This window comes from Nocardia sp. NPDC088792, from assembly GCF_044750615.1.
Classification (GTDB): Bacteria; Actinomycetota; Actinomycetes; order Mycobacteriales; family Mycobacteriaceae; genus Nocardia.
The window spans coordinates 281009-337494 of sequence record NZ_JBIVKC010000001.1 but is presented as its reverse complement, the minus strand read 5'-3'; the positions used below and the strand labels follow the sequence as shown (position 1 = coordinate 337494).

56 protein-coding genes (2 of these 56 running past the window's edge) are annotated in these 56486 nt (G+C 67.4%); 34 read left to right on the top strand and 22 right to left on the bottom strand.

The genetic code is table 11. The features are described 5' to 3' along the window. Positions 1-915, top strand: the 3' portion of a protein-coding gene (locus ACIP5Y_RS01640; RefSeq protein WP_400346608.1) for a lipopolysaccharide biosynthesis protein. It extends 342 nt beyond the left edge of the window; the window shows 915 of its 1257 coding nt (coding positions 343-1257); its start codon lies off the left edge, out of view; the stop codon is at positions 913-915. On the opposite strand, the gene ACIP5Y_RS01635 is transcribed toward ACIP5Y_RS01640, so the two are convergent. The 7 genes from ACIP5Y_RS01635 to ACIP5Y_RS01605 all read right to left on the bottom strand — a co-directional run bounded on the left by ACIP5Y_RS01635 (position 891) and on the right by ACIP5Y_RS01605 (position 7938). Next, positions 891-2108: an Ig-like domain-containing protein gene (locus ACIP5Y_RS01635; protein WP_400346606.1), complete on the bottom strand. Its 1218-nt coding sequence runs from the start codon at positions 2106-2108 to the stop codon at positions 891-893. The genes ACIP5Y_RS01640 and ACIP5Y_RS01635 overlap by 25 nt on opposite strands. Positions 2109-2272: 164 nt before the next feature. Then, positions 2273-3184 (bottom strand): metallophosphoesterase family protein, encoded by a 912-nt coding sequence (locus tag ACIP5Y_RS01630; protein ID WP_400349059.1) that lies wholly within the window; start codon positions 3182-3184, stop codon positions 2273-2275. A gap of 62 nt (positions 3185-3246) precedes the next feature. Next, positions 3247-3759, bottom strand: a complete 513-nt coding sequence (locus tag ACIP5Y_RS01625; RefSeq protein WP_400346604.1) for a cupredoxin family copper-binding protein — start codon at positions 3757-3759, stop codon at positions 3247-3249. A 131-nt stretch (positions 3760-3890) separates the two neighbouring features. After that, the gene (locus ACIP5Y_RS01620) at positions 3891-4580 is read right to left on the bottom strand and encodes a ubiquinol-cytochrome c reductase iron-sulfur subunit (RefSeq protein ID WP_400346602.1); all 690 of its coding nucleotides are present in this window, start codon (positions 4578-4580) and stop codon (positions 3891-3893) included. After that, positions 4577-5152, bottom strand: a complete 576-nt coding sequence (locus ACIP5Y_RS01615; protein WP_400346600.1) for an RNA polymerase sigma factor — start codon at positions 5150-5152, stop codon at positions 4577-4579. The genes ACIP5Y_RS01620 and ACIP5Y_RS01615 overlap by 4 nt, the downstream gene beginning before the upstream one ends. 142 nt (positions 5153-5294) lie before the next feature. Beyond that, positions 5295-6419 carry a TDT family transporter gene (locus ACIP5Y_RS01610; protein WP_400346598.1) on the bottom strand — a complete coding sequence of 375 codons (1125 nt, stop codon included), beginning with the start codon at positions 6417-6419 and terminating at the stop codon, positions 5295-5297. 124 nt (positions 6420-6543) lie between these two features. Next, on the bottom strand, positions 6544-7938 hold the full coding sequence (locus ACIP5Y_RS01605; RefSeq protein WP_400346597.1) for an ABC1 kinase family protein: 1395 nt from the start codon (positions 7936-7938) through the stop codon (positions 6544-6546). Positions 7939-8098: 160 nt separating this feature from the next. On the opposite strand from ACIP5Y_RS01605, the gene ACIP5Y_RS01600 reads away from it, so the two are divergent. Next, positions 8099-8896 (top strand): GntR family transcriptional regulator, encoded by a 798-nt coding sequence (locus ACIP5Y_RS01600; protein ID WP_400346595.1) that lies wholly within the window; start codon positions 8099-8101, stop codon positions 8894-8896. Positions 8897-8994: 98 nt separating this feature from the next. Next, positions 8995-10332: an ABC1 kinase family protein gene (locus ACIP5Y_RS01595; RefSeq protein ID WP_400346593.1), complete on the top strand. Its 1338-nt coding sequence runs from the start codon at positions 8995-8997 to the stop codon at positions 10330-10332. Positions 10333-10424: 92 nt separating this feature from the next. Here ACIP5Y_RS01595 and ACIP5Y_RS01590 read toward each other — a convergent pair whose 3' ends face one another. Both ACIP5Y_RS01590 and ACIP5Y_RS01585 read right to left on the bottom strand, forming a co-directional pair. Continuing rightward, positions 10425-10553: a hypothetical protein gene (locus ACIP5Y_RS01590; RefSeq protein WP_400346591.1), complete on the bottom strand. Its 129-nt coding sequence runs from the start codon at positions 10551-10553 to the stop codon at positions 10425-10427. Positions 10554-10558: 5 nt separating this feature from the next. After that, positions 10559-11539 carry an SDR family NAD(P)-dependent oxidoreductase gene (locus ACIP5Y_RS01585; RefSeq protein WP_400346589.1) on the bottom strand — a complete coding sequence of 327 codons (981 nt, stop codon included), beginning with the start codon at positions 11537-11539 and terminating at the stop codon, positions 10559-10561. Between the two features lie 100 nt (positions 11540-11639). Here ACIP5Y_RS01585 and ACIP5Y_RS01580 point away from each other — a divergent pair, with 100 nt between their 5' ends. Continuing rightward, positions 11640-12557, top strand: a complete 918-nt coding sequence (locus tag ACIP5Y_RS01580; protein WP_400346587.1) for an SDR family NAD(P)-dependent oxidoreductase — start codon at positions 11640-11642, stop codon at positions 12555-12557. Between the two features lie 73 nt (positions 12558-12630). On the opposite strand, the gene ACIP5Y_RS01575 is transcribed toward ACIP5Y_RS01580, so the two are convergent. The 3 genes from ACIP5Y_RS01575 to ACIP5Y_RS01565 form a co-directional block, all read right to left on the bottom strand. Further along, positions 12631-13893, bottom strand: a complete 1263-nt coding sequence (locus tag ACIP5Y_RS01575; protein WP_400349057.1) for a KasA/KasB family beta-ketoacyl-ACP synthase — start codon at positions 13891-13893, stop codon at positions 12631-12633. Positions 13894-13986: 93 nt separating this feature from the next. Continuing rightward, positions 13987-14583, bottom strand: coding sequence for an SRPBCC family protein (locus tag ACIP5Y_RS01570; protein WP_400346586.1), 597 nt, complete (start codon positions 14581-14583; stop codon positions 13987-13989). A 19-nt stretch (positions 14584-14602) separates the two neighbouring features. Beyond that, positions 14603-15049: a phage holin family protein gene (locus tag ACIP5Y_RS01565; RefSeq protein ID WP_400346584.1), complete on the bottom strand. Its 447-nt coding sequence runs from the start codon at positions 15047-15049 to the stop codon at positions 14603-14605. A 116-nt stretch (positions 15050-15165) separates the two neighbouring features. Here ACIP5Y_RS01565 and ACIP5Y_RS01560 point away from each other — a divergent pair, with 116 nt between their 5' ends. Further along, positions 15166-16143, top strand: coding sequence for an oxidoreductase (locus tag ACIP5Y_RS01560; protein WP_400346583.1), 978 nt, complete (start codon positions 15166-15168; stop codon positions 16141-16143). Positions 16144-16149: 6 nt separating this feature from the next. Here ACIP5Y_RS01560 and ACIP5Y_RS01555 read toward each other — a convergent pair whose 3' ends face one another. The 6 genes from ACIP5Y_RS01555 to ACIP5Y_RS01530 all read right to left on the bottom strand — a co-directional run bounded on the left by ACIP5Y_RS01555 (position 16150) and on the right by ACIP5Y_RS01530 (position 21393). After that, the gene (locus ACIP5Y_RS01555) at positions 16150-17181 is read right to left on the bottom strand and encodes a YbhN family protein (protein WP_400346582.1); all 1032 of its coding nucleotides are present in this window, start codon (positions 17179-17181) and stop codon (positions 16150-16152) included. A 312-nt stretch (positions 17182-17493) separates the two neighbouring features. Next, entirely contained in the window at positions 17494-17793 is a 300-nt protein-coding gene (locus ACIP5Y_RS01550) for a hypothetical protein (RefSeq protein ID WP_400346581.1), read from the bottom strand. Between the two features lie 166 nt (positions 17794-17959). Then, the gene (locus ACIP5Y_RS01545; protein WP_400346580.1) at positions 17960-18142 is read right to left on the bottom strand and encodes a hypothetical protein; all 183 of its coding nucleotides are present in this window, start codon (positions 18140-18142) and stop codon (positions 17960-17962) included. A gap of 90 nt (positions 18143-18232) precedes the next feature. Further along, positions 18233-18667 carry a hypothetical protein gene (locus ACIP5Y_RS01540; RefSeq protein WP_400346578.1) on the bottom strand — a complete coding sequence of 145 codons (435 nt, stop codon included), beginning with the start codon at positions 18665-18667 and terminating at the stop codon, positions 18233-18235. After that, positions 18664-20853, bottom strand: a complete 2190-nt coding sequence (locus ACIP5Y_RS01535) for an MMPL family transporter (protein WP_400346576.1) — start codon at positions 20851-20853, stop codon at positions 18664-18666. The genes ACIP5Y_RS01540 and ACIP5Y_RS01535 overlap by 4 nt, the downstream gene beginning before the upstream one ends. Before the next feature lie 9 nt (positions 20854-20862). Continuing rightward, positions 20863-21393: a hypothetical protein gene (locus ACIP5Y_RS01530; protein WP_400346574.1), complete on the bottom strand. Its 531-nt coding sequence runs from the start codon at positions 21391-21393 to the stop codon at positions 20863-20865. 110 nt (positions 21394-21503) lie between these two features. Here ACIP5Y_RS01530 and ACIP5Y_RS01525 point away from each other — a divergent pair, with 110 nt between their 5' ends. From ACIP5Y_RS01525 to ACIP5Y_RS01445, 17 genes are all read left to right on the top strand, one after another. After that, complete coding sequence (locus ACIP5Y_RS01525; RefSeq protein WP_400346572.1) at positions 21504-22112, top strand: hypothetical protein; 609 nt, start codon at positions 21504-21506, stop codon at positions 22110-22112. A gap of 83 nt (positions 22113-22195) precedes the next feature. After that, positions 22196-23092: an MlaE family ABC transporter permease gene (locus ACIP5Y_RS01520; RefSeq protein WP_400346570.1), complete on the top strand. Its 897-nt coding sequence runs from the start codon at positions 22196-22198 to the stop codon at positions 23090-23092. A gap of 27 nt (positions 23093-23119) precedes the next feature. Beyond that, on the top strand, positions 23120-23953 hold the full coding sequence (locus tag ACIP5Y_RS01515; RefSeq protein ID WP_400349055.1) for an ABC transporter permease: 834 nt from the start codon (positions 23120-23122) through the stop codon (positions 23951-23953). 3 nt (positions 23954-23956) lie between these two features. Beyond that, positions 23957-25111 carry an MlaD family protein gene (locus ACIP5Y_RS01510; RefSeq protein WP_400346568.1) on the top strand — a complete coding sequence of 385 codons (1155 nt, stop codon included), beginning with the start codon at positions 23957-23959 and terminating at the stop codon, positions 25109-25111. Beyond that, positions 25108-26112, top strand: a complete 1005-nt coding sequence (locus tag ACIP5Y_RS01505; RefSeq protein ID WP_400346567.1) for an MlaD family protein — start codon at positions 25108-25110, stop codon at positions 26110-26112. The genes ACIP5Y_RS01510 and ACIP5Y_RS01505 overlap by 4 nt, the downstream gene beginning before the upstream one ends. Then, on the top strand, positions 26109-27158 hold the full coding sequence (locus ACIP5Y_RS01500; protein WP_400346565.1) for an MCE family protein: 1050 nt from the start codon (positions 26109-26111) through the stop codon (positions 27156-27158). The genes ACIP5Y_RS01505 and ACIP5Y_RS01500 overlap by 4 nt, the downstream gene beginning before the upstream one ends. Positions 27159-27161: 3 nt before the next feature. Then, on the top strand, positions 27162-28337 hold the full coding sequence (locus ACIP5Y_RS01495) for an MlaD family protein (RefSeq protein WP_400346564.1): 1176 nt from the start codon (positions 27162-27164) through the stop codon (positions 28335-28337). Continuing rightward, the gene (locus ACIP5Y_RS01490; protein ID WP_400346562.1) at positions 28337-29497 is read left to right on the top strand and encodes an MlaD family protein; all 1161 of its coding nucleotides are present in this window, start codon (positions 28337-28339) and stop codon (positions 29495-29497) included. The genes ACIP5Y_RS01495 and ACIP5Y_RS01490 overlap by 1 nt, the downstream gene beginning before the upstream one ends. Then, positions 29494-30447, top strand: a complete 954-nt coding sequence (locus ACIP5Y_RS01485) for an MlaD family protein (protein ID WP_400346561.1) — start codon at positions 29494-29496, stop codon at positions 30445-30447. Before ACIP5Y_RS01490 ends, ACIP5Y_RS01485 begins: the two co-directional genes overlap by 4 nt. 17 nt (positions 30448-30464) lie before the next feature. Continuing rightward, positions 30465-31097 carry a hypothetical protein gene (locus ACIP5Y_RS01480; RefSeq protein WP_400346560.1) on the top strand — a complete coding sequence of 211 codons (633 nt, stop codon included), beginning with the start codon at positions 30465-30467 and terminating at the stop codon, positions 31095-31097. A 10-nt stretch (positions 31098-31107) separates the two neighbouring features. Next, entirely contained in the window at positions 31108-31920 is an 813-nt protein-coding gene (locus ACIP5Y_RS01475; RefSeq protein WP_400346559.1) for a hypothetical protein, read from the top strand. 17 nt (positions 31921-31937) lie between these two features. Next, complete coding sequence (locus ACIP5Y_RS01470) at positions 31938-32561, top strand: hypothetical protein (protein WP_400346557.1); 624 nt, start codon at positions 31938-31940, stop codon at positions 32559-32561. Between the two features lie 129 nt (positions 32562-32690). Continuing rightward, positions 32691-33629: an acyl-ACP desaturase gene (locus ACIP5Y_RS01465; protein ID WP_400346556.1), complete on the top strand. Its 939-nt coding sequence runs from the start codon at positions 32691-32693 to the stop codon at positions 33627-33629. A gap of 112 nt (positions 33630-33741) precedes the next feature. Beyond that, positions 33742-34050, top strand: a complete 309-nt coding sequence (locus ACIP5Y_RS01460) for a hypothetical protein (RefSeq protein ID WP_400346555.1) — start codon at positions 33742-33744, stop codon at positions 34048-34050. A 143-nt stretch (positions 34051-34193) separates the two neighbouring features. Continuing rightward, the gene (locus ACIP5Y_RS01455; protein WP_400346554.1) at positions 34194-35846 is read left to right on the top strand and encodes an alpha/beta hydrolase; all 1653 of its coding nucleotides are present in this window, start codon (positions 34194-34196) and stop codon (positions 35844-35846) included. A 157-nt stretch (positions 35847-36003) separates the two neighbouring features. Continuing rightward, positions 36004-36588 carry a hypothetical protein gene (locus ACIP5Y_RS01450; protein ID WP_400346552.1) on the top strand — a complete coding sequence of 195 codons (585 nt, stop codon included), beginning with the start codon at positions 36004-36006 and terminating at the stop codon, positions 36586-36588. A gap of 267 nt (positions 36589-36855) precedes the next feature. Then, positions 36856-37317 carry a DUF2231 domain-containing protein gene (locus tag ACIP5Y_RS01445; protein WP_400346550.1) on the top strand — a complete coding sequence of 154 codons (462 nt, stop codon included), beginning with the start codon at positions 36856-36858 and terminating at the stop codon, positions 37315-37317. Between the two features lie 82 nt (positions 37318-37399). On the opposite strand, the gene lexA is transcribed toward ACIP5Y_RS01445, so the two are convergent. Then, complete coding sequence (gene lexA, locus ACIP5Y_RS01440; protein WP_400349053.1) at positions 37400-38062, bottom strand: transcriptional repressor LexA; 663 nt, start codon at positions 38060-38062, stop codon at positions 37400-37402. Between the two features lie 344 nt (positions 38063-38406). Here lexA and ACIP5Y_RS01435 point away from each other — a divergent pair, with 344 nt between their 5' ends. The 3 genes from ACIP5Y_RS01435 (at position 38407) to nrdR (ending at position 40806) form a co-directional block, all read left to right on the top strand. Continuing rightward, positions 38407-38811 carry a hypothetical protein gene (locus ACIP5Y_RS01435; RefSeq protein ID WP_400346549.1) on the top strand — a complete coding sequence of 135 codons (405 nt, stop codon included), beginning with the start codon at positions 38407-38409 and terminating at the stop codon, positions 38809-38811. A gap of 149 nt (positions 38812-38960) precedes the next feature. Then, positions 38961-40223, top strand: coding sequence for a hypothetical protein (locus ACIP5Y_RS01430; protein WP_400346547.1), 1263 nt, complete (start codon positions 38961-38963; stop codon positions 40221-40223). Between the two features lie 106 nt (positions 40224-40329). Continuing rightward, positions 40330-40806, top strand: a complete 477-nt coding sequence (gene nrdR / locus ACIP5Y_RS01425) for a transcriptional regulator NrdR (RefSeq protein ID WP_397010253.1) — start codon at positions 40330-40332, stop codon at positions 40804-40806. Between the two features lie 72 nt (positions 40807-40878). Here the strand turns inward: nrdR and hrpA are convergent, their stop codons facing one another. Continuing rightward, on the bottom strand, positions 40879-45315 hold the full coding sequence (gene hrpA / locus ACIP5Y_RS01420) for an ATP-dependent RNA helicase HrpA (protein ID WP_400346545.1): 4437 nt from the start codon (positions 45313-45315) through the stop codon (positions 40879-40881). A 160-nt stretch (positions 45316-45475) separates the two neighbouring features. Between hrpA and ACIP5Y_RS01415 the strand changes: the two genes are divergently transcribed. Further along, positions 45476-46105, top strand: a complete 630-nt coding sequence (locus ACIP5Y_RS01415; RefSeq protein ID WP_400346543.1) for a Pr6Pr family membrane protein — start codon at positions 45476-45478, stop codon at positions 46103-46105. Between the two features lie 3 nt (positions 46106-46108). On the opposite strand, the gene ACIP5Y_RS01410 is transcribed toward ACIP5Y_RS01415, so the two are convergent. After that, entirely contained in the window at positions 46109-46564 is a 456-nt protein-coding gene (locus ACIP5Y_RS01410) for a GNAT family N-acetyltransferase (RefSeq protein ID WP_400346541.1), read from the bottom strand. A 118-nt stretch (positions 46565-46682) separates the two neighbouring features. Between ACIP5Y_RS01410 and ACIP5Y_RS01405 the strand changes: the two genes are divergently transcribed. From ACIP5Y_RS01405 to ACIP5Y_RS01395, 3 genes are all read left to right on the top strand, one after another. Next, positions 46683-47087 carry a DUF3759 domain-containing protein gene (locus tag ACIP5Y_RS01405; protein WP_400346539.1) on the top strand — a complete coding sequence of 135 codons (405 nt, stop codon included), beginning with the start codon at positions 46683-46685 and terminating at the stop codon, positions 47085-47087. A gap of 80 nt (positions 47088-47167) precedes the next feature. Next, positions 47168-48226, top strand: a complete 1059-nt coding sequence (locus ACIP5Y_RS01400; RefSeq protein WP_400346538.1) for an AAA family ATPase — start codon at positions 47168-47170, stop codon at positions 48224-48226. Between the two features lie 3 nt (positions 48227-48229). Then, a complete protein-coding gene (locus tag ACIP5Y_RS01395; RefSeq protein WP_400346537.1) occupies positions 48230-50059 on the top strand; it encodes a hypothetical protein in 1830 nt (609 codons plus the stop codon). Between the two features lie 68 nt (positions 50060-50127). Here ACIP5Y_RS01395 and ACIP5Y_RS01390 read toward each other — a convergent pair whose 3' ends face one another. Further along, on the bottom strand, positions 50128-51648 hold the full coding sequence (locus ACIP5Y_RS01390; protein WP_400346536.1) for an APC family permease: 1521 nt from the start codon (positions 51646-51648) through the stop codon (positions 50128-50130). 239 nt (positions 51649-51887) lie between these two features. Between ACIP5Y_RS01390 and ACIP5Y_RS01385 the strand changes: the two genes are divergently transcribed. The 5 genes from ACIP5Y_RS01385 to ACIP5Y_RS01365 form a co-directional block, all read left to right on the top strand. Then, the gene (locus tag ACIP5Y_RS01385; RefSeq protein ID WP_400346534.1) at positions 51888-53354 is read left to right on the top strand and encodes an APC family permease; all 1467 of its coding nucleotides are present in this window, start codon (positions 51888-51890) and stop codon (positions 53352-53354) included. Positions 53355-53360: 6 nt separating this feature from the next. Further along, on the top strand, positions 53361-54089 hold the full coding sequence (locus ACIP5Y_RS01380; RefSeq protein WP_400346533.1) for an IclR family transcriptional regulator: 729 nt from the start codon (positions 53361-53363) through the stop codon (positions 54087-54089). A 218-nt stretch (positions 54090-54307) separates the two neighbouring features. Next, positions 54308-55030 carry a DUF5134 domain-containing protein gene (locus tag ACIP5Y_RS01375; protein WP_400346531.1) on the top strand — a complete coding sequence of 241 codons (723 nt, stop codon included), beginning with the start codon at positions 54308-54310 and terminating at the stop codon, positions 55028-55030. Positions 55031-55136: 106 nt separating this feature from the next. Further along, a complete protein-coding gene (locus tag ACIP5Y_RS01370) occupies positions 55137-56363 on the top strand; it encodes an aspartate aminotransferase family protein (RefSeq protein WP_400346530.1) in 1227 nt (408 codons plus the stop codon). Positions 56364-56413: 50 nt separating this feature from the next. Beyond that, positions 56414-56486 carry the start of an amidase gene (locus tag ACIP5Y_RS01365; protein ID WP_400346529.1) on the top strand. Its footprint extends 1376 nt past the window's final position, so only the first 73 of its 1449 coding nucleotides appear in the window; its start codon is at positions 56414-56416; its stop codon lies off the right edge, out of view.

The following is a 56486-nucleotide window of genomic DNA, read 5'->3' as shown; positions in this document are numbered from 1 at the left end:
CTGCGGATGATGCTGCTCGGCGCGTTCGTGGGTGGATTCCTGTCCATGTCGGAGGACTGGCTGCTGGTGGGACAGGCCAGATTCGGCGCATCCACGTCGTATCAGATTGCCGGGCGGGTCGCCTATCTCGGACTACTGGTCGGTCTGCTGCCGCGACTGCCGCATCCGGAGACCGTACTGGTGTGCCTGCTCGTCTCGTCGGTGGTGACCGTCGCGCTGACCTGGCGGGATTCCTGGACCAGGTACGGGCGCCCGGCGCGGCCGCGCAAGATCCGGTTGATCCTGCGCCGGGGGATTCCGGTGCTGGCCTCGCGGCTGCTGGTGACCAGTTACGGCCAGGGCACCGCCACCGTGTACTCGTCGGTGCTGGACGCGGCGTCGCTCGGACTGTATTCGTCCTCGGACAAACTGGTCCGTGCCGTGCAGTCCCTGCTCGACCCGATCGGCCTGGCCCTGCTCCCGCGCATGGCCCGCGAGCGCACCGACCCCCGCTTCCGCAGGCACGAAATGCGTGCGCTGGCAGCCTGTATCGGGGTGGCGGCCATCGCCGTGCTCGGGATCTGGGTGACCGCGCCACTGGCCGTGCACCTGATCTACGACGATGACTTCCGCGGCGTGGTCCCGCTGCTGCGACTCGAGGTTTTCATTCTGTTCGCCACGGCCACCAGCTCTTTCATCACCACCGCCATCCTGCCGGTGCGGCAGGACACCACCGGCATCATGATCGGCGCGGTGATCGGGACAGCGGTGGCGGCCACCGCATTGCTCCTCACCCTGCGCACCCACTCGGTGTGGACGCTGGCGTGGGGCACGGTGGCCGCCGAATTCTGTGTGGCCGCTTGGTATCTCGCGCGCACCGCCCAGCTGGCCGCGCGTGAGCGGACCCGGCGCTACGAGTTACCCGCCACCCACTGATCCCACGGCAGGGTCCAGTCGCCGTTCTGCCAGACCGCCAGCGCGGGTCCGCCGGTATTGCGGACCTCCACCACATCGCCGGGCAGTGACCAGTTGTAGAACCACGACGCATTGTCCTGATTGAGGTTCAGGCAGCCGTGCGAGGTGTCGGTATTGCCCTGCGCCCACACGGTGGTGTCGAGCTCGTGCAGGTAGATGCCGTCGGTACTGATCCGGGTGGCGTACGGGATGGCCTCCTTGTAGCCCAGCCGCGAATTGATCGGCAGGCCATAGCTGGAGGAGTCCATGATCACCGGATTGCCCTTGTCCATCACGGTGTAGACGCCGGGCATGGTGTAGAAGGAGAAGGTCTTGCCCGCGATGACCTCGGTGCCGCCCCGGCCCATGGAGGTGGGCATGGTGCGGACCAGGTTGCCGTTCTCGAAGACCTGCACCACATGGGTGTTGTCATCGGCGATCGACACGTGCGACGGGCCGATCACGAAATTGGTCTTGCTGTCCTCCTGGCCGAAGAGGCCGTTGCTGACCTCGGCGCCGTAGAGGTTGGCCGCCACGCTCACCTTGGTGCCGGGCTTCCAATACTCCTTGGGCCGCCAGTGCGCATTGCGATTGTCCAGCCAGTACCAGGCGCCCTCCACCGGCGGATCGGCGGTGACGACCAGTCGCTTCTCGGCGGCGGCGTGGTCGGTGATGTCCTCGTCGAAGTGCGCGACCACGACCATGCCGACGCCGTAGGTGCCGCCGTCGGCGATCGACTCGCCACCCGTGGTGTTCAGATACACCTTGGTCTGGTTGCCGGGCTTGATGGTGGTGAAGCTGGAGGTGACCGGCCCGATCGGGCCGGTCACGGCCATACCTTCGGCCTTGATGGTGTAGGTGCGCCCGTAGCCGAGCTGCTCGTTGGGCTTCCACGCCGTCTTGTCCGGCGTGAAGATGCCGTCGATGGCCTTGCCGTCCTCATTGGTCAGCGTGACCGAGGTCAGCACGCCACTCGAGGTCGTCACATTGACGGCCGCGGCCGGATCCACCTTGTCGGTGCCCTGCGCCGGGCTCACCGAAATGACCTGAGGCGCGGCCGCGGTGGTATCGATCGGTCCGGTCGGTATGGAGGATGACGAGCACGCAGCCAGCACCACCACCATCGCCACTAACCAACTCGCGGCGACGGAAGACCGAAAACGGCGGGGTGGCATTGGCTCTCCCTCCTGTAATCGCCGTGCGCCGCACTGCAGCACAGCATCTTGTTACTGCCCAGCCTAGTAGGTTACCTGGTCACCGCGGGTGTGCTCGCACACCCTGGTGGCGTACACACCCGCGACACGCCGATGCGCCGCGACGGATTCACAGTTTCCTGCGGTTATGCGAGGGCCTGTTCCTTGATTGCAAGCATCTGTTGACCTTTTTGATACGTAACCTCACGGATTCCGAGGGCCGAATGCAGCTTGCCGGCGGGCAGCGTCACCGGTGCCGGCGCCGGACCGTCGCCCGGCTTCGGCAGCGGATACGCGGTGGTGGTGCCGCTGTAGAAGGTGATGTTGCCCTCGGTCTTCGTGAACAGTTGGTGTACATGGCCATTCAGGCAGGTGACCGATGAGAATCGTTTGAAGTTGCTGAGAGCCTCGGTGGCATCGTCTGTGCCCCAGCCCCATTGGGGGTACATGGCGAACAGCGGGATATGGCTGAACACGATTATCGGTGTGTCGCTGGACAATCCGGCCACATCGTTCTTGACGAATTCCAGCTGGTCTGTTCCCAGATGGCCGAGACTCTTCAGATTCAAGGTATTGACCAGACCGATCACGTGGACGCCGGCTATATCGAAGCTGTACCAGCCGTCGCCGCGGGTGCCCTTTCCGAATACCGACCGGTACCGCTGGCCGGCGTCGTCGGTCGAATCATGTTCTCCCGGAACGGTGAACACGTGCCCCGTCTTGAACTCGTTCATCATCTGTTTCACCTGATCGAACTGAGCCGGCGTGGACAGATGGGTCAGATCACCGGTGTGGATCACGAAGTCCGGGGTGTAACCCAGCGAGTTCACCTGACCGATCGCCTCCCGGAAAGTGCCGGTGACATCACCGTTCGCACTCCCGGTGAAGCCGATATGACTGTCGCTGACCTGCGCGAAGCGCAGTGTGGGCCGCGTGGTGTCGGCATGCGCGAGCGGTGCGGTGCCCGCGATCTGCGACACCACCTCGCCGCCCACCACCGCCAGACCGACCGCCGCGCCGAACCAGGCGCTGTGCCGCATGAGCTGCCGGCGGGTCATGGTGTGCGGATCGCGCGGATCCCCGTCGTCGCCGGGGAATCGATTGCCGGGCTGCTGGGTGTTCACGGCGTCACCACCACCGTTCCGTGCATGAAGGGATGAATCGTGCAGATATAGGCGAACGTGCCTGCCTTCGTGAAGGTGAAGGTGTAGGTCGAGTTCGTGCCCAGTCCTTGCGAGCGGAAGCTGCCGTCGTCGGCGGCGACGGTGTGCGGTTCCTCGTCCTTGTTGGTCCACGTCACCGTGGTGCCCACATGGACGGTCAGGCTCGCGGGCGCGAAGGCGAAGTTCGTGATCGAGACGGCATTGGGGCCGGCCGGTACATTCCCCGGCGACGTTGCCGAGGCCGGCGTCGTTGCCGGGGCCGACATGCTGGGCATGCCGGGCATGGCCGGCCCGCCGCCATCCGGCACCACGCCGGGTGTATCGGTGCCGGAAGCGAAGACGAAGGTCGGTGATGCGGGGTTGGTGGCGCTACCGCCGCCCCCGCTGCTGCATGCGCTCACCGTCAGCAATGCCGCCGCTGCGGCGGTCAGGGCGACGACTGCGCGTCGTCGGCTTCGGGTAGATGTCATGGATCCGGGGCCTCCGTCCGGGATGGGTCCGCCCGCTGCTGCGGGTTCGGTCATCCATAGATAGGGGGAGGGGTTACACCGGACCGATGGCCGCCGATTCCGGAACCTGTTGTGCCGGAAATCGTTTCGGCTCAGGCGGGCTCGGTGGGCGCGAAAACCTCGATGGTGCCGTTGTTCTCGCGCACCTCCAGGTGCGGCAGCGGCGCCGGAGATATCGGCAGCTGATGGGTCGCCACTATGCCGTCCACCGTGAAGGAGGTGCTGTGGCAGGGGCAGCGCAACAGTTCGGCGGGCGCGTCCAGCCACAGCTTGCAGCCCTGATGGGTGCAGATGCCCGAGACGGCCACGGGCACACCGCGTTCGCGGCGCACGAAGCCGTTGAGCGTCCCGACGTCGAAGGCGACCGTGGCGCCCTCGGGCAGATCCCGCGCCGCCGCGACCGGATGCCACGCGCCATTGTTGGGCACGAGGGTGGTCTGCGCGGCGGGCGGGGTGCTACCCGGGCGCGCGACCAGCGTGTGATCCACCACCGCGCCCACCGTGGCGGCGGCCGCCGCGGCCGAAGTGCCGATGAGCAGGTTCCGCCGGCGCGTGAGGAGGCCCGGGCGGGCCTCCGGTTCGTCGCCCTCCTGCTCCGCGGCCAGGCGTCGCTGCAGGGTGGTCAGGAATTCTTCGCTCGGCGTATCGCCGCCCATGCGCGCCGCGCGCAGCTCGATGGCCGCGCGCAGCTCGGCGGCCTCGGCGTCGTCCGGGCGGAACGCGGTGGGCCGTCGCCCGGCCAGTAACTCTTCGACATATCGCCGCACTTCGCGCCCGCTCACCGCACACCTCGCTCGCTCAGCTGGGCGGCCATCTGGATCGCCCTGTGCTGCAACACCTTCGCATTCGCCACGCTGACACCCAGATCGGCCGCCGCCTCCCGCACCGACAAGCTCTGCAGGAAGCGCAGTTCCAGGATCCGCCGATAGCGGTCGGGGAGCTGGTCCAGCACCTGCTGCACCTGTTTCTCCGCCCGCGCGCCGTCGGTGATCTCCGGGAGGTCCTCGGGTAGGTCGTTGTCGTCGATGGTAGTGATCTCGCGACCCATGCGGGTCCGCCAGTAGGACGCCAGTACGGTGCGGGCGGTGGCCTTCAGATAGGCGCGGACCTCCGGCACGGTGGCCGAGATGCGCAGCGGTTTGAGGGCCGCCGTGAAGACCTCGGCCGTGAGGTCCTCGGCATCGGGCCGGTTGCCGACCTTGCCTGCCATCAACGCGTACACCCAGGTGACATTGTCGCGGTAGACCGCTTCCCAACTGGAGTACCTGTCACCGGACACCAGCCACAGCTCCCGACCCTGGCCGGGCTCCTCGACCGTTCTCGCCCGGCGACCCGATTCCGCCCGCCCAACCATGAACCGCTGCTTTCCGACGCTGCCGACGACGCGTGTTCACGTCTTTCAGTAGATAGGGCGCGGGGTTACACCGCAGGAGATCGCGTCGAAAATGGCCCGGAATGTCCGGGCCATTCGGTTCGGTAAGACTGTTCGGTCGGGCTCAGTGTGCGGGGCGCAGCAGGTTGCCGTGCAGCACACCGTGGACGGTCCGGACCGCGACCACGGCCCAGGCGGCGACCAGCAGGCCGTACAGGGCGACGGCGGCGATGGCGAACATGTCCGCACCGGTGTGCACGAACAGCGCGGTGCTGCCGGTGACGCAGCAGCCGACGGGGAAGGTGAAGCCCCACCAGGTCATATTGAAGGGCATCGACTTCCGGCAGTGCCAGGTGACCGCGATGGCCAGGGCCAGCCACAGCATGGCGAATCCCCAAGTGGGAACACCGAACAGCATGGCGAAGACGTCCAGTCCGGCGGCCTCGCGCTCGTTCAGCGCGGTGGGTGCGACATTGGCCAGCAGCCCGGCGGCGGTGACCGACTGACCCAGGGGACCCAGCACCAGCCACACGGTGGCGACCATGCCGGCCGGGGGCAGGCCGTGGTGCAGCAGCCGCGACCACAGGATGGTGGTGGTCACGAAGGCGGCGATCAGGCTGATACCGAACATGGCCAGGCAGGCCACCAGCATGGTCAGCCGCAGCTGTCCGGCGGGAGCGTAGGGAACCAGCAGCGCGCCGAGAGCGGCCGAAACCATAGGAGGCACCACGGGCATCAGCCAGCCGCCGAAGGCCGCATCGCCCTCGAAGGTATGCCGGGTGATCATCCGGAAAGGAATGGCGGCGGCCGAAACCAGACCCAGCACGGTGCCCGCCGACCACAACACCCAGTCGATGGTCAGTGCCGCATTCAGCCCGATCACGTCCTTGCCGAGCAGGAGAGTGCCCGCACCGACGGTCAGCAGCGCCATGGGAGGTGCGCCATAGAACTGCATCATGACGGGATTCGCACCATGAGCCCGTGCGGCCTCGGGGTGCCGCCGCCAATGCAGCACCCAGGCCACCGCCATCACGACCAGCAGCGCAGCCGCCAGCGCCCACACGAGAGTGGCCGCCCCCCGCAATCCGGCAAACTGCAAAGGCAGGGTGGCAGCGGCATTCGCGACGATCCCGGTACCCATGACCACCGCGAACCAGTTCGGCGCGAACTGCCGCAGACTGTTCGCCGGTGCGGCCTCGGGCACGACAACCGAGGTCTCTTCGCTGGGGCGCAAGGTCAATGTGGTCATGCATCAAGCATGGTTTCGCACCGAACCCCCCGGTACCGCCCACAAACCGATGGATACATAGACCCGTTCTATGACCCGGTGGGTGCGACCTTCCGCAGCAGATACTCCGGGGCCCGCCCGCCGCTCAGCCGACTATGGAGAAGCGGTGGGGGGTGGGGGTAGTGCGGCGGTGGCGGGCTATGTCCAGGTCGGTGGGGTGGGAGCGGCGGGTGTCGTATTTTTCGAAGACGGCGGCGAGTTCGGGGGACCAGCGGGCGAATTCGGCGCGGAGGGGGCCCTCGGTCTCGAGTTGGCAGAGGACGCCGAGGCCGGTGAGGAAGGAGCGGGCGAAGGGGGTGACGTAGGCGGGCATATCCATTTGGCGGTGGACATTGGTGAGGCGGGGTGCGAGGACGAAGCGGACGCGTTGGCGGAGCCAGTCGGTGGTGAGGCGGAAGGTCGGCCGGCAGAGGGGGTCGCTGACCAGGTCGAGGGCGGCGGCGAGGGCCTGGACGTCGTAGTTGCGGCCGGGGCGGACGAAGCCGTGGCGGCGGATGGCGGCGTCGATCTCGTCGGTGCCGCCGTTGAGTGCGGCGTCCATGACCTCGCCGACCAGTTCCTCGAAGCCGGTGGGCGGCCAAGGCGCGCAGGCGCCGAAGTCGACGACGCCGAGGCGGCCGTCGGGCAGGATGCGGAAGTTGCCCGGATGCGGATCGCAGTAGAGCAGCCCGGTGCGGGACCAGGACGAGAGCAGGAATCGCATGATGAGCATGCCGACGCGGCTGCGCTCTTCCGGCGCCCCCGCTTCGATGATCCTGGAAACCGGTGTGCCGGTGAGCCATTCGGTGACGATCACATCACCGCGCTGGCTGATCACGGCGGGCACCACGAAGTCCGGATCGTCGGCGTAGGCCTCGGCGAAGCGGCGCTGGTACTCCGCCTCGGCGGCATAGTCGAGTTCCTCCGCGACGCCGGTGCAGATGGCCTCGGTGACCGCGGGCACGTCCGCGCCGGGCGCGAATACCGTGGCCAGGACCGAAAGTCGCCGCAATTGCTGGAGATCGCCGAGTACCGCGGCGCGGGCTCCGGGATACATGACCTTCACCGCGACCTGCCGTCCGTCGCGCCAGATCGCCCGGTGCACTTGCCCGATGGAGGCGGCCGCCGCACGGCGTTCGTCGAATTCGGTGAAATGCCACCGCCAGTTCTCGCCCAGGTTCGCGCTCATGGCCTCGCACACGGTGGCGGGCAGCATGGTGGGCACCGAATCCTGTAACTGGGTCAGTGCGGTGCGGTAGGGCTGGGCGATCTCCTGCGGCAGGGCGAGTTCGTAGAGCGCGAGCAGTTGCCCGAGTTTGGTGGCGCAGCCCTTCAGTTCGCCGAGTACCTCGAATATGTGCTGGGCCGTGCGCATCTGGATCTCGAGGTCGACCTCGGCGGCGGATTTGCCCAGCGCGCGTTTGCCGACCCCGGCGGCCTGCCGCCCGGCGAACGCGACCGGAATCCCGGCGAGCCGGGCATTGCGGACGGCTGAACGCACCGGCGGTAGACCCCCGGAATCCCCCGAACGACTTCCGATCCGCCGCATGGCCATAGGTCACCTCATCGGCTCACTTCGCTGTGTGCGCCGCACGTGCAGTTTGGCACACAAAAGCTTAAACTGTCTGGGACGTATTCGAAAGTTGTCGAAAGGTGACAGGATGGGTGCCCAGACGGTCGTCGCCGATGTCGCCGACGAAATCGCTCGACGCGTTGCGACCGGGGAGTACGCACCGGGTGACCTGATTCCGTCGGTGCGTCAGGTGGCCGAGGAATTCGGGATGAACCGGGCTACTGCGCAATTGGTGCTGGGTCGCCTGGAATCCTACGGTTTCGTCGACGCGCATCGCGGTCGTGGTTTCACCGTGCGTGATGTGCGCCTGGCCGGCGGGGTGGATGTGTACCGGCGGCTGTTCCGATTGTCCATGCCTGCGCCCGAGCTGGCGGCGGAGATGTTCCGCAATATCCTCATCGTGGAACGCGCCATCGTGCTCGAGGCATTGCTCGACTACACCGAGTCCGAGCGCGCGATCCCGTCGCAGGAGTTGCACGCGACCGTGGACGAACTCGAAACCCTGGCGCGGGCAACGGAACCCGATCATGTGCGCCTGCTGGAGCTGGAGATCGGCTTGGTGCGCACGCTGCTCTCGGAGCTCGGTCACTCCATGCAGCGCGCGGTGCTGAATTCGGTGGGGGAGACGCTGTTCGAGGTGCCGGAGGCGGTGGACGCGTTCTTCGCGGCGTCCGCGGATCTGCATGTGCTGGTCTGGCGTGCGCTGCTGGCGGTGTGGGAGTCCGAGACCGGTCCGAGCGAGGCGCAGTTGTCCTTGTTCGAGGATCTGTTCGGCATGTATCACGACAAGGTGGAGGCGCGCTTCGCCGAACTGACCGGTCTGGCGGTCGAATCCGGCGCCCTGGCAAGTGATTCCGGGACGCAATCGCACGCCGCCACCGCTTGAGGATTGCGGATCGCTGATTGACCTAGTGTCTCAGACACTCTAGTTTCGAGATGTGCCCCTCGGGCACGGCAACGGCGAGACGGAATCGAGGCACACCCATGGCAGGCAAGCGACGAACGGGTCTGGCACGGTCGGCGAAACTCGCCGCCTTGCCCATGGGCATCATGGCCCGGCGCATGACGGCCACCGGTAAGGCCATCATGACGGGCGCCGAACGTGGGACCGTCGACGAGGCGCTCATCGACAAGGCCGCCGACGAGGTCTTCCGGGTGCTCGGCGAACTCAAGGGCGGGGCAATGAAACTCGGCCAGGCGCTCAGCGTCGCCGAGGCCGCGGTGCCGGCCAAATTCGCGGACCGCTACCGGGATGCCCTGACCCGCCTGCAGAATCAGGCCCCGCCCATGCCGGTGCAGCAGGCGCATCGCGTGCTCGACGAGCAACTGGGTACCCGCTGGCGGGAACGCTTCGCCGAATTCGAGGACAAACCGGTGGCGGCCGCCAGTATCGGCCAGGTGCACCGGGCGCGGTGGCGGGACGGCCGCACGGTCGCGGTGAAGATCCAGTACCCGGGCGCGGATGTGGCGCTCATGTCGGATCTCAAACTGCTGCAAATGCTTTCCGGCACCTTCGGCGCATTCATGCCCGGCGTGGACGTGCGCGCGCTCATCGACGAATTCGTGGCCCGCACCGCCGACGAACTGGACTACCGCATCGAGGCCGACCATCAGCGCACCTTCGCCCGCGCGCTCGCCGACGACCCGGATTTCTTCGTGCCGCGGGTGATCGCCAGCGCACCCAAGGTCATGGTCACCGAGTGGATGGACGCCACCCCGCTGAACCGGATCATCGCCGAAGGCACGGTGGCGCAACGCAATCGGGCGGGCATCCTGCTGGCCGAGTTCGGACTGTCCAGTCCCAAACGCGTCGGCCACCTGCACTGCGATCCGCACCCCGGCAACTTCCAGCTCCTGGAAGACGGCCGGCTCGGCATCATCGACTTCGGCGCGACCATCGCCCTCCCCGACGGCCTGCCGCCGGTGGTGGGCGAACTGGCCCGCTACGCCGTCGCCGAGGACTACGACCGCCTCTTCGACACCCTGCGCGACAACGGTTTCGTCCGCCCGGGCCGGCACCTGGACACCGAGCCCATCATCAACCTGGTCGCCCCGATCATCGCCGAACTGGACGGCGAGAACCTGCGCATCGACCGAAGGCTGTTGCAGGAGCACATGACTCGCGCGGTGGACGTGAAGAACATGTCCGTGCACAACACCATGGCCGTCCGCACCCCGCCGGAACTGCCCGACCTGGTGATGCTCGGCCGTGTCCTGGGCGGAATCATCGGCGTCTGTGCCCAATTGGACACCGAGGGCCCGTTCCTGCGGCTCGTCGAAGAATGGCTCCCGGGCTACGCGGTGGAGGGCGAAGCAGCCTGAGCCGGCGCCGATTCAGCCCAGGCCGGGAGCGAAACGGCCTGGGCCGGCGCCGGAGTGGCCCGGGGCGGAATTCGACAGCCCGGGCGCGCCGCTCAGCCGCCCGCCAGCATAGCGGCGGCGAGGAGTGCGCCGATGATGGCCAGCGCCAGCATGACCAGGATCATCCGGTTGCGCGGGGTGGGGGGTTCGGCGGGCGGTTGCTGGTCCACGGGCTGGGCCATCGGGTTCATCTCCTGATCGGTATGGGGGGTGGCGGCGGGTCGTCGTACTCCGGTGGTTCCCAATAGGTTTGCAGACCGGGCCGCTGCGGCATGAGTTCGGCCGCCTCACGCGCGACGCCGATGACGGTGGGATGGTCGATGACATAGCGCACGACCCGTTCGACCTCCGGCCCGGTGGCCACGCGCGCGAGGGCGCGGGCGGTGCGGGGGAAGGCGCGCGTGAGGACATAGGTCAGCCAGGATTCCAGGCGCAGCGGCACCATGGCGCGGTTTCGCGCAATGGCTTCGACAATGCGCCGACCGGCCTTGTCCGGGTGCATGCCGAGCAGGGTCATGCCCTTGACCACGATCTGCCGGGTGATGGCGACCTGTTCGGCGCTGAGCGTGGCGAGGGTGGCGGTGGCGGCCAGGTTGGTGGCGATCAGTCCGGGGCAGATGGCGGTCACCCGAATTCCCTGTCCGGCCAGTTCGACTCGTAGCGCGTCGCTGAAATGCTTCACGGCCGCCGAGGTGAACGCGTACGGTGTCCCGAGCCGCACCGGCGTGAACGCGGCGATGGACGACACATTGACCAGGTGCCCGCCCCGCCCGCGCTCGGCCATCTGCGCGCCGAACAGTTTGCACCCGTGCACGACTGCCAGCAGGTTCACATCGACGATGCGCTGCAGGTCGGCCCGCCGGATATCGAAAAACGGCCCGCCGACCACGATTCCGGCATTGTTGACGACCACATCGGGTACCCCGTGCACGGTCCGCACATAGTCGGCGAAGGCTTCCATGGACGCGATATCGCCGACATCCAGTGCGTACGAATAGGCTCTGCCGCCCTGTGAACGGATAAGCGTCACAGTGTCTTCGGCGGTGGCGAAGTTGATATCGGCGACGATGACGGTGGCGCCGCGCGCGGCGAGCGCCTTGGCGGTGCCGCGTCCGATGCCGCTGCCCGCGCCGGTTACCACGGCGATTCGCGGGTGGAAGGGTTTCATCGCTGGTCTGCTCCTAGCTGGAGAACAGAGTGTACACTGTCTGGGACAGCAATCGAAAGAATTGTCCGGCAGCGCCGCAGCCGCGGAATCAGGGGACTTCATGTCAGGCTTCGACAACGAGGTTGTCGTCATCACCGGCGCGGGCGGCGGCATCGGCCGCGCGGTGGCCCAGCGCTTCGCACGCAGGCATGCGATCGTCATCGCCGCCGACCTGGACAAGCAACGCGCGGTCGAAACCGCCGAGACCATCACCGCTTTCGGCGGCGACGCCACCCCCTACGCCGTCGACGTCGCCGACGCCGCCGCCATGGAGAACTTCGCCGAGGACGTGCACGCCGAATTCGGCACGCCCCGGGTGCTGGTCAACAATGCGTGCTACACCACCGCCGGCCCCTTCCTCGAGCACACCATGGCGGACTGGGAGCGGCTCATGGGCGTGAACGTCTGGGGCCTGGTGCACGGTTCCACCTACTTCGGCAGGCAGATGGCCGATTCCGGCCGCGGCGGCCGCATCATCAATGTCACCTCGGTCGCCGCCTTCGCCCCTATCCCGCTGAGTACCCCGTACTGCACCACCAAGGCGGCCGCCCAAATGCTCACGGAGGGCCTGCGATTGGAATTCGCGGGCACCGGCGTCGGCGTCACGGCGGTCTGTCCCGCATTGGTGCACACCGGCATCTACGACAACGACGACGCCGACGGCGAGCAGACCGCCGCCGCGGCCCGCACCCTGAGCGTCTCGGCCCTGGCCCAGCGCTACGTCGCGCACAGCCCGGACAATATCGCCCGCACCATAGTTCGCGTCGCATCCCGCAACCCGGCGGTGGTACCCACCCCGATCGAGGCCCGCGCCCTGTACCTCGCCACCCGGGTCTCGCCTAGCGGCGCCCGCCTCGCCGCCCGCGTCCTCCACCCCGACCGCCTGACCGCTCTCCGAGCCCGCCTCACCCGCCCCGGCGCCCTCTCCCGAATAGACGACTACCTGGCCAGAAAACTGGACCACCTCCACCGCCCGTAGCGCCGAGTGGCACATGGGGGTCGGCGCTACTCGGCGTTTGCGACCTCCATGTGCCACTCGGCGCTTTGCGAAACTAGTAGCGGCCGAACAGGACGGCGGCGTTGTGGCCGCCGAAGCCGAACGAGTTGTTGAGGGCGTACGAGATTTCGGTGTGGCGTGGTTTGGTGTGGACCACGTCGAGGTCGATTTCCGGGTCCTGGTTCTCCAGGTTCAGGGTGGGTGGGATTACCTGGTCGCGCAGGGTGAGTACGGAGATGATCGCCTCTAGGGCGCCGACCGCGCCGACCGAATGGCCCAGGGCCGATTTGGGTGCGTAGACCGCCGGGTGGGTGCCGATGGCGGCGGCGATGCCCTTGGCCTCGGACAGGTCGCCGATGCTGGTGCCGGTGGCGTGCGCGTTCACATGGTCGATTTCCGAGCGGCTCACGCCGGCGGTCTCGATGGCGCGGCGCATGGCTCGCGCGCAGCCCAGTCCCTCGGGATCGGGTGCGACCATGTGATATCCGTCGGCGGTGAGTCCGGCGCCGAGCAGCCGGGCGAGGGGTTTGGCGCCGCGGGCCAGGGCGTGCTCCTCGGATTCGAGCAAGAGCAGTGCGGCCGCTTCGCCGAAGACGAAGCCGTCGCGATCGCGGTCGAAGGGCCGGGAGGCGCGTTCGGGTTCGTCGAGCCGGGTGCTGAGGGCGCGGGCCATCGAGAATCCGGCGATGGCAACGGGATTGATGTACCCCTCGACGCCGCCGGCCACGATCATGTCGGCCTCGCCGAGAATGATGGAGCGCCAGGCGTGTACGAGCGCCTCGCAGCCGGAGGCGCAGGCGGACACCGGTGTGACGATGCCGGCGCGGGCGCCGATCTCCAGCCCGACCACGCCGGAGACGCCGTTCGGCATGCTCATGGGCACCGCGAAGGGGGAGACCTTGCGGTAACCGTGATCGCGCATGGCGTCATTGGCGTCCACGATGGCGTCGGCGCCGCCGAGCCCGGTGCCGATGCAGACACCGAGGCGGTCCTTGTCGACCTCGGGGGTGCCGGCGGTCGCCCACAGTCGCTTGCCCATGGCGTAGGCCATCTGCTGCACATAGGACATGCGCCGCTTCTTGATGCGGTCCAGGTCGCTGGTGGGGTCGTGGACGAGTTGTCCGCCGATATCGACCGGCAGTTGCAGTCGCGCGACTTCCGGGTCGGTGAGGGTCTTGATGCCGCTTGTCCCGGAGAGCAATCCCGCCCAGGTGCCCTCGGTATCGGGGGCAATCGATGTGGTCATCTCCACGGCGGTGATCACGACACTGCGGAACCCGCCGCTGCGAGTGGAGAATTTGTCCAGCGTATTCACTATCTTTTAATCCTTAACGACCAATTGGCTGGGAGTGCAGTGAAATTGCGGTCGTTCCGAGACTAGCGGGGTTGGTCGCGCGCGGCAGCGCCGAGATCAAATACGGGTGGTCAGGCCGCGAATTCCGAAGCGTGCGAAGGGGCGGACGAACGGTGCGCCCCAGCGTAGCGGCAGGAAGGTGAAATACCGTGGTCGGAAGGCTATGGTCCAGGTCAGCAGGGTGCCGTCCGCGGTCTCGGTCAGCTGGTAGTCCTCGGCGAAGGAACGGATGAGCACCGGCAGTGAAATTCTGGTTCCGCTCACGGCGAGTCGCCGGTCGGGGGCCTGCACGATGACCTTCTCCTCCGCGCCGAACAGGAGTCCGTCGAAGGTGCGCAGCGCGCCCTCGCGGCGGTAGTCGTCGCGATAGCGAATGCCGTTGACGAACGGAATCCAGGAGAAGGTTCCGTCGAGTTGCAGCGCATCCCATACCTTGTGCGGCGGGTAAGGGAATTCGCGTTGTGCGGTGACCGCGAAAGTGGCTTGGGTCCGCAGGAATTCGTCGAGGTCCGCGGCGGGAACCTGCTGCACCTTGAATCCGCCGCCGCGCAGCACGGCCTCGGTCCAATTCCGCAGTAGCAGGGCGCCGATGCCCGCGCCGATCGCACCCACGACGAGCAGTGCGGCCACGACAATGATGATGGTGGTGAGCATGACTCGATGTCCTTCGCGATCAGAGGCTGTCGTCGGCGGCGGTGCGGGTGCGGCGCAGCCAGGTTTGCGTGGCGGCGCTCAGGTAGGCGGCGCCCGCCACGGCGGTGCGGACGGTGCGCAGCTTGGCCAGCTGCCACAGTCCGAGCAGGGCGGCGCAGCCGGCGGGCACCAGCATGGTCGCCGAGGTGGTGAGCAGCGCGGCCCAGTGCGGCATCCACTGGCTGAGCAGTTCGACCAGGAAGGCGAAGAAGTAGATCGTCCCGTAGGCCGCCGCGGCGAGCGCGAATCCCAGTGCGGCGAGCACGATCACGCCGCGCAGGACTTCGGCGAACAGGAAGCGCGCCGCCCGTTCGAGCCGCGGCCGCAGCCATTCGAGCGCGGTCTCCAGGAGCAGCCGCAGCAGTTGTTCGAACTGGCCGGGACGGACTTCGACGGCCGTGCGGTAGCCGGATTCGTAGCTCGCCATGAGCGATCCCCTCTGTCGATCGTCCCCGGTGGCTTCGGCCACGCAGCGGGACCTGTCGGATCCTCATAGGATCAACTAGATTGTCTCAGACGGCAACCGAACAGGAGTGTGACCGGATGACCGAGGTGCAGTCGGCCCCGACCGATACCGCAACGCCCCCCTTCCTCCCGCGGCGCTGGACCGCGGCCGACATCCCCGACCAGAAGGGCCGGACCGCCGTGGTCACCGGCGCCAACAGCGGCCTGGGTCTGCGCACCGCCGAAGCCCTGGCCGCCAAGGGCGCGCACGTGATCATGGCCTGCCGCAACGAACTCAAGGCCGCCGCCGCGCTGGAATCGGTCTCCGCAGCCGCCACCGGCCCGAAACCCGAAGTGCTGCCGCTGGATCTGGCCGACCTGTCCTCGGTCCGCCGCGCCGCCGACCACCTCGAAGTGCGTGGCGCCGCCATCGACATCCTGATCAACAATGCCGGAGTGATGGCCCTCCCCAGGAACATTCGCACCGCGGACGGCTTCGACGCCCAATTCGGCACCAATCATCTGGGCCACTTCGCGCTGACGGGTCTGCTGCTCCCCACCCTGCTCCGGTCCGAAGATCCCCGCGTGGTGACGGTCTCCTCGGTGGCGGCCTGGGGCGGCTTCATCAACTGGTCCGATCCGAACTGGCGCGTGCTCTATGTCCGCTGGCTCGCCTACAGCCAATCCAAACTCGCGAACTTGCTCTTCACTTCGGAACTGCATCGCCGCGCCCGCGCGGCGGGCTCCGGCCTGACCGCCGTCGCGGCCCACCCCGGCCTCTCCTCGACCCACCTCTACGACTCCGATGGGGAAAAGGGCGTGGGCGGCAGGCTGGCCGCGGCCCAGCAGCGCCTGCTCGTGTCCCTGGCCCAATCCGACCGGATGGGCGCGCTGCCCCAGCTGTATGCCGCGACCACGCCCGGTCTACGCGGAAACGCCTATGTGGGACCGGCTTTCGAGGCCTTCGGCTATCCTCGCCGGGCGCTGCGAAACCCCTTGGGCTACAGCCGTCTCCAGGCGGGTGCGCTCTGGCGCTTGAGTGAGCGCCTCACCGATGTGCACTACGAATGGCCATAGACCCGGTCAGATATCGCGGCGGTGGCTCAGGTAGGCGAAAGAGGCCAGGCCCAACGGGATCTGGCACCAGAAGGTCAATAGGCGGAAGCCCAGGGCCGCCGCCACCGCGATGCCGCCGGTGAGACCGGCCACGGCGGTCAGGCCGGCGGCGATGGTGAGTTCCCGGGCGCCGGCGCCGCTGGGCGTCGGGAGCAGGGGTGCGAGGGCGACCGTCACCAGCTGGACCACGAAAGTGTCTGCCAGGCTGAGGTTCGCGCCCACGGCATGCAGCATGGCCCACAGGGCCACCACCATGAGCAGGGGTTCGGCAACGGCGCAGAGCCAGAGCAGGGCGGCGCGCTGCGGGCGGATTGCGGTGGTGGCCAGGGATTTCCAGGCGAATCGGGCCTCGGCGCGGCCGTGGTGGAAGATCATTTCGCGCCAGCCGCCGCGTTCGGCGGCCTTGTGGCGCAGGGTGATCACGCCGACGGTGGCGACGGCGCAGAGGATGGCGAAGGCCGCGAGGACGACGCCGGCGGTGCGCCAGGGGTGGTCGGCGGCCGCGTGCCACCAGCCCGCCGTGCGGGCGCCCAGATCGTGCCAGGGCGGGCTGGCGCCGCTGCGGCTCATGAGGGCGGGCGCGGCGATGGCCGCCACGATCACCATCGGGACCCGGACCATGAGGGCGGCGAATCCGAAGAGGGTCATGGACGCGAGGGCCGCGGTGTGGGTGAGACCGGTGCGGCGGAGAAAGCGCAATCGCACGAGCAGCGAAGCGGCGGGCACCAGTCCGATGGCGGGCACCGCCAATTGCAGGGCGAACAGTTTGTGTGCGGGGGTGTGCGCCGGGATCGAGCCGCGCATCATCCAGACCTGAGCGGGCCACAGGGCGATGGTGGCCACCGCGGCGACCGCGAGCCAGCGCGGGTCGGCGGCCAGCAGGGCGCGGGTGCCGGTGGCGACGGCATGGTGCTGCCACAGCGCGGCGGCCAGCACCACGGCGGCGACGAGGACGGTGGGTAGCAGCTTGCGTAGTGCGGCGGGAACCCCCGGAGCCATCGGCTCTCCTTGCATCGCGGACGATATCGCGGTCGGTGATCGAACTGCGCGTCTCTGATCGACTGAGCGTCTTCGGTCAACCCATGCATCGTGGACGCGACCCTCGACATTAACCCGTCCGGGTGAAGGGCGACCCGCGTTCCGGCACAACAGTGGGCACGTGCCGGACAACAGGAGGTGCGCGCGGGCCGCCCCCGGGACCCGCGGCGGTTCGGTGGGGTACACATCGGAGCACCGCGGGCCGTGTTCAGACTAGCTTTGTCTCAGACAGATTGCAATCGAAACGCTCGAATTGCAAAGACGCCGAGCGGATTACGCTCGGGCCCCCGTCAGAATCCCTTGGACCACATCGGAACGAAAGAACGGTTCGACGCGCTGCCGCACCATACCCGCCAGTACGCCGTCACGTTTCGCTATCTCGATGACGGGCGGCGCATACCGCACGAATTCGTCGCGCAGCAGCTCCGGAGTTATCCCGACTTCCTTCCACAATCCGGCCACCGTGTAATCGCCGTAATAGCCGAGCAGGATTTCCGCGGCATCGCCCACGAGTTCCGCCAGATAATCATGATTCTTGACCGTGGTGACCAGATCCAAGATTGCGGTGACCACTGCGCGCAGCTCATCGAGTTCGATGAATTCGCGCAGATCGCGACGCCGTCGTGGTCGATCACATCGCCCAGCCGGAACTCGTCATTGGCCGCGAGATCGTAGATGGCATCGGCCAAGGCCTCGAACAACTGCCGATTCGCGGCGCTGCTGTCGGCCAATTCGATGATTACAGGGCGGTCTGTTGTACCGAATCCCGGTCCAGTGCATCGGAGACCTTCATGGTTTCGGCAACCGCGAAGGTATCGCGCAGAATCGAATCCGTATGTGCGACCAGCAGATCGCCGGTGACCTGGTCGACGATATAGTCCACGGCGGCGTCGATGAGCTTGTCCGCCATTTGTGCTGCCATCGCAACTCCCCACATTCCTGTCCGTATCGCACAGCGCGGACGCTTGTGATCGAAAGTGTCTCAGACGCAAGGAATTCCCGCACAGCGAACCTACCGGCCTTCCTCCTGATCGCGTTGCCGCCGGATTCTTTCCTGTCGAGCCGCCTGATCGCCGAGCTGACTCGCGGTCAGTGGCCAGACCTGATAGGTCAGCACCACCTGCCCGGGCCCGCAGTCCCGGGACAGCCGCAGTGCGGCGCCCGCGCCGATCGGATTGCCGGGCTCGGTGAAGACGACCTGCCGCCCGTCCAGCGGAGTGCTGCAGACATAGGTGACATCCACCGATCCCGGCTCCGAATCCGGGTTGTAGCAGCTGATTTCCAGTCGCGAACCGGCGGTGTGCGTGGCCCCGCAGTCGATCTCGGCGAGGGTGCCGGCATCGGTCCGGGCAAGGCCCCCCGACGCGGCCGAGGCGGGGCCGGTGAGCAGTGCGCCGAGGGCGAGGCCGCTCACCGCGAGCACTGCGAACCGACCGCCCCATTTCATACCGCGACCTCTTCCGGCTCATCCGCCGGCGCGGACCGGGCCCCGCCCTCCGACAGCCCGATCCGCCGGTGCAGCCGCTGCGCCCAGCGCGGCGCCCACCAGCACCGATCGCCCAGCATGCGCATGACCGCCGGCACCAGCAGCAGGCGGATCACCGTGGCGTCCAGAATCAGCGCCATGATCATTCCGTAGGCGATGTACTTCATGAGCACCAGATCCGACAGCCCGAACGCCCCCGTCACCACGATCAGCACCAGCGCCGCAGCGGTGATGATCCCGCCGGTATGGGCGGTCCCGTATCGGATGGCCTCCGGGGTGTCCGCTCCGCGCTCCCGCGCCTCCGCCATCCGCGACATGAGGAAGATCTCGTAATCGGTCGACAGTCCGAACACGATGGCCACGATGATCACCAGCACCGGGAAGCTCAGCGGTTGCGGCGTGAAGTCGAGCAGCCCCGCCCCGTGCCCGTCGTAGAAGACGAACGACAGGAAACCCAGTGTGGCGGTGAGGCTCAGCCCGCTCACCACCACCGCCTTGAGCGGCAGCACGAACGAGCCGAAGGCCAGGAACATCATGACGAACGAGGCGATCACCAGGATGGCCAGCAATATCGGCAAGCGATGGATCACCCCGTGGATCGAATCCCGTTCCAGCACGGGCAGACCCGTCACATACATGGTCACCCCGGGTGGCGGCGAGATGGCGCGCAGCCGGGCGATGACGGTGTCGGCGTCGTTCGGATCGACCAGACCGGCCTGATACACCTTCACGTTCACGCCCGCCGCGGCCACGCCATTGGAGAAGGGCTGTTCGAACCCGCTCGTCAACCCCGGTGTCTTGTTCGCGGCCGCGACGATCGCATCGAGCGTCGCCCGATCCGCGCCCGCGATCACCAGTTTGACGGGCTCCACCCGCTCCTTCGGGAAGACCGCGTCGAAAGTCTGCTGCGCCGTGCGGGTTTCACTGCCTGGCGGCAGGTACTTCTCGGTGAGTCCCGCGTACTGCACGTGCAGGAACGGCAGGATCAGCCCCAGCAGCACCAGCATGATCGGATAGGCCAGCAGCGCCGGACGTTTCATCGCCCAGGTGGCCAGCCGCGACCAGAACGAGGCATCGATCTGCGCCTCGGTGCGGGTACGGGAGAACCGCCGCAGCCCGAAGGCGTCCACCCGCTTGCCGAGCACGGCGAGCATGGCGGGCAGCACGGTGAGGGACAGCAGCGCCGCCAGCGCCACCGCCGTGAGCGCGCCCAGCGCCACCGATCGCAGGAAGGTCATGGGGAAGATGAGCACCCCGGCCACGCACACCACGATGATCGTCGCCGAGAACACGATGGTGCGCCCCGCCGTCGAAACAGTAATGCGCACAGCGTCTTCGGTGGATCGTCCGGCGGCGATCTCTTCGCGGAACCGGCTGACCATGAACAGCCCGTAGTCGATGGCCAGCCCGAGCCCGATGAGCGAGATGACCGCGTCGGCGAACTGGTGCACGTGCATGACATCGGTCAGCAGTTTCATCACGCCCCATGCGCCGGCGATGGTGAGCCCGCCGACGATCAGCGGGAGCGAGGCCGCGATCACGCCCCCGAAGACGAAGAACAGCACGATGGCCACCACCGGCAGCGCGATCACGTGCATACGCTGGATATCGGCCTGCATGGTGAGCCCGACGGCGTCGGCCACCGGGACCCGCCCGGCAATACGCAGATCCAGTCCGGGAATGGCGAGTTGACTCTCGATCCGGTGGTAGTGGTCGACGCTGTCCTGATCTCCGGTGCCCTGCAACCCGATGCTGATGAAGGCCTGCGTCTTGGTGGCGTCGATGAACCTCGTCTTGCCGAGGCTGCCGTTCCAGTAGCCGCTGACATCCTTGATCTCGGTCTTGAAGTCGGTCAGCAGTTTCTGTGTCAGCGCCCGTCCGGCGGCCTCGATATCGGGATCGGTGATGTGCCGCCCGGCGGGTGCGGTGTAGAGCGCGATCACATCGCCGTCGAAGTCACGCCCGAAGGTGTTGTCGGAGAGTTTCGCACCCGCGACCGATTCGCTGGTGTCGTCGAAGAAGCCCTGTGCGGTGAGCCGGTCCTGATATCCGTGCCCGAAGAGGCCCGAAATCGCCATCAGCGCAATGAATCCGGCGATGACGGCGTAGCGCGCGCGGTAGGTCCACCGCCCCAGCCAGTGGAACACGATGCACCCCTAGGACTGGCAGGCCGGTGATTTGTAATCGGTCTGGGCGAGGATGCCGCAGATCTCGTTGACCGGGATCTTCCACTCGCCGTTCACCGGAACCAGATCGAGGGGCGCGGAACGGCGATTGCCATTGCCGTCCTTGTCGAGCCAGAAGTCGGCTTCGAGGGTGTCGCCGTTGAGCGATACCGAGTCCGGCACCACGCCGAAGGTGGCATTCGGGTTCTCGGACATGGCCTTCTGTAGTTGCGGCAGATCGGAGCGGAACACCTCACCGCCCTGCACGATGGACAGCCGTTGGTCGTCGCTGACCTGATGGCCCTTGCCGAACAGGTCCTGCAGCTTGGTGTTCAGCTGGTCGGCGGTGAGCGGATCCGGGGTCTTGCCGCCGGCCGCGGTGCTCGCGGCGGTGGTGGTGGGGGCGACGGTAATCGTGATGTCGCTGCTCCGGACATTGCCGGAGCTACATGCGCTGATTGTCGGAGACAGCACCATTCCGAGTGCTGCCAGCGAAAACGCCATTCGCAGGCGGTAATTCATGTCCCCTCCATGTGATCGCGATCTCAGTTTGCCTATCCGTGGGTCGTGGGTCACAGTATGCTAACCACTGTCTGAGTCGGTAGGGCGAGATTTCTTTCAAGGAGGCGCTCGTGGGGGCAGCGCGCAAGCCGAGGGGATCGGCGTTCGCTTACATTGCGGGACTGCTGGTTTCGGCGGCGCTCATCGGGGGCGGCGGGGGAGCGGCGCTGTGGTTCCGGGCGCATCTGGGTGCGCCGCCGCCCATTGTCGTGGTGGCCCAGCAGCCGGCCGCGCCGGGCACGAGCGCCGTCCCGACCACCCGGGTCGGCACTACGACGCCCGCACCCGTTGTGCCGCAAGAGGCCATTCCGCCGCAGCTCCCGGACTCGGCGGCCTATACCGCGGCGCCGGCGAGCGCCCTGCCGGGCTTCGCGAACAGGACCGCGAACCAATACGGCTGGTTCGGTGGCGACGGGGTGTCCGCGCGCTGCGACGAATGGAATCGCGCGACGGTGGTGGGGTCCACGGCGCAGACGCTGTTCGTGGTGTGCGGGTCGTATTTCAAGGCTTATGAACTCGCGACGGGTACGCCGCTCCGGCTCGTGGTGGATGCCGGTGGGGGCGCCTGGTCGGGTTCGGGTTCGGGCGTCTCCATGCAACTGACTCAGAGTGTTTTGACTTTGATGCACCAGGGTGCGAATCCCGCTGTGCAGGAAGTAGTTCAATGGTGGACGCCGTAACCGTCCGCCAATTCATTGATATTCACGGCCGGTGTGGTCCGGTGCGCGTACATTGTCTCAGACGGTGTGCAGGGGAGGTTTGAATGAGTACGTTGGCAGTCCCCGAGGAGGCCGTCCCGGCCGCTCCGGAACCGGCGCCCGGCTGGACAGCCCTGCCGCCGGTGATCCGCCCGTTCGCCCGGTTGGCGCTGTGGGCGTGGCACACGCTGCTCGGCTCCATCGGCACCTTCGGCCGGCTGGTACTGCTCGCCGTCGATTCCGTCTACGGCCTCGTCCGCGACATCATCAAGCTGAATCACCCGTGGCGCGAGACCATTACGCAGGCCTGGTTCATGATGAGCGTCTCCGGCTGGCCGGCCATTCTCATCTCCGTCCCATTGGGTGCGATCATCCAGATTCAGGTCGGCTCGCTGGCCGCGCAGGTCGGGGCCACCTCGCAGGCCGGCGCGGCGGGCGGGCTCGGCGTGATCCGCCAAGCGGCGCCGATGGTTTCGGGCATTCTCATGGGTGGTGCGGTGGGCGCGGCGGTCGCGGCCGATCTGGGTGCGCGCAAGATCCGCGAGGAGATCGACGCCATCCGCACGCTGGGTATCAATCCGAATCATCGCCTGGTCGCGCCGCGGCTGGCCGCCATGTTCATCGTGGGCCCACTCATGTGCATCCTGGTGGTGTTCGTCGGCATGTCGACCATCTACGCGATGACTCTCATCCAGGGTGGTGTACCGGGTGCGTTCTTCAATTCCTTTGCGGCCTTCGCCAGTACGACAGATCTGATCATCGCGATCGCCAAGACCGTCATCTTCGGAATCCTGGTCGTGCTGGTGGCCAGTCAGCGCGGGTTCGAGGCGTCCGGCGGCCCCAAGGGCGTGGCCGATTGCGTGAACGCCACCGTCGTGCTCGGCGTGATGACCACCTTCGCCGCGAATGTGCTCATCACCCAGCTGCTGACCATCTGGTTTCCCGACAGTATGGGGTTATAAGTGGTTGTTCCATCGAAGTACCGGGCGCTGGGCGGACGCACGATCCAGCGGGCGGGCAATTCCCTCGTACCCGTGGTCGCGCTCGGTCACCAGTTCGCCTTCGCGTATCACGTGCTGCGGGCCGTCCCGCGCACCCTGCACCGCTACCGCCGCCAGATCGGCGTGGTGTTCATGGATATCGGCTGGGGCAACGGCCGGGTCATCGTGGGCGGCGGCACCGTCGGGGTGGTGGTGTTCATGGGCCTGATGACCGGCGCGGTCATCGGCATCGAGGCCTTCCGGCTGCTGGACATGCTGGCCATGGGCCCGCTCACCGGATTCATCTCTTCCTTCGCCAATACCCGCGAGCTCGCGCCGCTGGTGGCGGCCATCGCCTTCGCGGCGCAGGCCGGCTGCCGGATCACCGCGGAGATCGGGTCCATGCGCATCTCCGAGGAGATCGACGCGCTGGAAGCCACTGCGGTGGAACCGATTCCGTTCGTGGTGACCACCCGGGTGATCGCGGGGGTGCTCATCGTGGTGCCGGTGTATCTGGCGTCCCTGTCCTGCAGCTACTTCGCGACGGCGTTCTTCATCAAGGTCGTGCACGGGCAGGCGGGCGGCACCTATGACCATTACTTCCAGGCCTTCCTGGCGCCCAAGGACATCTTCCTGTCGCTGTTCAAGGCCGTGGTGTTCGTCATCGTGGTGATCCTGGTGCACTCCTACTACGGCTTCTACGCCTCGGGCGGGCCGGAGGGCGTGGGCGTGGCCTCGGGGCGCGCCATCCGCGCCAGCCTGGTGCTCGTGGTCATTCTCGATCTCATGCTGACCACCGCGCTGTGGGGCATGTTCGTCAGCGATATCCGAATCACGGGATAGCCCATGGGAATCGCGAAATATCAGGCCATCAACGGACGCGGGCCCAACTCGTGGCAACTGCTGCTCACCGGAATCGTGGGCGGCGCGGTGCTGGTAGTGGTGTCGCTGCTGTTCACCGTCTACATCAAGGGCGGCTTCACGCCGAAGTTCATCGTCAATATCCAGGCCGAACAGGTCGGTGAGGGCATCGTCTCCGGCGCGGACGTCAAGATGGACGGACTGCGCATCGGGCAGGTGAGCAAGGTCGAAAGCCGCGGGGCGCAGCAACAATTCCTGCAGATCTCGGTCGAGCCGGACAGTGCGAAGTTCCTGGCCGCCAATGTGCACGCCCGGTTCGTCTCCTCGAACACACTCGGCATGACGGCCCTGGAACTGTTCTATCTCGGCCCGCGCGGCACCGAATTGCACAATGGGGCCACCATCACCCTGCCCGCCGACTCTCAGACCGTGACGGTCACATCCATCGTCCGGATGGTCGGCGACCAGCTCGGCAAGATCGACACCGGTCCCATCGACCGCATCGGCAAGGTGCTGAACTTCGAGGGCAGCGCCGACGGGATCGGCCGGATGATCTCCACCGCAATCGATCTCGGCCGCATGAAAGTGGGTGACCAGATCCTGGTCGGCGTGGATCCGCGGCCGGCCTTGCAGGCGGCCGCCGACAATAGCGGAGACCTGGTGAACGTCGCGCACGGCGCACTCGACATCTTCCGTGCGCAGGCGGCGCGCATCGCCTTCCTGACCGGGCGCAGCGACGATTTCGAGGCCATCGTCTCGGTCATCGGGCAGGTCATCGGCGATGCCATCAATATCGTGCCGCAACCGGGTTTCACCCAGGTGGTCGACGCCCTGCTCAGTATCGCGAAGCCGATCTCGGGCGCGGCGGGCGGACTCACCAGCTTCTACAACCGGATCCCGCAACTGCTCGACGCGGTGGACCAGGCCTTCGTCGCGAATCCCGATGGGACGGTGTCGCTCCGGCTGCAGGTGCTGCTGGCCGGGCTGCCGTATCTGGCGGGGGACCCGAAGGTGGTCGCCGCCGGGCCGCAGACGGTACCCGGCGGCCCGTCGCTGATCCCCGGGCTACTGCGGATACCGGGCCTGCCCATTCCACCCGGGCTGTTCAGCGCGCCCGCACCGCAGGGAGGAGACCGGTGAAATCCGTTCGCTCCGCGGCCATCCGGCTGGGCATCGTCGGCGTGGTCATCATGCTCATGGGCGCCATGATCTGGACGGCGCTGCAGACGCCGGTCAAGGACAAGGTGCGCGGCTACAACGCGCACATCACCGACGTCTCCGGTCTGAAGCAGGGTTCGGATGTGCGCATGGCCGGCGTACAGGTCGGCAAGGTCACCGATATCGCCCTCGACGGCAATGTTGCCTTCGTGCAGTTCACCGTCGCCGAAGGCCAGGAGGTGTACGACAACACCGAAGTATCGGTGCTGTTCACCTCGCTGGTCGGCGACCGCTACCTGGCCCTGCAACAGAAAGCGGCGCCGGGCAACAAGATTCCGCCCGGCGCCACCATCCCCATCGAACGCACCCACGGCTCCTTCGACATCTCCGAACTCTTCGACGCCGTCCGGCCCATCTTCGACACCCTGTCCTCCGGTTCCGTGGACAAGTTCCTGGAGAACCTGCTGCTGGTGGTGTCCGGCGACGGGCGCGGCCTGGGACCGGTCATGGACGACCTGAACCAGATCCTGAAGGTGGCCTCCGACCAGGAACCGACGGTCACCCTGCTGGCCGACAATCTCTCCGGACTGGTCAATCGATTCCAGGGCCAATCATCCAAGATCGACCACATGATCGACCAGCTGCTGGATCTGGTGGATCAGCTCTACGGCAAGATGGATTCACTGAAAGGCCTGATAGACAAGGCGATTCCGGGCATGAACGCCTTCATGCCGCTGTTCGATCGGCTCGTCGGCATCTACTACGACAACTTCCCGGGCATGGACCGCCTCTACAACGATCTGCTCGGACCGGAGCTGGCCGGCTTCATCCGCCAGACGCTGGCCGCCGCCCCGCTGGCCGCGCACACCCTCGACAGTCTCGTGGACGAACCCAAGTCGGGGGAGACCTGGAGCTGCCTGAGTGGACTGCCCATCCCGGCCACGATTCTCATGGGCATCGAGCGAATGGGGGAATGCCGATGAACCGCGCCTGGAAGATCCCGCCGAGACCGCGAATCGGCCTGCCGCGCTTGACCATCCGCAGCGCGGAAGGACAGCTCCGCTTCGAATTCCGGGTCGGCGTCGCGGCCATCATCCTGACGGTGGCGGCACTGGTGGCCGCCGTGGGGGCCTTCGTGATTCCCTTCGGGCAGACCGTGTATCGCGCCGACTTCCTCAACTCCGGTGATGTGCGCACCGGCGACGATGTGCGCGTCGCGGGCATCTCGCTGGGCAAGGTGCGCAGCGTCACGCTGGTCGGCGATCACGCCGAGATCGCCTTCGGGCTGGACAGCAAGGTCCAGGTCGGGCTGGACTCGCACGTGGTGATCAAACTGCTCACCCCGATCGGCGGGCGGTATCTGTCGATCGAACCGCAGGGGCCGGGATCGGCCGCGGGCAAGATCATTCCGCGCGAGCACACCCGGACTCCCTACGACCTCTCGTCCGCGCTGGAACAGGCGACACCGGCGCTGGCTTCCCTCGACGCCGGCAAACTGCGCGAGACCATCGGCAGACTGGCGGGCGCCTTCGAACAACAGCCGGATGCGCTCAACGGAATCCTGAACAGCGTCAACAGTCTTTCCGGCATCATCGCCCAGCGGCGCGACGAATTCGCGCGGGCCCTCGATGTGGCCAAGGAATACCTGGAGACGCTGACCAACAAGCTCGACCGGCTGCAACTGGCCGGCCAGCACGTGCTCGAGCTGTACCGAGTGGTCGCGGCCAATCGGGACGGACTGGTCGCCCTGGTGGCGCAGATCCGGCGGCTGTTCGACTACGTCACCCCGGTGCTCTCCTTCGCCGACAAGCAATTGGGGCCCGCGCTGGAACCGCTCTACGACAGCCTGGACAAGGAAGTCGCGGACCTGGTCGGCAACAAGGACGCGCTGGCGAGCCTGGACCGCAATGCCTCCGCGCTCCTCCACTGGTTCGCGAAGAACTCCGACAATCCCTATCTGCGCATCGACGAATCGGGAGCCACCATCACCGATACCCCGCTGTGCCCGCACGGAAAGCCGGGGTGCTGAGCAATGCGCGTGCGAAATCCCTTGCCGGCCTTCCGCGGTCGCGTGTTCCCGCGCTCACGCCGCGGACGCATCGGTGCGCTGGTCGGCGTCGTCGCCGTCGTGATGGGGCTCATCGTGGCCGTCACCGGCAAGCAGTACTACGACAGCACCGAGGCCCCGCTCACCCTGTGCGCCGACTTCCGCGACGCCGTCGGGCTGTACAAGGGCAATCGGGTCACCATGCTCGGCATCCAGGTCGGCAATATCGTCGGCATCGAACCGCGCACCGACGGCGTGACCGTCCGCATGACCGTGAACCGCAAGGTCCGGCTGCCGCAGCAGCTCGGCGCCGTCACCATCGCGAATTCCATTGTCACCGACCGGCATATCGAACTCGGGCCGGCCTACAACGGCGGCGGCACCTTCGACTACCGCACATGCATTCCGCAGGATCGCACCAAGACGCCGGTCGGCTTCACCGAATCCATGCGAGCCATCGCCAACCTGTCCGAGGACCTCACCGGCAAACCGCGCGACGCGCCGCTGCAACAGGCGGCGCCCACTGTGCTGGGTGATTCCCTGCAGCGCATCGCCACCCAGGTGCACGACAGCGCGGTGCCGCTCAACGGGGCCATCCGCAATCTCAGCGATATCCTCGGCGACTCCGCCGCCGGCGCCAACTACCTGATGATGGCCATTCTCAAGGAGTTCCGGAAGGTCGGGCAGAACCTGGATCAGGGCGTCTCCGACGGGGACTTCCTGCTCGACGCCACCACCGACGCGCTGAACATCATCAACCGCATCGGGCCGGATCTGGTGGGGATCGTCAGCGATATCGCGGTATGGGTGCCGCCGCTGATGAACCTGCTCATCTACAAGTGGGGCAAGCTCATCATGCTGGGCCTGGACGGGCTCATGCCGGTCCTCTTCAAGGTGCTCGACCACACCCAGCACGCGGTGGACTTCGCCGAGGACATTCCGCCCGCACTACAGGGCGCCCTGCGGGCCTTCGACGAGAACCTGGGCGCGGGCAAGATCCAACTCGTACCGCCCAGCTTCCGCATCGATCCATCGCTGGCGCAGGACGTCTGCGCCATGGCCAAACCCTGGTTCCCGCAATGCGATCGGAACTTCGCGCCCGGCGACACCGTCGACTTCGGGCTGGTGCAGCTGGTCATGTCCGCGGCCGGGGGGAAGTGATGAGCATGCGCGGAAAACACTGGAAGACAGCGCTACTGGGGACGCTGACGATCGCGGCGGTCTCCGGCTGCGCCGTGCGGCCCCTGGATATGCCGCTGCCCGGCACCCGCTACGGCAAACCCACCTATCAGGTCCGGGTCGAATTCGGTGATGTGCTGTCCCTGCCGTTGAAGACCAAGGTCGAACTCAACGGCGCGCAGGTGGGCATCGTCGAATCGGTCAGTGTGCGACCGCGGCCCGATGCGCACGTCCCGCAGCTGCCCGCCGATCAACAGCCCTACTACCAGCCCACCGCCATCCTCGATATCGACCGGAACGTGCACCTGCCCGCCGAGACGCAGGTGGAGATGACCCAGCAGACCCTGTTCGGCGACACCTTCGTCAAACTCAGCATTCCGGGACAGACCTCGGGGCGAATGCTGTCGCAGGGCAGCGTCATTCCCATCACCCAGACCAAACAGGCCACCACCGTCGAGCAGTACATGACCGCGGTGGTCAGCTGGGTCACCGGCGGCAATGTGCCGTTCGTGCAGAGCTTCGTCACCAGCGTCAACGGGGCGTTCCCGCCCGACGCCGGCGACTTCAAGGACTTCATGGCCAAATTCGCGGTCACCATCGACCGCATCGGCCAGAACACCTCGCAGCTGAGCCAGATCCTGAACAATGCCACCGCCGCGCTGGACACCTTCCGGCAGGCCGACGATGTGTGGCGGTTCGTCTTCGATCAAGCGCCGGTGCTGCTGGGCGTGGTGCAGCATGTGCTGCCCGACATCCTGCACTTCGTCGACGCACTCCGGAATCTGGCCTCCTACGCCGGTGACGTACTGATCGACAAGAGCAATCCGGCAGTGGCCAAACGGGTTTCGCTGGCCAACGGCTTCCTCGACGCGTGGACGCCGCTGCTGCAGGCCATGATGGCCGCGCCGGATCAGGTGCCGCGCACCCTGGCCGCGGTGAACGCGCTGCTGGAGAACAAGATCGTGCCCTTCCTGTCGGCGCGCGGGCTGCCTTCCTTCGTCGTCTCCGATGTGGTGCCGCAGACGCCGCCGGACCTGCTGACCGGGGATCCGGACCGGGACGCGCGCATCACCGCCGCGAATGAACAGGCCTTCCGCGATCGGGTGGATCCGATCCTGAAACTCGTGGGGTTGCTGCGATGACCCGAAAGATCCTGGCCTCGGCGCTGGCCATGGTGTTCATGGCGCTCGCCGCCTCCGCCTACCTCACCTACGGCGTCTTCGGATTCCGGCCCGGCGAACAGAGCTACGCGCTACGGGTGCTGCTGCCGAATTCCGGTGGGCTCATGCAGACCTCACCCGTCACCCTGAACGGGCTGCAGGTGGGGCGCGTCCAGCAATTGTCCAAGGCCGAGGGCGGGGTGCTGGCCCGGCTCTCGGTGGAATCGCAGTATCACATCCCGGCGGATGCCACTGTGACAGTGGCGAACCTGTCCGCGGTGGGGGAGCAGTACATCAACTTCGCGCCCAAATCGGCACAGGGGCCCTACTTTTCGAACGGCGCGCTGGTGCCGGCCGGGCAGGTGGTGCAACCGCTGACCATCGCGCGTGCCCTCGGCGGCGTACAGGGCGTGATGGCGCAGCTGGATCCGAATGCCATCAACACCATCCTGCAAGGCGCGGATGTCGCGATCCAGGATGTGGGGCCGAGCATCCAGAAGCTCGTCGACTCCGGCAGCATGTTCGCGACCACGCTGCGGCAGAACCGGGATCTCATCCAGCGGCTGCTCGGCTTCCTGGCCGGCGCGGCAACGCAATCCACCGGGGACAAACTCACCCTGCTGCGCTCCACCGCGGATCGGCTCGCCCACACCCTGTTGCCCGAACTGCCGGTGCTGCTCGACCAGCTCATCAGCATCACCCAGGAAAGCGGTGGGCGCGAAGTGATTCCGTTCATTCCGCTCGGACAGCGGCTGGTGCAATACCTGACCACGCTCATCGGCAAGGGCGGGCCCGCGCTCGAAGTGCTGCGGCCCTACCTGTTCGATCCGGCCGAGCACGTCGACCTCGATCTCGGCAAGACCATGGACGGCCTGCTCGCCGCCTTCCCGGACGGCAAGGGCTTCCGGCTACTGGTCGACATCCCGCACTAGCGGGAGAAAGGGTACGGATGACATCTCGCTGGAAAGACTGGAACGACAAGGGGATACCCATCCCGCTGCTCGGACTGGCGGCCGCGCTGCTGGTGATCGCGACCGTGGTGGGGGTGATGACCTACCGCAACTGGGACCTCACCGATCGCAACAAGGACCTGTCCGCGACACTGTCCGACTACCGGCGCAAGGAAGCCGACTGCACCGCCGCCATCAAGGCCGGCACCGACTTCCTGCTGGCCGCCAATAACTTCGACTATCGGAAGCCCGACGACTGGACCCCGCGCATTGCCGGGCTCACCGCCGGGACCATTCACGACTACTTCACCGATCCCACAGTGGGACAGGACAATACCGCCCTGATCAAGGCCGGGAAGCTGCTCAAATCCAGCACCGTCGCCGACGTGGCCTGCGCGGCGCAGACCGACAAGACCGTGCGGGTGGTCGCCCAGCTCGACGAGAGCACCCAGAACATCCAGACCCCCGACCCGGTCAAGACCACCTCCGCGGTCTGGGTCGAGGTGGCGCGGCAGGACAGCGGCTGGAAGGCCGTCGACTCCGGCCGCGGCGATCAATCCCTCACCACCGACGTGGCCGCCACCCAGGCGCCCGGACCTGCCACCCCGACCACCCCCGACCAACCGCGATAGGAGGCCGACCATGACGACCAGGACCGCCCGATCGGCTGATGACGAGACCGGGACCGAGAGCGCGGCAAGCGAAGTGATCCCGGCCGAGACTGATGCGGCCGAAACCGGCGTGGCCGAAACCGGCACGGAAGAGACTGCGGCAGTCGCGGCAGACACGGCCGTTTCGGGGGAGGTGAAGCGGGCCGCCGCGAAACGGCCGGTGCGCCGGGGTTCCTGGCGCGACCGGCGGATCGCGCTCGATCGTCGCCGGCTGATCGTCGCCGGGGCCGTCGCGGTGATCGTGATCGGGATGGGCTCCACGTGCGGGTATTTCGCGTACGAACACGGGAACACCGCGGACCAGGTCGCGGCGGCGCGAGCGCAGGCCGCCGACCGGGATGCCGCCTCGAAGGCCGGGGCGGACTTCCTCACCACCATGTTCACCGTGAACGACAGCAGCCTCGACCACTGGGACAGCGCGGTACTCGCGGCCACCACCGATTCCATGCACGATCAGCTGGGCCAGTGGCGGCAGGTGCTCGACAAGCTGGTCAAGGCGCATACGGATATGACCAGCAGCGTCAAGGACATCGGCGTGGTCTCCCAGAACGATGACGCGATCACCCTACTGGCGGTCATCGAATCCACCGGCAGCACCGATCCGGCCAACCCGCAGCCGGGAACAACCGACAGCTCCGCACTGGTAGACATGCGCAAGATCGGCGCGCAGTGGAAGGTCTCGGGCTACGGACCCGCGGGCGGCGTACCGCCGGCCGCCGCGCCTGCCGCGCCGCCGGCCGCCGACACCCCCGCGCCGACCACCGGCGATCAGGCCCCGCGATGAGTACGGAAGAGCGACGCATGAAAACCCCCGCCGCAGCGAAATCCCTTCGTACGATCCGCACGCCGCTCGCCCTGGCCGCCGTCGTCGTGGCCCTGCTGGCGGTGCTCGGATCCGCCATCGGCGCATGGCATTTCGCCGCAGCGACCGACGAGTTACGGCATACCGCGGCGGGATTCGACGCCCGGGCCGCCGATCGCGCCGCCGCCACCAAGGCCGGCGCCGACTTCTTGTCCACCGCCTACACGGTGGACGCGGCGAACGACAAGGGCATGGCGAAGTGGAATACCGCCATGATCGCGGCCACCACGGACACCTTGAAGGATCAGGTACGGCAGACCAAGGCGTTGCTCAGCCTGCTCACCGAGGCGAATGCCAGCATGACCGGCGCGGTCTCCGACTCGGCGGTCGTCAGTCAGAACGACAATCTGATCCGGGTGCTCGCGGTCGTGAAACTGACCGGAAAGGCCCCTGGACAGAATGATCCGACCACCGGATCGGTCACCGAGTACGTCGATCTCATGAAGGTCGGCGGTGACTGGAAAGTATTCGGCTACAAGGACATCGGCGCCAAGAGCGGTCCCGGGCAACCGGATGCCGGACTGCCCGGCTTGCCGCTGCCGCAGCCGAGCGGTGGCAAATAGCGCGGCTATCGCGTGCAGACCGGTCGTCTTCTCTGTGGCCCAGCACAATTCGCTGATCACGCGAGTAGGCTCGGCCACAGTGGGGTGCTGCCGGCGACGTGAAGATGGGACACGATTGTGGCGAAATCCATGACACCACTGGAACTGCTCAACGAGCTGGAGCCGGTCGCGGAATCGAATCTGAACCGGCATCTCTCGCTGGCAAAGGACTGGCATCCGCACGACTACGTGCCCTGGGACGAGGGCCGCAACTTCGCGGCAATGGGCGGAACCGACTGGAGCCCAGCCGAATCCGGCCTCAGCGAAGTGGCCCGCGCGGCCATGATCACCAATATCCTCACCGAGGACAACCTGCCCAGCTATCACCGGCTCATCTCCGAATCCTTTTCCCGCGCAGGAGCTTGGCGCACCTGGGTGGACCGCTGGACCGCCGAGGAGAACCGGCACGGCATCGTGCTGCGCGACTACCTGGTGGTCACCCGCGGCGTCGATCCGGTGGCGCTGGAACAGGCCCGCATGACCTGCGTCTCGCAGGGCGTCGACGACCCCACCGGCACCGGCGACCACCGCGTACTGCACGGCGTCGCCTACGTGACCTTCCAGGAGCTGGCCACCCGTGTCGCGCACCGCAATACCGGCAAGGTGTGCGACGACCCGGTCGCCGATCGCATGCTCGCGCGGGTGGCGACCGACGAGAACCTGCACATGGTCTTCTACCGCAATATCTGCGCCGCCGCCCTGGATCTGGTGCCCGACGCGACCCTGGACGCCATCGCCATGGTCATCCGGAACTTCCGCATGCCGGGCGCGGGCATGCCGAACTTCCGCCGTAATGGCGTGCTCATGGCCAAGCACGGCATCTACGATCCGCGCCAGCACCTGGAAGAGGTGGTGCTGCCGGTGCTGCGCAAATGGAACATCCTCGAGCGCACCGACTTCACCGCCGAGGGCGAGCGCACCCGTGAGGAGCTCGCCGCCTTCCTGGACCAGGCCGCCAAGGACGTGATCCGCTTCGAGGAACAGCGCGATCGCGCCCTGGCCCGCGAGGCCGCCCGCCGCGAGCGCTAGCGCTGTGTGCCCGGGCGGCTGTGGATAGCAGCCCGGTTCTCCACAGTTTCGCTGCCCACCTCGCGGACCCCACTTCCCCGGATTAGAGTTCGGCTCGGAAGAAGGGGAAGACATGGGGGACATGCTCCGAGCCGACCTGGAAGCTCTCCGCAGCATGGCGGCAGACCTCCGCGGCCAAGCCGACGTCATAGCGGGAATCGACCCGATCGACCTGATCGCGAAAGTCGGCCGCGCCATGCCGAACTCCGCCATAGCCGCCGCGGCGGCCGGCGCCGACGCGCCCCTCTCCGACGCCTGGCACACCATGTCCACCCGCCTGCACACCCTGGCCGACACCGCCGATCACGGCGCCACCACCTACGAAGCCACCGACCAGGCCCTCGAAACCCAACTCGACCACTACCTCCACGACCTACCCTGACCGCGAGTTCCGCGCGCACCACGTGATCGTGGTCGCCCGCGCCATCGGTTCCAGCGCGTGCGGGCCCAGGCAGTCCGCCACTGCGTGGCCGGTGGCCCATGTCCGGCAACAACTTGAGATCGGGGCGAGTGGTGCGGGCGACCGTGTCGCAGGTGCGGGGGTGGCGGCCGGAAGCGGCTGCGGCGGCTTCTGATGCGCTGGCCGCGGCGAATCTCGGATTTGCCGAGGCCATGCGGTGCGTGGGGCGCCGGGTCGATGCGGTGGTCGACGGATGGCGAGGTGCGGCGGCCACCGCGGGGGCGTTGCGGGCTTATGAATCCCAGTTGGCGGCAAATCATCTGAGTGCGGCAGTGCTCGGGATCGCGGATGCGCTGGCCGAGGCGGGCGCCCTGGCAGGAGTCCGGGAGTCCGTCCTCGATATAGCGGCCGAGGCCGGTGATCACGGATGTGTCGTCGGGGAAGACGGGAGTGTGGTTGCGCCGCAGGCGGACACCGGTAATGCGGCGTTGGATCTGGCGTTGCAGGTGTGTTTCGACGCGCGGGCGCAGGTGTTGCAGGCGCGGCTGATCTCGCTGCTGGAGACCGCGGGGGAGATCGATGCGCGGGTGGCAGCGCGGCTCGCGGCTGCGGTGGAGACCTTGATCGCGCTGCGTCACGCGCCGCAGGGCGGGGCGATGAGCCGGGTCGTCGCCGACATCATCGATGGTAGGGCGGCACTGCCCGACGAGCCGAAAGCGCTTTGTGCACTGTGGGACTCGCTGCCGCCGTCGGATCGGGATGCGCTCTTCGCCTATGATCCGGCGCTCGGCGGCCGGGACGGGATTCCGGTGCTGGATCGCGACTTCTACAACCGGCTCGAGCTCGAACGGCTGCGCACCACGACGGCATCCCGGCTGGCCATCCTGGACGGTCGGCATCCGGGCTGGGCCCGCCGCGATGAGCTGCCGACCACCCCGCAGGAATGGATTCAGCTGCGCCCCTGGGAGTCGCAGCGCGTCGAGTTGTCCACCCGGCTGGCCGAGTACGAGATCGTCGCCCGTGATCTCGAACCGGGCCGCTATCTGCTCGGCGTGGACGACCACAGCCACGGCATCATCGCCCTCGGCAATCCCGATGCCGCCCGCAATATCGCCACCTTCGTCCCCGGAACCGGTGCGACGCTGAGCGATATAGCGGAGGGCGTCGCGCGGGCCACCACCCTGCGCGATGCCGCCGCGGCCGCCGATCACCGGGCGCGCACCGCCGTCATCGCCTGGTACGGCTACGACGCGCCGCCCGATCTGCTCGCGGCCACGAGCGACCGCGCGGCCGATGCCGGTGCGCCCCGGCTGGATCGATTCGAGGCGGGTCTGCGGGTCACCCACCGGGAGGCGCCCGCGCATACGGTCGTGGTCGGCCACAGCTACGGCACCACCCTCATCGGCGCCGCAGCCGCGCACGGTAATTCGCTGGCCGCCGATGATCTGATCCTGGCCGGCAGCCCGGGCCTGGACGTGGACCGCGTGACGGATCTGCGCCTGGACGGAATCAGCCCGGACCGGAACGGATCCCATGTCTTCGCCACCGCCGCCCCCGGCGATCCGGTACCGGCCTTCGGCCGGTTCGTCCACGGTCCGGAACCGACCGATCCCGGGTTCGGCGCCACCGTTTTCGAGTCCGCCGGATCCGGTGCCAACTTTCCGCTAATGCCCGATATTCCCGTTTTTCCGTGGGCGCACGGAAATTATTGGGATAGCGGCAATCCGGGCCTCGCCAGCCAGGGCGAGATCATTACCGGAACCTATTACCAGCGGTAACGGTGACCGGCCGCGCATCGTACTGCAATCCACTAATAAGTAGCGGGTCCATTGCGGCGCGGTGTGAAAATTTCTACTGGTCAGTAGCTCAAGTTGGTTTGAAACGGTTGGGTACGTGCTACTGTTCCGGGGAGTAGGAGCAGGGAATCGGAGACAAATGCGCACCGAGAACATCAATAGAAAGTTCAAACTGCACGACGAGCGCAGGATTGCCGCCCAACTTCCGGAGCAACTGCATGGTTTGGACGTGGTGGGTTTCGTCCGGATCGATGAGTTTCCCGTCGAGTTGCTGAACTCCTTCGACGAATTCGCTGGTGGCTCGGTCGCCCCGCGCACCCGGATCTACCGCAATGCCCAGCCGCACGGCATCGATGCCTGGGTGCTGGATCTGCTGCGGCAGGCCCACATCGGGGACCGCTTCTTCCTCCGCACCGGCCTCGAGTACTTCCCCTGGGCGGATTGCCGCGTCCTCGACCATCGCTGGCTCGAATCCCTGCGCCAGGTGCTCGGCCCCGATCAGGGCTTCATCTCCCAGGACAAGACCTCGGCCGCCATGATCATCGGCGCCCAGTACGAGGTCCTCGGCTTCGCCCGCGGCGCCCACCTCGGCCCGGTGTCCCCGGCGGCCCCGCCGTCCCCGATGGAATCGGCCCAGGCCCCGGTCGAGGATGCCCAGACCGTCCTCATCCATCGCGTCCGCGAGGACGTGCCCACTCGTTCCGTCAGCGATTCGGTTCAGTAGCCGATAGTGAACCGGCGCTGCACGAATCGCGGCAGCTCCGCCTAGTCGATCAAGGCGATCTGGAAGCCCATGGCCGGCTGGATGCGCGGATCGTCGATCCCGGCAAGCTCTATCGCAGCGAGATCGATCGTCTGATCCGAGAACTCGGGCTGACGCCGCCGCGCCGATAACCCGGGACACGGGGTCGGTTCACGATCGAACCGGGTGGCGCTCGCTTACGTTGTTCCGGTTACGCCGGGTTGCTTCGGAAGCGAGGATGCGCTGAGTATGTCGACTTTCAATGGTTTGCCCGCACATGTGCTGTTGGTGCACTTCATTGTGGTGCTGGTGCCACTGACGGCGGTGTTGCTGATCCTGTGTGCGGTATGGCCGGCGGCCAGGGTGCGATTGATCTGGCCGACGGCGCTGCTCGCGGTGGGCATGCTCATCCTGACGCCGCTGACCACGAATGCGGGGGAGTGGTTCCGGGACCACGTCGGCAATACGCCTGCCATTCAACATCATCAGCATCTGGGTGATCAGCTGGTGTACTTCGTTGTGGCGCTGGTGATTGCGGCGGCCGTACTGGTCTTCGTGCATGTGCGCGGGAATCGGGGCAAGCCGATCGGGCGGGCACTGCTGACGGTGATCGCGATACTGGTCGTCGTGGCCGGTGGCGCCGCCACCTGGCAGACCTATCGCGTGGGAGATTCAGGGGCGCACGCAGTCTGGGGCGGCACCGTCTCCTGAAAGACGACTGCTTGAAGGAACGACTGCTGTGACCCGGCGCCCGGTCTGCGGGGCGGCCGCCGGGTCACGGCAGTGCGCACGGTCAGATCTTGCGGATGACCGTGACAACCTTGCCGAGAATCTGGGCGTCGTTGCCCGGAATCGGCTCGAACAGGGGGTTGTGCGGCATCAGCCACACCTGGGATCCGGTGCGCTTGAACGTCTTCACCGTGGCCTCGCCGTCGATCATGGCGGCCACGATGTCACCGTTGTCGGCCACGTTCTGCTGGCGCACGACCACCCAGTCGCCGTCGCAGATGGCGGCGTCGATCATGGACTGACCGACCACCTTCAGCAGGAACAGCGAACCTTCACCGACCAATTCGCGCGGCAGCGGGAACACGTCCTCCACCGCCTGCTCGGCCAGGATCGGGCCACCGGCGGCGATCCGGCCCAGGACCGGAACGTAGGTCGGGATCGGGTGCTCACCCTCGGCCTCGGTGTCGGCGCCGATCGCACGTAGCTGCGAGACGTTCGCCGCGGCGCGCATGCCCGTCTCGTCCAGACCGCGGACATCCACTGCGCGTGGACGATTCGGGTCGCGGCGCAGGTAGCCCTTGCGCTCCAGCGCGCGTAGCTGATGTGCCACCGAGGAGGTGGAGGTCAGGCCGACCGCGTCACCGATCTCGCGAATGCTGGGCGGATACCCGCGATCGCTGACCGAGCTGCGGATGACTTCCAGCACCTTGCGCTGGCGAACCGTCAGATCCGTACCGGTGCCGGGCGATTCGGGGGCGCCGTCACCGGCAAGACCGACCTGCCCGTTGTCACCGTCCACGCTGCCGTGTTCGCTCACCGCCGCAGTCCTCCGTTCCCGCTTGCGTCTCATCGGAATTCGATCACCGGGGCAGTGTTGCCGGCGCCCCGGGATGCTGTGCCTCGACTGTAGCCCGTGTGACGCCTGTGATCAAACATCTGTTCGACGCATGTCGCGGATGTCGGTGACATTGTCGGCGGGGCGTGGTAGAAATTCGAACATCAGTTCTTCGAACACATGAGCGAGTCAGTCGTCCAGCATCATCCGGTCAGTCCACCTTGGAGGTATGTTCGATGCGCACTGTGGTCAACGAAATCGATACGCCCGGAACCGATCTCGGGTTCGACAGCATCCCTGTCGAGATCCGGAACAACCGGCTCCCCGCGCCCGTCGCCACCCGCGTACCCCGTCGTCCCGTGCTCGAACAGCGCGCCTGCCGGGCGCGGCTGCAGCCGGTCCCTCGTGACCGGGCCCGGGCCGGCCGCGTCCACGTCGTCGAACGACGTGTCGCCACCCGCGCGCACGGCCGGCATCCGCTCACCCGGGTGCAGCGCGCCCAGGTCGGCTTCGCCGCCCTCGCCGTCACCGCCCTCGTCAGCGCTCTCGCCGTAGCGGGCCTCATCGGCCTCGCGCAGCTGCGCGCCGGGAACTTCGATTCCCAGACCGCGCCCGTGGTGCAGATGTCGCCCGCGCGCTGACTCTGACGCGGGGTTGTCCCGGCACCAGGTTGTGCCGGTCGGCCAGGGGTTTGGCCGAATATGCAGATTGAAAACTGAAACGCGTTGCTACCGTCCCGAGTGACCCAGGCAACATCTCGGCGGCCTGGCGAATCTCGACAGGGGGCGCCATGGCGCACGGTAACGGCGGATCACGACGGCGAACACGGACGGCGGGATTCCGGGGAATCGTCCGCACGGCCGGACTGGGCATCGTCCTCACCCTCGGGCTGATGTCGGTTCCGGCGGCGCACGCCGAATCCGCCTATGCCGCATACCTGGATCTGCCGTCGATCAATGGCGACGGATCCGGTGGCGGCGGTCTGAACCCCGCGCTGCCGCTGGATGCCGGCGAACTCGGCGCGGCACTGGACGAGGCCCGAGCGGCCGGCGTCGCACCGCGGCGCTACGCCACACTGCTGCACCAGTACTGGCTGGTCGTCGCCACCCGCAATGCGGATATCGATCTGGCCGCGTGGGATCCGCGACGCGGCGTGGCCGCGAACTCCGGCACGTTCACCCAGGTCTATGTGAACTATCTGCGGCTGAACAATGCGCACCCGGACTACTACTGGACCGGCCTGGCCGGGCTGGCGGGCGGTTCGTTCGCCTCGGGCTTCTTCGATATGAGCGATGTCGCCTCGATCGTCAGCGTGCCGGGCATGCACCAACTGGGCGGCGCGGTAGCCGATCTGCTGCGCGGCACGCCGCCGGACCTGCTGAATCGGCTGCCCGGCGATATCCGGTTGCTCGGGACCGCGGGCGAGCGGCTCACCGCCGCCGATCTGAGCTGGTACCAGACCCGGCTCATGATCATGCAGAAGCACATCTTCATCGACCAGGTGCCCATGCACGAGGCCTACGCCGCCGCGGGCCCGGCCGGGGTCGAGGAGATGTACCGGGCCGGCGTCCTCGACGACAATGCCATCACCGCCTGGCGGGAGATCGCCGCCGGCACGCCCTGGGGGCTGAACGACGCGGCCCTGCGCATGACCGATCGCGAGCAGAACCAGATCATCGCCGACCAATGGGATGTCACCGCTCAGGGGCGCGGCGACATGGGCCGGGTGATGACCTACGTCAGCACGATCGCCGGTAAGGCCGCGGTACCCGGTGTCCTCGCGCCCGGCGTGTTCGCGCCCACCACCATCACCGCGGGCGCCATGTCGCTGCGCGTGCCGCTGCCCGACTTCGACTGGGCCGATCGTGATACCCGCTGGAACTACATCACCCACGACCTGCTGCCCCGCTACCTCGAACTGTGCGCGAATCCGGCCATGGCGAGACCTGTTCTGGCCGAGCCCTTCTCGGCCAAGCTGGCCGATGGCCGGCTGCTCGTGCGGCTGCCGGATCTGCTGGGCGATCTCACCACCGGATGGCAGCTGACGGCCTGATCGGGGGCCGGTAACCCGGGCGGCCGCACCCTTTCTGCGGCCGGCCGGGTATCCTCGAGATTGCTCGAGGTTTTTGTGGAGCCCACGCATCGACAAAGGATCCCGGATGCATTGCCCGTACTGTCGCCACCCGGATTCCAGGGTGGTCGACTCGCGTGAAGCAGAGGAAGGCACCGCCATCAGGAGGCGACGTGCCTGCCCGGAGTGTGGGCGCCGCTTCAGTACGGTGGAAACCGCGATCCTATCGGTGGTCAAGCGCTCCGGCGTGAGTGAACCGTTCAGCCGCGAAAAGGTCATTCGCGGCGTCCGCCGGGCCTGTCAGGGCCGCGAGGTCGATGACGACGCGCTCATGCTGCTCGCCCAGCAAGTGGAGGATGCGGTGCGCGCCAAGGGTTCCCCCGAGGTGCCGAGCCACGAGGTGGGCCTGGCCATTCTCGGCCCGCTGCGCGACCTCGACGAAGTGGCCTACCTCCGCTTCGCCTCGGTCTACCGATCCTTCAGTTCCGCCGAGGATTTCGAGCACGAGATCGCCGAACTGCGCAAACACCGCGCCGAACACGCGGTCGGCGCGGTCGCCGAATAACCGAACCACCCTGACTTTCCGGTCCGGATAGTTGTTGTACGACAACAGCTATCCGGACCGGCTCATATCCGGTCAGCGGCGTTGCTGGGGTGGCCGGCGCGCGGCGTCCATGGCCTTCTCGATGCGCTTGGCGGAGATCGGATACGGCGTGCCGAGCTGCTGCGCGAACAGGCTCACCCGCAATTCCTCGATCATCCACCAGATTTCGATGATGTCCCGGCCGCCCTTGCGCGCTTCGGGCAGGGCGTCGACGAGCTTGTCGTAGGCGGCGTGCACGCGGTCGAGCTCGATCATGCCCTGACGATCGCGATTGGCGGCGGCGGGCAGCGCCTCCAGCCGCAGGCGGGCGGCCTCGAGATAGCGCGGGAGTTCCCGCAGGCGCGCACTGCCCCATTCGGCGATGAAACCGGGGAACACCAGGTCATCGAGCTGATGCGTGACATCATCGGCGGCCTCGCGGTCCCGGCTCTCGGCCAGCGCCGCGCGCACCCGATGCGCCTCCGCCAGCACCGGCACCACGGTGCGGACGATATTCGCCACCGCCGTGGTGAACCCGGGCCGGACCTGTTCGACCAGCGTCCGGAACTGCTCGGGGCTGCGTACCGGCCCGCCGTTCGCGGCAATGAGTTCATCGGCGGCGCAGGCCCGGCAGTCCTCCACCAGCGCGTCCAGCGAACCGTACGGATTCTGGCTCAGCGCAAGGCGATCCTGCGGCGGCAGTCCGGCCGTGACGGCGCGGGTATTGCCCGGCAGGGCGCCGAGCAGCAGCGCGCGGGTGCCGGTGCGCATGGCCGCGGCCTGCTGGGCGGGGGAGCTGAGCACCCGCACCGCAACGCCTTCCGGCTCCGCGACCAGCGCCGGATAGCCGGTAATGGTCTGCCCGCCGACCTGCCGCTTCACCGAGGACTCCAGGGTGCCCAGCGATTCGGAGGTCCATACCGTGGCCGCGGGCCGTTCGGCGGCATTGTTGGCGCGCGCCACCGACTTGGAAACCTGCTCCGACAGCCTGGCTTTCAGCTCGGCGAGGCTCTTGCTGCGCGCCACCAGCGCACCCGACGGGTCGGTCGCGGCATAGGTCATGCGCAGATGGTCGGGCAGTCCCGCCGGATCCAGCTGGGCCGCGGTGATGGTCACCGAGCCGAGCCGGGACAGTTCGCGTGCCAAGCCGGTGCGTAGTGGTTCCGCGCGCGGTGTGAGCTGGGCCAGCGCCGCCTGGGCGAAATCGGGGGCGGGAACGACCAAGCGGCGCAACTGCTTCGGCAGCGTCTTGATGAAGGCCGTGGCCAGTTCCTCGCGCATGCCCGGCACCAGCCAGTCGAAGCCGACGTCCCGCACATGCGCGAGCTGCGCCACCGGAATGTGCACGGTCACACCGTCATCGGCCTGACCGGGCTCGAACTGGTAGGTGAGCGGGAAGGTGAGCTCGCCCTGCCGCCAGCTGTCCGGATAGGCGGTCGGATCCAGCAGGGCGGCATCGTCGTTCACCACCGTCGAGGAGGTGAAGTCGAGCAGATTCGGATCCGCGCGCTGCGCCTTCTTCCACCAGCTGTCGAAGTGCCGGACCGACACCACATCGGCGGGAATGCGCTTGTCGTAGAAGTCGAACAGCACCTGATCGTCGACCAGGATGTCGCGGCGCCGGGCCCGATGCTCCAGATCGGCCACATCCTCCAGCAATTCGCGATTGCGCTCGAAGAAGTCGTGCCGCGTCTGCCACTCGCCCTGCACCAGCGCATGCCGGATGAACAGTTCCCGCGCCAGCTCCGGATCGATCCGCCCGAAATCCACTCGTCGCTGGGTAACCAGCGGAATCCCGTACAACGTCACCCGCTCGTAGGCGAGCGCCGCCCCCCGCTTCGAGGACCAATGCGGCTCGGAATAGGTACGTTTGACCAGATCCCCGGCCAGCCGCTCCGCCCACTCGGGCTCCACCCGGGCCGCCATCCGCCCCCACAGCCGAGACGTCTCCACCAGCTCGGCCGCCATCACCCACCGCGGCGGCTTCTTGGCCAGCGACGACCCCGGGAAAATCATGAACTTCGCATTCCGCGCGCCCAAGAACTCCCGGCTCTCCGCCTCCCGCACCCCGATATGCGACAGCATGCCCGCCAGCAGCGCCTGATGTATGGACGTAATGTCCCACGGCAAAGCATCATCCGCCGCCGCCAGCGCCACAGCGGACCGATCCCCGCGGCCGTTTCTACCCCCGGCCTCGCCACCGCGCGTATCCGCACCGCGCGCGGCAGTATTCACGCCGCGCGCAGTCGCGGAGTCGTTGGAACCGCGTGAATTCGCGGTACTGCCCGTGCCGGTACCACCGGTCGCCGCGGACCGGTCGGCTCCGCGCTCACGCCGGCTCCCCGCCTCCGCGCTCGGAGTGCCTCCACGTGTGTGGGCCGGACCCGCCTCGTCGGATGAGCCGCTCGCGCGTTGTCCGCGTGGGCCTCTGCCGGTGGCGGACTGTGCGGGTGCCCGGGTTGCCGATCCGCCGTTGCCGTCGGCCGCCGCAGGGCCCGAGGAGTTTCCGCCCCGGCGGGAGCGGCCGCCGCGGGTATCGACCTTCGCGCCGATCGATTCCGTTGTGGTGTCGGTGTTTCCGCCGCGGCGGTCGTCGGGGTCGTTCGAGTCGGTGTTCCAGCCCAGGCCGCGGGTGATGGTTCTGAGTTGGCCGTGCAGGTCCTGCCATTCGCGGATGCGGAGGTAGTGGAGGAACTCGTCGCGGCAGAGGCGGCGGAACTGGTTGGAGGACAGGGCGTTGCGCTGTTCCCGGAGGTAGTCCCAGAGCTTCGGGTAGGCGAGGAAGTCGGAACCCTCGACGGTGAAGCGGGCGTGTTTGGTGTCCGCGGCCTGCTGGTGTTCGACGGGGCGTTCGCGGACATCCTGGATCGAGAGGGCCGCGACGATGATCAGCACCTCGGGGAGGCAGCCGGTGCGGTTGGCCTCGACCAGCATGCGCGCCATGCGCGGATCCACCGGTAGCTGGGCCATTTCCCGCCCGATGGGGGTGAGGACCAGGCCGGCGTCGGGGATGAGACCGGTCTCGCCCTCGGTGCGGCGGGCCAGCGCGCCCAGCTCTTCGAGCAGTGCGATGCCGTCGCGGATGGCCCGCCCGTCGGGGGCCTCCACGAACGGGAAGCTCTCGATATCGCCGAGTCCCAGCGCCGTCATCTGCAGGATGACCGCGGCCAGATTGGTGCGCAGGATCTCCGGTTCGGTGAATTGCGGCCGGGATTCGAAGTCGTCCTCGGCGTAGAGCCGGATGGCGATACCGTCCGCCACGCGACCACACCGGCCCGACCGCTGCCGCGCCGAGGCCTGCGAAATCGATTCGATCGGCAGCCGCTGCACCTTGGTGCGCATGGAGTATCGCGAAATGCGCGCCGTACCAGGGTCGATCACGTACCGGATGCCGGGCACGGTGAGCGAGGTCTCCGCGACATTGGTGGCGAGCACCACGCGCCGGCCGGTGTGCGCGCTGAACACCTTGTGCTGCTCGGCCGCCGAGAGCCGCGCGTACAGCGGCAGGATCTCGGTGCGCGCCAGCTTCATATCGCGCAGGGAGTCCGCGGTATCCCGGATCTCGCGCTCCCCGGACAGGAACACCAGGATGTCCCCGTCGCCCTCGGCGAACAGTTCGCGCACCGCATCCCCGATGGCATCGGTGGGATCGCGGTCCACTACCCGGGTGTCCTCGTCATCGGGATCCTCGGCGGTGACCGGGATCTCCAGCGACAGCGGCCGATACCGGATCTCCACCGGATACGACCGCCCCGATACCTCCACAATCGGTGCGGGCGTGCCGTTCTCATCGCTGAAGTGCCGCGCGAACAGCTCCGGATCGATGGTCGCGGAGGTGATGACGAGCTTCAGGTCCGGCCGCTTGGGCAGCAACTGCTTGAGGTAGCCGAGCAGGAAGTCGATATTGAGGCTGCGCTCGTGCGCCTCGTCGATGATGATCGTGTCGTAGCGGCGCAGCATCCGGTCGCGCTGGATCTCGGCCAGCAGGATGCCGTCGGTCATGAGCTTGACCAGCGTGCGATCCGAGGCCTGATCGGTGAAGCGGACCGTATAACCGACGACATCGCCGAGTTCGGTGTCCAGCTCCTCGGCAATGCGCTCGGCCACCGTGCGCGCGGCCAGTCGCCGTGGCTGGGTGTGGCCGATGGTGCCGCGAATGCCGCGGCCCAGTTCCAGGCAGATCTTGGGCAGCTGCGTGGTCTTGCCGGAGCCGGTCTCACCGGCCACGATCACGACCTGGTTTTCGGCGATGGCCTTGGCGATATCGTCGCGGCGCGCGGAGACCGGCAACTGCTCCGGGTACCGGATGACCGGTACGGCGGTACGGCGGTTCTCCACCCGTTGCCGGGCGGCGTCGATCTCTGTCTCGAGATCGGTGAGATCGCCGCCGCGGGCCTTGTCGAGCCGGCGACGCAGTCGGTACTCGTCGCGGATCGAGAGATCGGCCAGGCGGGAACGAAGCTCGCGAAAGGTGGCGGCGGTCCTGGTCATTGCATCGTCAAGCCTAGCGAAAGGCTGCTCCGGGCCGGTCGCCGCGGTGCTGCGATACCGATCTCACCGGGCGCCGCCCACGCATGGCCGCGCTTGCCGGGAGTGTGCTAGATCGGCGTATCGTCCGCATTCCGGCCGTTTTCCGTGCGACGATCGGCCCATGGCCGCACGAGGTGGAACGCCGGTATGGATTCGCGCGCTGCGCATCGGGTTCGGACTGATGGGTGTCGTGGCACTGAGCTGGATCCCGCTGAGCAACCTCGGCAATGCGCAGTATTCGTACGCCAACTACTTCAGCTACTTCACCATCCAGTCGAACCTGTTGGCCGTGGTGGTGCTGCTGGTCGGCGGGTTGCGCGATCCGCAGAGCCGGCGCTGGCAGCTGGTGCGCGGCGCGGGCACGCTCTACCTGGTCATCACCGGCATCATCTACGCGGTGCTGCTCGCGCATGTCGACGTCATGCTGACCGATCGGCTCACCAATGACGCGCTGCACCGGATCCAGCCCATCGTCATGGTGGCCGACTGGTTGCTGGTGGCCGCGGCGGGGATCAAGCTGACCGTCCGGGTAGTGCTGGGCTGGCTGATCTATCCACTCGTCTACGGCGCGTACACCTTGCTGCGCGGGCCGCTGGTGGACTGGTATCCGTATCCGTTCATCGATCCGCGCAGCCAGGGCTATCCGTCACTGTTCGGCGGACTGGCGCTGATGGCGTTCGTGTTCGCGGTGCTGGCCGCCTTGGTGGCGGGCCTCAACGGCCTGGTCCCCAGAGCCGTTGCGCGAGCCTGACATTCACAGGGGCAATGTCATGAACACGCTGTTCGGGTCCGCGGTGTAGTCCGCGAACGGGCCGCAATGCGTGAATCCGTGCCGCTCGTACAGTCGTACGGCGGGCAGAAAGAACTCCTGGGCGCCGGTCTCCAGGTGCAGCCGCTCGTATCCGCGCGCCCGGGCCGTTTCGATGATGTGCGCCAACAGCAGTGCGGCCACGCCCCGGCCCTGCCGGGCGGCGGCGGTCCGCATGGACTTGATCTCGCCGTGCTGCGGGTCCAGTTCCTTCAGGGCCCCGCAGCCGGCCAGCTCGTCCCCGTCCCATACCGACCAGAAGGTGATCTCCGGTTTGCGCAGCCGGTCGAGGTCGAGGGCGTGCACGCTCTCCTCCGGAGAGTTGTCGTACATCTCGGCCAAATGGGTCTCGAGCAGGGCGATCACGTCCGCTCCGGTGAGGTCGTCAAGCACGATGCGCATGTCGCCGAGGCTATCGCCCCCCTTGCTCGAGAGGTTGCTGAGACCCGGGCTCCGGCGAGAGTTCCACCGGTACTGTCGATTTCGTCAGTATCTGCAGGGAGAAAAGGGGAAGGGCCCGATGGGACTCTTCGAGATGTTCGAGTCACACGAGATGCACAACCAGGTCTACGGCGGTCAGGCGCCGGAGAACAACTGGACGCACGAACTCATCGCGGGCGCAGCCGGTTTCGAGGCGATGCGCATGTACGAACATCATCGCGAGCGCGAGGGCATCCAGGAGCATCACGAACTCGGCAAGGAACTCATCGCAGGATTCGCCTGCGCCGAGGTCGACAAGCACTTCGAGAACCGCCGCCTGAACCACCTGGAACAGGAGCAGGCGCGCCAGCAGGCCGCGCAGCAGGCCCAGTACCTCTACGACCAGCAGTACGGCCAGTACTATCCGCCGCAGCAGGCCCAGTACCTGCGGGAACAGCAGTACTACCCACAGCAGGGGCAGCCCTACTACCCCCAGGGCTACTGACCCTCCGGTCGAAAATCAGTGGATCGCCGGTGACGTGCTTGCCTAGCCTTGACTGATATCAACAGCTAGGAAGGACACGTTTGGAAGCGACTGTCTCGGTGACGCCGGATCAGTTGCCGGAGTTACTGCTGCATGTCGCGGTCGTGCGTCCGGTATTTCTATGGGGGGCGCCCGGAATCGGGAAGAGTTCACTCGTGCGCGGGTTCGCCGAGGGGCTCGGGCTGGAATGCGTGACCCTGCTGGGTACGCAGCTGGCGCCGGAGGATCTGATCGGAGTACCGCAGATCGTCGAGGATCGGAGCCGATTCGCGCCCCCGGAGATGATCGCGCGTTCGGAGCCGTATTGCCTGTTCCTCGATGAGTTGAATGCCGCGCCCGCCGAGGTGCAGAAGTCGTTCTACTCGCTCATCCTGGACCGCCGGATCGGGAACTACGAGCTGCCCGCCGGGTCGGTGGTGATCGGGGCGGGGAACCGGGCCACCGACAACGCGCTGGCCCGGCCCATGGCGTCGGCGCTGGTGAACCGCATGGTGCACATGCATCTGCGCGCCGATGTGGACGACTGGCTGAAGTGGGCCGCGCACAATGACATTCACCGCTGGGTGGTGGAGTACATCGTGCAGCGGCCGGATCACCTGTGGTCGGCGCCGCCCAAGACCGAGCAGCCGTTCTCGACGCCACGCGGCTGGCACATGCTCTCGGATGCGCTGCACTCCTACGGGGACGGCATCGACGATACGACCCTGTGGGTGGTGGCGTCCGGAACCCTCACCACCGCACACGCTTCCGCGTTCCGCGCGTACGTCAAGACGGTGCGGCACGCCTTCGACCTCGAAGCGGTCATCAAGGGCGAGGCGGCCTGGCCGCGCGATCCCGCCGATCGCGATCTGCTGTACTTCCTGTCCGAGACCTTCCGCGCGCGGCTGGTGAAGGAGCTGCCCGCGTCCCGCGAGCACGCCTCGGCCGGGGTGAAACGCTTTGTGCTGCGCGCGAAGACGATGCTCACCGAGCTGGCCGAGATCTCCGTGGAGTGCGCACAGCTGGTCATCGCCTCCGACGAGGACGGGGTACCGGTGCTGCCGTCGTGGTTCCTGGTGGAGGTCACCCGCGATCTGCCGCGGCTGGCCGCGCGGAGATAGTCGATGGCGGGACGTCAGACGCGTAAGCGCCGCACGAAATCCGATCCGTGGGCCGAGCATCGGCACAACGGGTGGGCGCTGGTGCGTGATCATCCCATCTTCCGGCGGGTGCACAACGGGCTCGTGGAGGCCGTTGGCGACCTGCCTTCCGACGTACCGGCGATGATCTCCGGGTTCGGGACGATCCACTACAACCCGAAAACGCGCGCCACCGCGGAGGAATGGGCGTGGACCTTCGCGCACCTGTTGCTGCACGCGGGATTCGGCCACCTCGATCCTCGCGAAATGCCGCAGCGTGTGATCGAGGCGAACACCTACACGCCCAGCTGGTTGAGTTTCCCCTTCCAGCCGCATACGGCCTACCGGGCGGCCTGCTGCACCCTCATCGACCAATATCTGCTGACGCTGAAGATCGGCCGCCCGCCCGCGGAGTTACCGGTCGCCCCGGGCGGCACGGTGGAACTCGCATTGGCCGAACGCTGGTGGGACGGTGGTGTTCCCGATGAGTATCGGCGGCACGAATTTCCCGACTTCTTGATCGGCGACGCCGAGACCGCCAAGCGTGCCGACCACCGCACCAAGTTCGCGACCGGTGTCGGGGAGGCCGCGCGCGATGCGCTCGCCGAGGCCGGCCGCGATGTCACGCGCGGCGCGGCGAAGGTGCTGCGCGTATGGGATCGCGCCCTCAACTGGTTCGTCTCCTCCTACCCGCTGCTGGGCGCGCTCGCGGCCGGGATGAAGATCGTCGCCGACGCGGAAGTGGCGCGCGGCTGGGATATTTCCATCGCCGCCGTCAATGCCGAGGCGGCGGAGATCTACATCAACCCGTTCGCCGGTCTCACCGACGAGGAATGGCGTTTCGTCCTCGGCCACGAAATGCTGCATGCCGCACTGCGACACGGCGAACGCGCCGGTTGGCGCGACCACTACCTGTTCAATGTGGCCTGCGACTACGTGGTCAACGGCTGGCTGGTCGAGATGGGCGTCGGCGAACTCCCGGAGGGCCTGCTGCACGACCCGGATTTGAAGGGCCTGTCCGCCGAACAGATCTACGACCGCATCTCCGGTGACCTGCGCCGGCTGCGCAAACTCGCCACCCTGCGCGGCCGCGGCAAGTCCGACATCTTCGGAGAACCGTTGCCGCACACCGGCGCTCCGGGCCGCTACGTCGATCTCGACGAGTATTACCGCGGCGCCCTGTCGACGGGGCTGGCCTATCACCTGTCGAGTGGCCGCGGCCTGCTGCCGGCCGGGCTGGAACAGGAGATCCGCGCCCTGGACCAGCCGGTGCTGCCGTGGGATGCCCAACTGGCCCAATGGTTCGACGAGCACGTTCCCGCGGTAGAGAAGCGCCGCAGCTATGCGCGCGCCTCCCGTCGCCAATCCTCCACCCCCGATATTCCCCGCCCCGCCTGGCACCGTCCCGACGACTCCGTGCGGTTGCCCACCTTCGGCGTGGTCCTGGACACCTCCGGCTCCATGTCCACCGAACTCATGGGCAAGGGCCTGGGCGCCATCGCCGCCTACGCTCGCGCCCGCGACGTCCCCAGCGCCCGCGTGATCTTCTGCGACGCAGCCGCTTACGATGCCGGCTATCTCCCCGTGGACGACATCGCCGCCCGAGTGCGGGTCCGAGGCCGGGGCGGTACCACCCTCCAACCGGGCATCCGCATGCTCGAACGCGCCGAGGACTTCCCCGCCGAAGGCCCCATCCTCATCATCACCGACGGCATGTGCGACGTCCTCCGCATTCGTCACGAACACGCCTACCTGACCCCCGCCGGCGCGAGCCTTCCTTTCCGCCCTCGCGGCCCGGTTTTCCGCATGCGCTGAATCGGCAATGCCGACAGGGCCGTTCCGGGATGAGGAGGTTCCGGAACGGCCCTGGCAGCGTGGAGGATTCAGCGTTCGTGTGTTTCCTCCAGGACTGTGCGGCCCAGCAGGGCGTAGCGGGCGGGGGAGCGGCGCTTCAGGTATTCGGCGAAAGCGAAGCCGCCGATGGCGATTGCGGCCACCAGCCACGGGGTGGCCTTGAGGATCAAGGAGCTGGATTCGTCACCGGCCGCGGTGCCCATATTGAGGACGAGCAGCAGGACTACGCCGACCATGGCCAGCCCGCCGAGGAGAGGCGCCAGGAAGGTCCGGAACCAGTGGCGGGATTCGGGGTGGTTCTTGCGGAAGTAGGCCAGGACCGCGAAGGAGCAGGCGGCCTGGACCACCAGGATGGCCATGGTGCCGAGGATGGCGAGCAAGGTGTAGGTGCCGGTGTAGGGGTCCTTTCCGGCCAGGCCGAAACCGGCCACCAGGAGGACCGCGACGACCGACTGGACCAGGCCGGCGATGTGCGGGGAGCCGTGGCCCGGGTGGGTGCGGCCGATCGTGCGCTTCAGGACCGGGAACACGCCTTCCCGGCCGAGGGCGTACAGGTAGCGGGCCGCGCAGTTGTGGAAGGCCATGCCGCAGGCCAGGGAACCGGTCATCATGAGCCACTGCATGGCGCTCACGGCCCAGTGGCCGACATAGGTCTGGGTGGGGTGGAAGAAGACGTCCATCGGGTTGGCGGATCCGGCCAGGTCCTTCGATTCGCCGATTCCGTTGCCGGACATGGCCATCCAGGACACGAACACATAGAAGACGCCCACGCCGATGACGGCGATCATGGTGGCCTTCGGGATGATGCGCTTGGGGTCGCGGGACTCCTCGCCGTACATGGCGGTCGATTCGAAACCGACCCACGACCAGAAGGCGAAGAACAGACCCAGGCCGGCGGACGGGCCGGTGAAGGCATTGATCGGGTTGAGCGGCGCGAAGGAGAAGCCGTGTGGCCCACCGCCGTGCAGTGCCACGGCGATGCCCATGATGGCCAGCACCAGACATTCCGTGCCCAGCAAAACCACCAGCAGCTTCTCCGCGACGGCAACCCCGAACCAGGTGCCGACCGCATTGATCGACAGCATGATGATCGCGAACACCCACCACGGCACGTGCACACCGAACTGTGCCGCAACGGTACTCGTGCCGAAGCTGGAGAAGATGCCGACCAGCGAACCCTCGAACACCATGTACGCGAAGGTCGCCAGCAGGCCCGACGCCAGGCCCGCCGACCGGCCCAGCCCGAACGAGATGAACCCGTAGAAGGCGCCCGTCGCGGTGATGTGCTTGGACATGGTGGTGAAGCCCACCGAGAACACCGCCAGCACCACCATGGCGATGAGGAACGCCGCGGGCGTGCCGGTGCCGGTGCCGGCCGAGATCATGAACGGCACATTGCCGGTCATGGCGGTGATCGGCGCGGCGGTGGCGATGGCCATGAACACCACGCCGACCAAGCCGATCGCATTGGGCTTCAGGCGATGCACGGTTTCGGCCGGCGCCGTAGCGGGCGGCGAGGTGGTGTCTGGGCGTTCGATCTGCTGGGTCATCTATCCATCCCTCTTGCACCCCGCCACCGGCAAAGACCGGGTGGCGGGTTCACTTCCGATGGGGCGGAACGCTATCGGCGGTCTGTAACGACGGAAGGCGTGCGACGGTGACCGCCGGCGAGAAACGGCGGAGATGTTCGTCTCGAGCAGGGACAACTCTTCGTTACCGGAGTTTACGTCGGCGAAATACCCGTGCAGCACCCTGTGGCAATCTCATGGCGAGAGAAAGGCGTGTGCGGATGACATCGGCCCCGCCGAGTCCACCACTGGTGGTCCGGCGCTCCTCGATACGCGGATTGACCCGGCGGGAACTGCCTTTCGTGCCGGTCTTCGCGCAATCCGTGGCAGCCATCGCGCCGTCCGGGACGGCCGCGGTGACACCGGCCTTCGTGATCGGCGCGGCGGGCGGCGGTGCGAGTGTGGCCGCGTTTCTCGCCGCGGCACTGCTGGCCTGGGGTGTGGCCTTTGTCATCCGGCCCATGGCGCAGCGGCTCGCGGTGACCGGCGGGCTGTACACCTACGTGGCGCAGGGGCTGGGGCCCGCGGTCGCGGTGCCGGTCGGGTGGTCGGCCATTGTCGGGTACGGCAGTGTGAGCGTGGCGGGGCTGATCGCTGTCGGCACCTATCTCGATCAGATGGCGGTCACCGCGGGTATCGGCGGATTCGGCGGCACGGCCACCATTGTCGGCCTGCTGCTGGTGGCGGCGGTCATCGCGGTGGTGTTGATGGTGCGCGGGATTCGGCTCTCGGCCTCGGCGACACTGCTGGTGGAATGCGTTTCGGTGGTCACGGTGCTGGGGCTCATGGGCTATCTGCTGACCCGCGGCGGGCACGACGTCACCGCCGGGCGCGCCTTCGCCTGGCACGGCGGCACCGGCAACCTGGCCATGAGCGCGGTGGTGGCCATCAGTGCCTTCGTCGGATTCGAGAGCGCGACAACACTGTCCGCGGAGGCGCATCGGCCGTTCCGTTCCGTGCCCAGGACGCTGATGTGGACGCCGGTGGCCGCGGCCGTCATCTATCTGATCGCGGTGTGCGCGCAGGCCGTGGCCTTGGCCGCCGACCCTGGCGCGGCCACCAGCTCGACACCCGTCACCGAGCTGCTGCTGCAGGACAATTCGCGACTGCTGGGGGCCGTGCTCGATCTCGGCGTGGCGGCCTCGTTCTTCGCGTGCACGGTCGCCTCCGTCAATGCATTGGTGCGGGTGCTGTTCACCATGGGACGGGAGGGCATCGCACCGGCCGCGGCCGGGCGGGCGCATCCCCGCTTCCACACGCCCGCGCCCGCCATTGTTGCGGCGGTCGGCGTGGTCACCGGGTGCGCCGTCGTCTACCTGCTGTCGGGAGCCGAACCGCAGGACGGGATCCGGTCGTTCCTCACCCTGAGCGCGCTCGGCTACCTGGGCTCCTATCTGCCGGCCTGCCTGGCCGGTCCCGCGTTGCTCCGGCGCATAGGCGAATCCAGCAGGAGGATAACGATTCTCGGCACCGTGACGGCGATACTGCTCGGCATCCTGATGATCACGGCCGCCTGCTCGACGCAGAGCGGCAATGCGGTGCTGGTGACGGCGTACGCGGCCGTGCTGCTGGCTTCGGTGCTGTTCACGATCGGCTTGCGGGTCTTCGCGCCGGATCGCTTGCGCGGCATCGGAATATACGACGAACCGCAGCACGCGGATCTGCTGCAGAGCCCGGTCTTCCGGTAGCCGCGCATGAAGGACTCCCGGCGCACGAACACCGTCACCAACTCGATCGCCATTCTCGAAACCGTCGCCGACTCCGGAACCGGTGTCACCGCCAAGGAGATCGCCGAGCGGCTCGGCCTGGCCCCCGCCACCACCTATCGGCTGCTCAATTCCCTGGTGGCCGACGAATATCTGGTGCGGACCGCCGATCTGCGCGGTTTCGCACTCGGGGCCAGGTTGCGCGGGCTCGCCGCGGCCATCACGGTGCCGGCCGTGCCCACCGCGGCGCGCATGCTGCTCGACGACTTCCGCGCCTCGACCCGATTCGCCGTGCATCTCATGAACTTCCGGCCCGCCGCGATCCAGGTGATCAACGAGGATCCGGATCACCCGATCCCGGGGGAGCGGGAGCTGGCGCGGCATCTGCACGCCTCGGCGGCGGGCAAACTGCTGCTGTCCTCGCATACCGAATGGCGGGCCATGGTCGCGGCCCCGGCCCGGATCGCCGCGCGCACCAAGATCGATCACGCCGCACTGGCTACCGATCTGCAATCCATCCGTGAGGCCGGATATGCCAGGGCCGCGGACGAACTCGTGCCCGGCATCGCGTGTCTCGCACTGCCGGTGTACAAATCGTCCGGCACCCTCGCGGGCGCGCTCTGCCTCAGCGGACCCAGTAACCGGCTGAACGTGCTGGACACCCACCGCGACTCCGCCCGCGACTGCGCGGCCCGTCTCGGCCCGCTGCTCTACTGAATTCCTTGCCGCCTTTGCGGGTGCGCCGCCGGTGGCGGTGAGGGGCAGGGAAAAGGCAGTTACCGGCCGTCGCGGCAATGCGAGCATGAAAGCAGTGCGAACATTGAGGCGTTGCGCGCACTGCGTTGCTGGTGATCGACACCGCGTTGTGGGTGGTGAACACCGCGGTTGTGCGTCTCGAGGAGTTCGGTCACTGTGCGGAGAGGTGGTGGGTCCCGGTGGTATTCGTGCAGGAATACGGCCTGTTGCGATGGTGTGTGGTGGCGGCGTTCGGGGCGGTCGCGGTGATCATGGTGGGCCGGTTGGCGGCCGTGGGGCAGAGTCGGGTGGCGGTGGGACACGATCGCGTGGCCCTGGCCGGAGACAGTCGCGTGACGGTAGCCGGACACGGCCGCGCGGTGGATGTGGAATCGGATGCGGCACATCTGCTCATGTGCCTGGTGATGTTGGCGATGCTGGTGTTCCCGGCCGCGGCCGATCCGCGCGCCCTGCACGGAGTGCTGACGGCCATGGTGGTGGTGTACGGGGTATTGCTGGCGGGCCGGATGCTGCAGTGGCGCGGTCTGCTGCGGTGGCCCGGTGGAGAGGATGCGGCGGAGCAGGCTCCGGGACGGCACCGGGTGGCGGCGCTCGCCTACCACCTGGTGGCCGCCGCGGCCATGCTGTACGTAGTCAGTGGGTCCGGGGCGCAACAGGATTCGCACGCCATGGCCGGCATGGGTGCGATGCCGGGCATGGGAGAGCGGGCCGTCTGGCCATTGCTCGCTTTGGCCGCATTGTTCGCAGCGGATGCGCTCGCCATGTTGATCCCGAGAGCGCGGCGGCTGCTGTGGCATCTGCTCCCGCACCCCGCGGGCCGGGCCGGCTCGGCGGCGGTCGCGCCGCACCTGGTCATGGATGTGGGCATGACCTACATGCTGATCGCCATGGTCGCGGGGTAACCGGGGGTCGTTCGCGCTGCTCACCATCGTGATGGTGAGATATAGGGGGTAGGTCGGCCGTGCCCTCGCCGGGGCACGCCGGTACAGGGTGCATGGAGGTGGCGGTATGGGTTCGCTGTGGCATGGCTTCGCCGATATGGGTGCGGTCGAGCGCGATGGTGCGTTCGTGGTGGCGCGCGGTGAAGGCGCCTACATCTGGGACGAGGGCGGCACGCAGTACCTCGACGCCACCGGCGGCCTCTGGTTCGCCAATATCGGCCACGGCCGCCGCGAGATCGGTGACGCGGTCGCCGCGCAGCTGAGCCAGGTCGCGCACTACTCCAACTTCGGCGACTTCGTCTCGCCGGTCACCCGCGACCTCGCCGAGCGGCTCTCCGCGCTGGCGCCGGTCCCGGGCAGCAAGATCTTCTTCACCTCCGGCGGCTCCGACGGCATCGACACCGCCGCCAAGCTGGCCCGCCGCTACTGGCAGGAAGTCGGCCGCCCGGAGAAGACCCTCATCGTGGGCCGGCAGCGCGCCTACCACGGCATGCACGTCGCGGGCACCTCGCTGGCGGGCATCCCGGTCAACCGCGAGGGCTACACCGGTGAGTTCATGCCCGACGCCCGCACCATCGAATGGGATCAGGCCAAGGCGTTGACCGCCCTCATCGAAGAGGTCGGCGCCGAGCGCATCGCCGCCTTCTTCGCCGAGCCGATCATCGGCGCGGGCGGCGTGTACCTGCCGCCCGAGGGCTACCTCACCGAGGTCCGGCAGATCTGCCGCGACAACGACATCCTGTTCGTGGCCGACGAGGTCGTCACCGGCTTCGGCCGCATCGGCGGATCCTGGTTCGCCTCCTCGCGTTTCGACCTGCAGCCCGATCTGATGACCACCGCCAAGGGCCTCACCTCCGGCTATGTGCCCATGGGCGCGGTATTCATCGCCCCGCACATCGCCGACCCGTTCTTCGCCGGCGGCGTCTGGTGGCGGCACGGCTACACCTACGGCGGGCACGCCGGCGCGGCCGCCGCGGCCATGGCCAATCTCGACATCATGGAGCGCGAGAACCTGCTCGAGGCCAGCAAGAACCTGGAATCGCTGCTGCACGAGCACTTCTCGCCGCTGGCCGACCACCCGCGGGTGGCCGAGGTGCGCAGCGGCCTGGGCGCCGTCGCGGCCGTGCAGCTCGCCGATCCGGCCGAGGCCCTCGCCATGGTGAAAACCCTGCGCGCGCACGGCGTCTCGACCCGCGCCGCGGGCCAGGGCGCACTGCAGATCTCACCGACCTTCGTCATTACCGACGCGCAGGTCAAGGAGCTTTCCGAGCGCTTCGCCGCCGCCCTGGGCTGAGACCGCCGCGATGGCCTCCACTCTCGATCATTCGTCGGTAGATTCGGCTCATGGAGTGGAGTTTCCGGTCGGCCGAAGAGCTGTTGGCTGCCTTACGTGCCGGTGAAGTGACCTCGGTGGAAC

Excerpts from the sequence above, each read along its gene's own strand:
- ACIP5Y_RS01630 (WP_400349059.1), bottom strand. The coding sequence starts at position 3,184 with ATGACCCGCCGGCAGCTCATGCGGCACAGCGCCTGGTTCGGCGCGGCG.
- ACIP5Y_RS01460 (WP_400346555.1), top strand. The coding sequence starts at position 33,742 with ATGGGGGACATGCTCCGAGCCGACCTGGAAGCTCTCCGCAGCATGGCG.
- ACIP5Y_RS01430 (WP_400346547.1), top strand. The coding sequence starts at position 38,961 with ATGGCGCACGGTAACGGCGGATCACGACGGCGAACACGGACGGCGGGA.
- ACIP5Y_RS01390 (WP_400346536.1), bottom strand. The coding sequence starts at position 51,648 with ATGACCCAGCAGATCGAACGCCCAGACACCACCTCGCCGCCCGCTACG.
- ACIP5Y_RS01570 (WP_400346586.1), bottom strand. The coding sequence starts at position 14,583 with ATGCTCACCACCATCATCATTGTCGTGGCCGCACTGCTCGTCGTGGGT.
- ACIP5Y_RS01560 (WP_400346583.1), top strand. The coding sequence starts at position 15,166 with ATGACCGAGGTGCAGTCGGCCCCGACCGATACCGCAACGCCCCCCTTC.
- ACIP5Y_RS01470 (WP_400346557.1), top strand. The coding sequence starts at position 31,938 with ATGAAAACCCCCGCCGCAGCGAAATCCCTTCGTACGATCCGCACGCCG.
- ACIP5Y_RS01475 (WP_400346559.1), top strand. The coding sequence starts at position 31,108 with ATGACGACCAGGACCGCCCGATCGGCTGATGACGAGACCGGGACCGAG.
- ACIP5Y_RS01625 (WP_400346604.1), bottom strand. The coding sequence starts at position 3,759 with ATGACATCTACCCGAAGCCGACGACGCGCAGTCGTCGCCCTGACCGCC.
- ACIP5Y_RS01580 (WP_400346587.1), top strand. The coding sequence starts at position 11,640 with ATGTCAGGCTTCGACAACGAGGTTGTCGTCATCACCGGCGCGGGCGGC.
- ACIP5Y_RS01435 (WP_400346549.1), top strand. The coding sequence starts at position 38,407 with ATGCGCACTGTGGTCAACGAAATCGATACGCCCGGAACCGATCTCGGG.
- ACIP5Y_RS01370 (WP_400346530.1), top strand. The coding sequence starts at position 55,137 with ATGGGTTCGCTGTGGCATGGCTTCGCCGATATGGGTGCGGTCGAGCGC.
- ACIP5Y_RS01490 (WP_400346562.1), top strand. The coding sequence starts at position 28,337 with ATGAGCATGCGCGGAAAACACTGGAAGACAGCGCTACTGGGGACGCTG.
- ACIP5Y_RS01445 (WP_400346550.1), top strand. The coding sequence starts at position 36,856 with ATGTCGACTTTCAATGGTTTGCCCGCACATGTGCTGTTGGTGCACTTC.
- ACIP5Y_RS01590 (WP_400346591.1), bottom strand. The coding sequence starts at position 10,553 with ATGGCCCAGCCCGTGGACCAGCAACCGCCCGCCGAACCCCCCACCCCG.
- hrpA (WP_400346545.1), bottom strand. The coding sequence starts at position 45,315 with ATGACCAGGACCGCCGCCACCTTTCGCGAGCTTCGTTCCCGCCTGGCC.
- ACIP5Y_RS01545 (WP_400346580.1), bottom strand. The coding sequence starts at position 18,142 with ATGGCAGCACAAATGGCGGACAAGCTCATCGACGCCGCCGTGGACTAT.
- ACIP5Y_RS01510 (WP_400346568.1), top strand. The coding sequence starts at position 23,957 with ATGGGAATCGCGAAATATCAGGCCATCAACGGACGCGGGCCCAACTCG.
- ACIP5Y_RS01540 (WP_400346578.1), bottom strand. The coding sequence starts at position 18,667 with ATGAAATGGGGCGGTCGGTTCGCAGTGCTCGCGGTGAGCGGCCTCGCC.
- ACIP5Y_RS01595 (WP_400346593.1), top strand. The coding sequence starts at position 8,995 with ATGGCAGGCAAGCGACGAACGGGTCTGGCACGGTCGGCGAAACTCGCC.
- ACIP5Y_RS01530 (WP_400346574.1), bottom strand. The coding sequence starts at position 21,393 with ATGAATTACCGCCTGCGAATGGCGTTTTCGCTGGCAGCACTCGGAATG.
- ACIP5Y_RS01380 (WP_400346533.1), top strand. The coding sequence starts at position 53,361 with ATGAAGGACTCCCGGCGCACGAACACCGTCACCAACTCGATCGCCATT.
- ACIP5Y_RS01600 (WP_400346595.1), top strand. The coding sequence starts at position 8,099 with ATGGGTGCCCAGACGGTCGTCGCCGATGTCGCCGACGAAATCGCTCGA.
- ACIP5Y_RS01585 (WP_400346589.1), bottom strand. The coding sequence starts at position 11,539 with ATGAAACCCTTCCACCCGCGAATCGCCGTGGTAACCGGCGCGGGCAGC.
- ACIP5Y_RS01615 (WP_400346600.1), bottom strand. The coding sequence starts at position 5,152 with ATGGTTGGGCGGGCGGAATCGGGTCGCCGGGCGAGAACGGTCGAGGAG.
- ACIP5Y_RS01500 (WP_400346565.1), top strand. The coding sequence starts at position 26,109 with ATGAACCGCGCCTGGAAGATCCCGCCGAGACCGCGAATCGGCCTGCCG.
- ACIP5Y_RS01450 (WP_400346552.1), top strand. The coding sequence starts at position 36,004 with ATGCGCACCGAGAACATCAATAGAAAGTTCAAACTGCACGACGAGCGC.
- ACIP5Y_RS01405 (WP_400346539.1), top strand. The coding sequence starts at position 46,683 with ATGGGACTCTTCGAGATGTTCGAGTCACACGAGATGCACAACCAGGTC.
- ACIP5Y_RS01415 (WP_400346543.1), top strand. The coding sequence starts at position 45,476 with ATGGCCGCACGAGGTGGAACGCCGGTATGGATTCGCGCGCTGCGCATC.
- ACIP5Y_RS01610 (WP_400346598.1), bottom strand. The coding sequence starts at position 6,419 with ATGACCACATTGACCTTGCGCCCCAGCGAAGAGACCTCGGTTGTCGTG.
- ACIP5Y_RS01495 (WP_400346564.1), top strand. The coding sequence starts at position 27,162 with ATGCGCGTGCGAAATCCCTTGCCGGCCTTCCGCGGTCGCGTGTTCCCG.
- ACIP5Y_RS01520 (WP_400346570.1), top strand. The coding sequence starts at position 22,196 with ATGAGTACGTTGGCAGTCCCCGAGGAGGCCGTCCCGGCCGCTCCGGAA.
- ACIP5Y_RS01395 (WP_400346537.1), top strand. The coding sequence starts at position 48,230 with ATGGCGGGACGTCAGACGCGTAAGCGCCGCACGAAATCCGATCCGTGG.
- nrdR (WP_397010253.1), top strand. The coding sequence starts at position 40,330 with ATGCATTGCCCGTACTGTCGCCACCCGGATTCCAGGGTGGTCGACTCG.
- ACIP5Y_RS01410 (WP_400346541.1), bottom strand. The coding sequence starts at position 46,564 with ATGCGCATCGTGCTTGACGACCTCACCGGAGCGGACGTGATCGCCCTG.
- ACIP5Y_RS01465 (WP_400346556.1), top strand. The coding sequence starts at position 32,691 with ATGACACCACTGGAACTGCTCAACGAGCTGGAGCCGGTCGCGGAATCG.
- ACIP5Y_RS01385 (WP_400346534.1), top strand. The coding sequence starts at position 51,888 with ATGACATCGGCCCCGCCGAGTCCACCACTGGTGGTCCGGCGCTCCTCG.
- ACIP5Y_RS01565 (WP_400346584.1), bottom strand. The coding sequence starts at position 15,049 with ATGGCGAGCTACGAATCCGGCTACCGCACGGCCGTCGAAGTCCGTCCC.
- ACIP5Y_RS01480 (WP_400346560.1), top strand. The coding sequence starts at position 30,465 with ATGACATCTCGCTGGAAAGACTGGAACGACAAGGGGATACCCATCCCG.
- ACIP5Y_RS01485 (WP_400346561.1), top strand. The coding sequence starts at position 29,494 with ATGACCCGAAAGATCCTGGCCTCGGCGCTGGCCATGGTGTTCATGGCG.
- ACIP5Y_RS01555 (WP_400346582.1), bottom strand. The coding sequence starts at position 17,181 with ATGGCTCCGGGGGTTCCCGCCGCACTACGCAAGCTGCTACCCACCGTC.
- ACIP5Y_RS01635 (WP_400346606.1), bottom strand. The coding sequence starts at position 2,108 with ATGCCACCCCGCCGTTTTCGGTCTTCCGTCGCCGCGAGTTGGTTAGTG.